Source organism: Campylobacter sp. B0100352/1 (assembly GCF_020135855.1).
Taxonomy (GTDB): Bacteria; Campylobacterota; Campylobacteria; order Campylobacterales; family Campylobacteraceae; genus Campylobacter_D; species Campylobacter_D taeniopygiae.
In genome coordinates, this window is sequence record NZ_JACHTP010000003.1 from 57,672 (window position 1) to 98,291 (window position 40,620).

Below are 40,620 nucleotides of genomic sequence, written 5' to 3' on the forward strand. Positions count from 1 at the left end.
TATTAATACCTAGCATTATGCCACAAGCTGAGGTAAAAAGCTCATAATAATACATCAAATAACCCGCATGCCAAGCATCAAGTTTTTCCATTTCTATAACATCTACGCTTAAATTTTCAGAAATCAAAGCATGCATTGTCGCATCACATTGTGCGTTTAAAAGATCGTGTAAATTGACTTTATTACTCAAAGAATCTAAAAATTTAAAATGAATATCAGGAATTATAGGCGATTTTTCATTGTCTTTTACTTTTAAAAAAGTGATGGTTTTATTTTTTGGGCCATCCATGATTAATTGCAAGAAACTATGCTGATCCCTTGCACCTATTAAAGCAATGGGCGTAAGTCCTATGCGTTTATAACCTTGCTTTTTTCCAAGACTTTCTGCGATTAATTGAATATACCACTCATTAAAACCCTTAAAAACATCATCATAAGAAAAAAGTACATTGATATTTGCATTTTTATGCGTACAATAATGATAAGCCTTTTGTAAAATTTCCTCTTTTTTATGGATAAAAAAATCATCAAAACAAGCCTTAGCACCTTCTAAAAGAGCTTTTACATCATAGCCACAAAAACAAAGTGGTACAATACCAACAGCTGAAAGAACACTAAAGCGTCCTCCAACATTTGAAGGAATAAAAAAACTTTTAATGCCTAAATTTTCACCTTCTTGATGCAATTTAGAATTCTCATCTGTAATAAAAACAAAATATTTTTTTAAATTAGAAATTTCAATCTTAAAATAATCAATGATCAATTTAAAAAGCGAAACAACCTCTATAGTGCTACCTGTTTTACTCGTGATTAAAAATAAACTTTCTTCTAAATTGAGTTTTTCTAATACAGAAAATAAAGAATAAGTACTTGTATTATCAAGGATAAAAAGCTCTTTATCCTTGCTTTTTTGATTTAAAAGCATATCTTTTAAAGCCTTAACCCCACAACTTGATCCGCCCATTCCAATCAAAACAATATTTCTAACATGATCTTGTTTTTTGATAAATTCTAAACTTTCTTCAATGAGTGGCAAACTCGTATTAAAAAGATGATAATACCCTATTTCACCGCTTTGAACCTCATCATTGATGCGATAGGCATAAGAAGTAATGGTAGAAAATTCTACTTTTTTAAAAAAAATCGAATTTTTTAGCATTTGCTCTTCTCATAAAAATAATTTGTCGCCTCGACAAAACCTTCAACACTACCGCAATCAAAACGCCTTCCCTCAAATTTATAAGCCAAAACCATACCATTAGTTGCTTGCGTTAAAAGTGCATCGGTAAGTTGAATTTCTCCATTTTTACCCGCATTTGTATTTTCTAAAATTCCAAAAATATCCGGAGTTAAAATATATCTTCCAATGATAGCTAAATTACTCGGAGCCTCATCAGGATCAGGCTTTTCTATCATAGAATTTACCATGATCAAATTCTCCTCTACTGTATTTCCAGCGATCACTCCATAATTACAAACTTGTTCTTTTGGTACCTCCATAACCGCTATAACAGTACAACGATATTTTTCATAAATCTTAACCATTTGTGCCATTACATTCAAGCCGTTTTCATTCACGCATAAATCATCAGCTAAAATAACCCCAAACGCTTCATCTCCTGCTAAAGGCTTTCCTTTAAGCACAGCATCGCCTAAACCACGCATTTCATTTTGACGTGTAAAAGTAAAGGTACATTGATCGATTAAAGATCGTATGTCTTTAAGTAAGTATTCTTTTTTTGTCCCAGAAATTTGATGTTCTAATTCATAAGAAATATCAAAATAATCCTCTAAAGCTCTCTTACCTCTTCCTGTGACAAAGCCCATATTATCCATTCCAGCTTCTAAAGCCTCATCAACTCCATAATGGATTAAAGGTTTAGTAAGTATAGGCAACATTTCTTTAGGCAGACTTTTTGTAGCAGGTAAAAATCTAGTCCCATAACCAGCCGCAGGAAAAATACAAGTTTGAAGCATAATAATCCTTTATTTTTAAACTAAAATCAATAACGATTTTCTATTAACATTTTTTAAATTAAAATTGAATTTTAATCTTAAAAAGCGATTTTACAAAAATTATGTTAATCTAAAAAATAAATAGCATCTTGATTAAACGTAAGAATAATTTCATCGTATAAATTTAAACCGCTTTGGCTAAATTGATCTTGATTTAAGCCAAATTCTAAAATTTTATCTTGAGTTTTAATACGTACAAAAACAAAATCTTTTCTAGTTCTTAAAGCTATAACTAAACATTTATCAATTATAAAATCAAAAGCATGATCTAAATTATCTTTTTCTTTTGCAAAAGAAATTTTATAAGGATTTATGGCTATTTTACTTGAATTTTTTTTCATATAAGGACTAAAATCCATAAAACGATCAAAATAAATTCCTTTATTTTCAAGATCAAAAACATTAGTATTTTCAAATTCCAAAATTTCACCAGAATGCAAATAATATCTTTTTTGCGCTAAAGAATCTAAAAAAACTTTATCATGACTTGCAATTAAAAAGCCGCTATTGTAAGTTTTTTGCATAAATAAAATTGCTTTTTTAAACAAAATGGCTGTTTTTTGATCTAAAAAAGCGCTAGGCTCATCCAATAAATAATACTTCGCACGAACACTCAAAGCCAAAGCAAAGGCAAGTTTTTGACTTTGTCCTGAAGAAAGTTCATTAGGATGTTTTTTAAGTAAGCTTTTATCAATCTCAAGCAAATTAAAAGTTTCATCGATACGATTTTGACTTTCTTTTAAATCGATTTTATAAGTTTTTAAAAGAAATAAAAAATTTTTTTCAATACTGCGATTGAGAAATATAGGCTCTGGAAAAAGAAGATAAATTTGACGCTTTTCATCTGAATTTAAATGCGTTTTTCCAAAATAAGAAATATTTTCAAAATCCTCTTCAAGAAATTTAAGTATTCTTAAAAGCGTGGATTTTCCACTCCCATTTAAACCCATTAAAATACTGATTTTGCTAGTATCTAAAACTAATTTTTTAATATTTAAAATATTTTTTTGATCATAGCTAAAGCTAAAATTATTAAGCTCTATCACTCAACGCCTTTTAAATTTATAAATGATGCAATTTAAAACAAAAGCAATTGAGATTAAAACCAAAGCAAGGGCAATGCCACTGGCAAATTCGCCTTTATTGGTTTCTAAAGAAATTGCCGTTGTAATCGTTCTTGTATCGTATTTGATATTTCCGCCAACTATCATAGCCACACCCACTTCAGCTACAATACGCCCATAAACTAAAGCTATGACACTGATAAGAGAAAACCTTAACTCATGGATGATAATCATGATAAGCTTTATAGAATTTAAATGAAACGATTTAATAAGCAATAATTGCTTTTTACTGATATTTTCAACTAAATTCGCAAAAAGAGCTATTGCTATAGGCAAGGCGAGTATAAATTGGCCTAAAATTAAAGCTTTTATAGTAAAAAGTAAGCCAAGCTCCCCCAAAGGCCCACGATTTGAGATCAAAGCGTATAAAATCAAACCCACAGCCACGGTTGGAAAAGAAAGGCTTGTATCGATCATAAGCCTTAAAAAACGTTTAAATTTAAAATTAAAAAATCCCAAAACAAAACCCAAAGGAAAGCCCGCTACTAAAGCTAAAACTACAGATATACTAGAACTTAACATGGTTGTTTTTATAGCTGAAATCACACTATCATCAGCGTTTAATAACAATAATAAAGCTTGTTTAAAACCGTCAAAAATATATTCCAAATTCACAAGTCCAAAAAAATAAATTAAGAAATTTTAGCATAATTTATGTTAAAATCTTTCTACATTATATTTTGTAAAATTTTTTAAAGGAAAAAGATGAAAAAAACGATATTTCTAGGATTGTTTTTGGCTTTAAACATTCAAGCAGCAGAATTAAGAATGGCAACCACAACAAGCACCGACAATACAGGCTTACTCGATGGCTTACAACCTCTTTATAAGCAAGAAACAGGCAATACTTTAAAATGGGTTGCTGTTGGTACAGGCGCGGCCTTGAAAATGGGTGAAGATTGTAATGCAGATGTGCTTTTTGTGCATTCTCCAACAGCTGAAAAGGAATTCATCAAAAAAGGTTATGGAATTGATAGAACCCCTGTAATGTATAATGATTTTGTCATTATTGCGGATAAATCTTTAGCGCCAAAATTTAAGGGTAAAAATTTAGAAGAGAGTTTAAAACTTATAAGGGATGAAAAATTAACCTTTATTTCAAGAGGAGACAAATCAGGCACCGATAATAAAGAAAAAAGCTTGTGGAAAAGCATAGGCAAAGTTCCAGAAAAAGAAAGTTGGTATCAACAAAGCGGACAAGGAATGCTCGCAAGTATTAAAATCGCTGAAGAGAAAAAAGGGGTGATTTTAACCGATCGTGGTACTTATATCAAGTATGAATTTAATGAAAAAGGAAAACCGAATTTGATCATCGTTAATGAAGGTGATGATAGATTGAAAAATTTTTATTCTGTAATCGCAGTAAATCCAAAACATTGTAAAAATGTTAATTACACTGAAGCAAAAAAATTCATCAATTGGCTTACAAGTGACGATACTTTAAGTTTTATTGGCGGATTTAAACTGCTTTATAAACCTTTATTTAAAGTAGATGCTAAAACAAGAAAAGAATAAAGCAGGAAATTTCCTGCTTATTTAAAAACCTTTTTCAAATGTACTTCATAATCACTTAGGTATTTTTCAACTTGTGGATTTTTTATGACATCATTGCATATAAAAGTTTCTAAGGCTTTCATGCCTAAAAATTCATGAGCTTTGTGTAAGTGCCAATACACCATATCCACGCCCTTGCCCTCAAAAAATTCATTTTGATCATTAAAAGCTTCAATAGGCGCATTCCAAGTTAAACTAAACATATATTTTTTATCTTTAACCAAACCACCTTTTCCATAATTTTTTGTAGGATTTTCATGACTTCTTCCATCGTTAGCATAAAGTTTGCCATGTCCTGCAGTAAAAACTTCATCGATGTATTTTTTAACAATCCAAGGCTCACCCATCCACCAAGCTGGCATTTGATAAATAATAACATCAGATTTTAAAAATTTTTCCAATTCTTCTTGTGCATTATAACCTTTATCAATGTGTGTTTGTAAAATTTCAAATCCCAAATCACTTAAAATTTTAGCAGCATGATTGTGCAAAGTAAGATTAAGTTTGCCATTTGAATGTCCAAACTCCTTCGCTCCATTGAGTAATAATATTGTCTTCATCTTCACTCCTTTAATCAATTTTTGTGCTAAAATTATATTTTAACTATAAACAATAGTCAATACGAAAAATAAAGTAAGATACTATACTAAAGGAGTGCGTTTGATGATAAAAGATGAAAATTGCAATTTCAATGAATGTGGCTTTAATTATACCCTATCCCTTATTGAAGGTAAATACAAAATGAGTATTTTATACTGCCTTTTTCGCAATCAAGTGATAAGATATAATGAATTAAAAAGAATTTTAAAACCAATCTCTTTTAAAACACTCACCAACACTTTAAGGAGTTTAGAAAATGATAAACTCATCATACGCAAAGAATATCCTCAAATTCCTCCTAAAGTAGAATACAGCTTATCTAAACGCGGACAAAGTCTCATTCCTATCTTAGAAGCCATGTGCGAATGGGGCGAAAATCACAAAAAAGGATAAATTATGATAGAACTTATCGGCGATATTAATTTACAAAATTACATGGGTGAATGGCTTGAAATCGCTAGAAAGCCTAATTTTTTTCAAAAAGCCTGTCAAAGCTCAAAAGCCAAATACACATTAAAATACAAAGGTGAAACTCCTTATATAGAAATAGAAAATTTTTGCCAAAAAGAAAATGAAATTTCAAGCATCAAAGGTAAAGCAAAGCTAAATGCTAATCGAAAATTAGCTGTAAGCTTTAATTTTTTTATGAATCTTTTTAATAAAACCAATTATGAAATTATTTTCATCGATACAGAATATCAAGTGGCTATTGTCGGAAGTCCTGATAAAAAATATCTATGGATTTTAGCAAGAAAAAAATTAGATGAAAAAACCTTGCAAGAACTTTTAAAAATAGCCAAAGAAAGAAATTTTGATATCAGCGATCTGATTTTTGATCGCTGATTATTCTTTTGTCATATCGATTACATAACGGAATTTTGCTTTTCCAGAAGTTAAATTTTCATAAGCTTTATCGATTTCTTGCGGAGTGATTAGCTCGGTTTCTGGATAAATTTTATTTTTAAGTGAAAAATCAAGCATTTCTTGAGTTTCAGCTATTCCACCTATTAAAGATCCATAAACCCTTTTGCCTGCTTTATGGATTAAGGTATTGATTTGAATTCCTATTTTATGCTCAACCGGTGGAAGTCCTACTATAGCTAATTCTCCTCCAAATTTAAGCAAATCAAGATAAACAGAAGGATCATAAGGTGTTGGAATAGTTGAAATGATCAAGTCAAAACGCTCTTTAACCGCATCTTTATCCGTACTCGTATAAAAAGAACTTACACCCATTGCTAAAGCGTCGCTTTTTTTATTTTCATTTCTCGCAAAAACACTCACTTTTGCACCCATTTTAATCGCATATTTTACCGCCATCATTCCAAGTCCGCCAAAACCTGCTATAGCCACCAAAGAACCTTCTTTGATTTTTGAAAATTTCAAAGGAGAATAAGTTGTAATACCCGCACAAAGCAAAGGCGCAACCTTTTCAAGAGGTGCATCTTTAGGAACACAAACTGCAAATTTTTCACTCACGACTATATTGTTAGAATATCCACCATAAGTGATTTCATTATTATGAAAAATATCTTTACTGTTATAGGTATAAATTGTTTTTCCATTTTCGCAAAATTGCTCTTGAGAGCGTTTGCAAGCTTCACATTCTCCACAAGAATTGACCATACAACCTACACCCGCATAATCACCTACTTTAAATTTAGTCACATTTTTACCTACAGCAATAACCTCTCCAGCGATTTCATGGCCAGGAACACAAGGATAAATAGTCGCTCCCCACTCACTTTTTGCAGTATGCACATCACTATGACAAATTCCTGCGTATAAAATTTTTATCAAAATATCATTATCGCCTATAGCGTGACGAGAAAATTCAAAAGGGGTAAATTTCGCATCTTTGCCAAGCATGGCATAGCCCTTGCTATAAATTCTTCCATTGTCTAAAATTTTATAATCGATCATTATTTCATCTCCTTTTTATAAAGATTTGGTTGTTTTTATTTTATCAAAAAAATATCAAACGATAAATAACAAAAAATAAGTAAATTTTTTAATAATTTTTGATAGAATAATTTTTACATTTTAAAAATTAAAAGGAGAAAACTTTTGGCAAAAGATGATGTAATAGAAATCGACGGAACAGTACTCGAAGCATTACCTAATGCAAATTTTAAAGTAGAATTAGACAATAAACATGTCATTCTTTGTCACATTGCAGGAAAAATGCGTATGCATTATATAAGAATTATGCCCGGTGATAAAGTTAAAGTAGAACTCACCCCTTATAGTCTTGATAAAGGACGTATTACTTTTAGATATAAATAAGCTAATTAAAAGTTTTTTTTCGATAAAATTAGCGTTTTTGCGACATTTTGTATCGAACTATGAAAGAAGTATTTTTAAAATTTACCACTTATTTTAAAAATAGTTGGTTATTCATAAAACCTGATGCAGTCGCAAATCAAGTGGAATTTACTTAAAAGGAGACGCTCATGAAAGTGAGACCATCTGTTAAAAAGATGTGCGACAAGTGCAAAGTAGTTCGCCGTAAAGGCGTAGTTCGCATTATTTGCGAAAATCCAAAACATAAACAAAGACAAGGATAAACATGGCTCGTATTGCAGGTGTTGATTTACCAAAGAAAAAAAGAATTGAGTATGGACTAACTTACATTTATGGTATAGGGCTTTTTACATCAAGAAAAATTCTTGATAAGACAGGAATTTCTTACGATAAAAGAGTTCATGAACTTAGCGAAGATGAAGCAGCGGCAATTAGAAAAGAAATCCAAGAAAACTATATGGTTGAAGGGGATCTTAGAAAGCAAGTTGCTATGGATATCAAAGCTCTTATGGATTTGGGGAGTTTTAGAGGTTTAAGACATAGAAAAGGCTTGCCTGTTCGTGGTCAAAAAACAAAAACAAATGCTAGAACTCGCAAAGGTAAAAGAAAAACCGTTGGTGCAAAATCATAAGGATAAGAAATGGCTAAAAGAAAAATTGTAAAGAAAAAAGTAGTTAAAAAAAATATAGCAAAAGGTATTGTATATATCAGTGCAACTTTTAACAATACCATGGTAACAGTAACTGATGAAATGGGAAATGCGATTGCTTGGAGCAGTGCGGGTGGTTTAGGATTTAAAGGTTCTAAAAAATCAACCCCTTATGCGGCACAACAAGCAGTAGAAGACGCTTTAAATAAAGCAAAAGAACACGGAATTAAAGAAGTAGGTATAAAAGTTCAAGGACCAGGAAGTGGTAGAGAAACTGCTGTAAAAAGTGTAGGCGCTATGGAAGGAATCAAAGTTACTTTCTTAAAAGATATCACTCCATTAGCTCACAATGGTTGTAGACCGCCTAAGCGTCGTCGCGTCTAAAATATAAGAAAAATTTAGGAGATTATTATGGCAAGATATAGAGGACCAGTAGAAAAATTAGAAAGACGCTTTGGTGTTAGCTTGGCATTAAAAGGAGAAAGAAGATTAGCCGGAAAAAGTGCATTAGATAAACGCCCTTATGCACCAGGACAACACGGAGCAAGAAAAGGTAAAATTAGCGAATATGGACTTCAATTAAGAGAAAAACAAAAAGCTAAATTTATGTATGGAGTTAGCGAAAAGCAATTTAGAAGACTTTTTGCAGAAGCAGCTAGAAAAGATGGCAATACAGGGGTTTTACTCATCCAACTTTTAGAGCAAAGATTAGACAATGTAGTTTATAGAATGGGATTTGCAACAACTCGTCGTTTTGCAAGACAACTTGTAACTCATGGACACATTTTAGTTAATGGTAAAAGAGTGGATATCCCTAGCTTTAGAGTAGAAGCAGGTGCTAAAATCGAAATCATCGAAAAAAGCAAAAATAATCCTCAAATTACAAGAGCAATAGAGCTTACAGCGCAAACCGGTATAGTAGCTTGGGTTGATGTAGAAAAAGACAAGAGATTTGGAATTTTCACAAGAAAACCTGAAAGAGAAGAAGTTGTCATTCCGGTAGAGGAAAGATTTATCGTTGAGCTTTACTCTAAATAATAGGGGCTAAATATGAGAAAAATTACAACATCCGCTTATACGCCAACAGAATTTACAATAGAAAATATTAGCGATACTGTGGCTAAAATCAGCGCTTGGCCTTTTGAAATCGGCTATGGGATCACCCTAGCCCATCCTTTACGTCGCTTACTTTATACAAGCACCGTAGGCTACGCTCCAACTGCAATTCATATTGATGGAATATCTCATGAATTTGACAGTATGCGTGGTATGTTTGAAGACATCGCGCTTTTTATTCTTAACTTGAAAAAATTACGTTTTAAGATTAAGAATGATTCTGATAAAGAAATCGTAGAATTTAACTTCAAAGGCCCTAAAGAAATTTATGGCAAAGATTTGAACAATGATCAAGTTGAAGTGGTAAATGCTGATGCATATTTAGCGACTATCAATGAAGATGCGGATCTTAAATTTACTTTGATTATAGAAAAAGGTATTGGTTATGTTCCAAGCGAAGAAATCAAAGAATTTTTAGATGATCCTAAATTTATAGCATTGGATGCTTTCTTTACTCCGGTAAGAGAAGCGACTTATGATATCGAAAAAGTTTTATTTGAAGATAATCCTGATTATGAAAAAGTGGTTTTAACTATCACCACAGATGGACAAATCACTCCAAATGAAGCTTTTCAAAATGCTTTAGAAGCTATGTATAAACAATTATCAGTATTTGATAAAATCACTAATGTTAGAAGTATCATTAAAAATCAAGCCACTAGCAATGAATTAGAAAATACTAAATTATTGCAAAATATCACTGACTTAAATTTAAGTGCAAGAAGTTACAATTGCCTTGAAAAAGCAGGAGTTGTTTATATAGGCGAACTTGCCTTAATGAGTGTAAATGAACTTGCGGGACTTAAAAATTTAGGTAAAAAATCACTTGATGAAATCAAAAGCATCATGGAAAGTATAGGTTTCCCTGTAGGAACTTCTAAATTAAGTGATAATAGAGATATATTAAGCAAAAAAATCACTGAATTAAAAGCACAAAATGAAGGATAAAAAATGAGACATAAACACGGATATAGAAAACTTGGCAGAACTTCATCTCATCGTGCTGCTTTGTTAAAAAATTTAACGATAGCTTTAGTTAATAGCGGTAAAATAGAAACAACTTTACCAAAAGCTAAAGAATTAAGAGGATATGTAGAAAGACTTATCACAAGAGCAAGATTAGGCGATTTTAATGCGCATAGAGCTGTTTTTGCTTCATTGCAAGATAAAAACGCTACTAACAAATTAGTTACAGAAATCGCTCCAAAATTTAAAGAAAGAAACGGTGGCTACACTAGAATCATTAAAACTAGAATTCGTCGTGGTGACGCTGCTGAAATGGCTTTTATTGAATTTGTAGCTTAATAAAATCCTAGCTTATGCTAGGATTTACTTCCTATCTAAAAAACAATCCAAAATATTTTTTATTGTTAAAAAATAAATCCCAAGCTAAACTTGAGAATTTATCTTAATGTAAAGCTTCGTTGAGTTTGACTGCTTTTTTATTTAAAGCAACGATCATCACTCCCGTTGTAGAATCTTGACGGAAATGAAGTCCGTTTAAGCCTTGAAGTTCTAAACCTTTGTATATTTCTTTATCAAAAGTGAAATTTGGATTAAGCTTTGCGAGTTCTTGTGCATCTTTTAATAAAAATTTAGTTCCCTCTAGCACTGCAATTCCTGCATCAACGATACAATTATCACCCAAAGGAACGCCGGTAACAGAATTAGCGCCTAAAAGACAAGCTTTGCCTATGCTGATCGCATTTCCGCTTGTTCCGCTTAAAACTCCTAATATAGAAGCTCCTCCGCCTATATCAGATCCTTCTCCTACGACTACACTTGAACTTATGCGACCCTCTACCATACAAGCCCCCGTTGTTCCTGCATTGAAATTCACATAAGAAGCGCCTGGCATAATCGTTGTTCCCGCTGCCAAAGAAGCACCCATTCTTACCTTTGAACTTTCTAAAATTCTTGTATTATCTTCAGGTATGATATGCGCTAAAAATCTTGGGAATTTATCAACAAAATCAATTTTTGGATATTGATTAGTCATCTTTAAACGCATTTCATTTTCTCTTAAATAATCAAGCTCTATAGGCTTATCATCACTCCAAGCAACATTGCTTAAAAGTCCAAAGGCGCCATTTAGATTGATACTTCTTAAAGGCACTTTTTTTGTAGAAAGCAAATAAAGTTTAAGATAAACGCTTTCAACACTCAAAGGCTCTTTATCTTCAAAAAGACATACAAAAGCAAATTCATCGTCTTTAAATTTCTCTTTAATCAATTTTAACAAGTCGATATTTTTATGCCCTTCTTCTTCTAAAAAAGGTTTGAAGCAAGATAAAGCAAATTCAATATCTTCCATTTTTAAAACTTGAGTGAATTCGCTCGCATTAAAATCGATCTCGATTCCCCTTTGCATAAAAGATTCAAGTATGATCGCAGCTGAACTAAAATTCTGCTCATAATTTACCAAAGCAAAACTCGCTTGTAAGATTTTATTTTTATTGATTTGTCCTCTATCAAGTCTTGCTATACCAAAAGCTTTAGGCTGTTTATAGCCACTTTTTTGTTCTATTTGTTTGATTAAAAGTAAAAAATCTTCTTTGGTATTTACCAACATTTTTTTCCTTTATTGTTTTGTTATTTGAATAAATGATTATATCAAATAAAACTTGAAATCTTATTTTAAATTTAAAACTAAAAAATTTATAAACAATAATTAAATAATATCAATTTTTAAGCTTATGCTGAAGAATACTGATATATTATAATAAACTCAAAAAAAATAAATTGGAATGATTATGAAAATTTTAGGTTTTGATATAGGAATTAGCTCTATAGGTTGGGCTTTTCTTGAAAACAATGAATTAAAAGATTGCGGGGTTAGAATTTTTACAGCGGCAGAAAATCCAAAAACAAAAGAGTCGTTAGCATTGCCAAGGAGAAATGCTAGAAGCAACAGAAGACGTCTTGCTAGAAAAAAATCAAGACTCATTGCATTAAAGCATATTATTTCGAAAGAATTCAATCTCAATTATAAAGATTATTTAGCTGAAGATGGAAATTTACCTCAAGCCTATCAAGGAAAACTTGAAAGTCCTTATAGATTAAGATATCAAGCTCTAAATGAAAAACTCGATAAAAAAGACTTAGCAAGAGTGATTTTGCATATAGCAAAACATCGTGGCTATATCAATAAAAATACTAAAAAATCTAACGATAATGAAAAAGGCAAAATTCTAAGTGCCTTAAAAAATAATTCTTTAAAATTGCAAAATTACAGAAGCGTTGGAGAATATTTCTATCAAGAATATTTTCAAAAATTTAAAGAAAATACTAAAAATTTTATCAAAATACGCAACACAAAAGAAAGTTACGAACATTGTGTTTTAGCAAGCGATTTAGAAAAAGAACTAAAACTTATTTTAGAAAAACAAAAAGAATTTGGCTTTAAATACAATGAAAAATTTATAGATGAAATTATAGAAATTGCTTTCTTTCAACGTCCATTGAAGGATTTTTCTCATTTGGTTGGCTTATGCACTTTTTTTGAAAACGAAAAAAGAGCTTGTAAAAATTCTTATAGTGCTTGGGAATTTGTAGCCTTAACTAAAATCATCAATGAGCTAAAAAGTCTAGAAAAAATTACAGGTGAAATCGTTTCTAGTGATCATATTGAAAAAATTCTTAATCACATTTTAGAAAAAGGCAATATCAGTTATAAAAAATTTAGAGAATATATCAAACTTGATGAAAAAATAAAATTTAAAAATCTAAAATACGATAAAGAAAATGCCGAAAATGCCAAATTTATAGAATTTAAAAAATTGACTGAATTTAAAAAAGCGCTTAAAGAGCATTCTTTAAATCAAGAACAACTTGATGAAATAGCCTCTCACATAACCTTAATAAAAGATAATGACAAACTTAAAAATATTTTGGAAAAATACAATCTAAGCGAAGAACAAATTCAAGCTTTATTGGAAATTGAATTTAACGATCATATCAATCTTAGCTTTAAGGCTTTAAAAATGATTTTGCCACTCATGAAAAAAGGGTTAAGATATGATGAGGCTTGTAAAGAGCTTGGCTTAAAAACAAAATCTAATGATCAAAAATTTAACTTACTTCCACCATTTTGCGAAAGCATTTATGCGCAAGAGCTTAGCAATCCTATTGCCAATCGCGCCATAAGCGAGTATAGAAAAGTTTTAAATGCTCTGCTTAAAAAATACGGAAAAATGCACAAAATTCACATAGAATTAGCCAGAAATATAGGAACAAGTAAAAAATTAAGAGAAGCTATAGAAAAAGAGCAAAAAGAAAATCAAGAAATCAATACTTGGGCAATTAAAGAATGTGAAAAATTTGGTCTAAAAGCCAATTCTAAAAATATTTTAAAATTAAAACTTTGGAGAGAGCAAAACGAATTTTGTATTTATAGTGGGAAAAAAATCACCATAGAGCATTTAAAAGATGAAAAAGCTTTAGAGGTTGATCACATATATCCTTATTCTAGAAGTTTTGATGATTCATTTAACAATAAAGTCTTAGTTTTTACCAAAGAAAATCAAGAAAAACGCAACAAAACACCTTTTGAAGCTTTTAAAGACAATCAAGAAAAATGGAATACAATCACGATCTTAGCACAAAAACTTCCTTATAAAAAAAGTCAAAAGATCTTAGATGAAAATTTCAAAGACAAAAAACAACAAGAATTTATCTCAAGAAATTTAAATGATACAAGATATATTACTACTCTTATAGCTAAATATACAAAAGAATATTTAAATTTTTTACCTTTAAGCAATGATGAAAATCTTGATTTATCAAACGGAGAAAAAGGAAGTAAAATTCACGTTCAAACGATCAATGGAATGCTTACATCTGTTTTAAGACATATTTGGGGATTTTCCAAAAAAGATAGAAATAACCATATCCATCATGCCATAGATGCTATTATAATCGCTTATAGCACTCCTTCTATGATAAAAAGTTTTTCTGATTTTAAAAAAAATCAAGAACTTTTAAAGGCGCAACTCTATGCTAAAAAAATTACAGATGAGGATTATAAGCATCAAGCTAAATTTTTTGAACCTTTTGAAAACTTTAGAAAAAAAATTGAAACAAAAATAGATCAAATTTTTGTTTCAAGACCTCCAAGAAAAAGAGCAAGAGGAGCTTTACATGAAGAAACTTTTTTATCCCAAAAGCAAGTTATAAAAGAGTATGCTTCAGAAGAAGGAGTTAAGAGAGCCTTAGAATGTGGGAAAATCAGAAAAATTGGAACAAAATATGTCAGAAATGATACTATGGTAAGAATTGATATTTTCAAAAAAGAAAATAAATTCTATGCTATTCCTATTTATACTATGGATTATGCTTTAGGAGTGTTGCCAGATAAAATAGCGGTTTCAGGAAAAGAAAATAATATTCCAAAAAAATGGAAAACAATAGATGAAAGTTATGAATTTTGTTTTTCTTTATATAAAGATGATTTGATATTGATTCAAAAAAGCAAAATGCAAGAGCCAGAATTTGCATATTTTAAAAGTTTTGGTATCAGTACTGTAAGTATTTGCATAGAAAAACATGACAATAAAATCGAAAATTTAACCCTAAATCAAAAATTATTATTTACCAATGCAAAAGAAGAAAACGTTCAAGCAAAAAGTTTAGGAATTCAAAATTTAAAAACTTTTGAAAAATATATCATAACACCATTAGGAGAAAAAATAAAAGCCAAAATCGAACCAAGACAAAATATTTCTTTAAAAACAAGTAAAAAATATGGCTTATGATGAAGCTTTTAAAAGCATTTTGATCACAACTCAAGCAAAGCTAAGCTTAGAATATAACCATCTTGTAATCAAACAAAAAGAAAAAGAGGCTAAATTTTTTCTAAAAGATATCAATTTTATTATTTTAGAATCCTTACAAGCTAGTCTTAGCTCGAGTTTGCTAAATGCCTTAGCCAAAAATAAAATTATACTCTTGACCTGTGATGAAATGCATAATATAAATGGAATTTTTTCTCCATTTTTAGGGCATTTTATAAGTGCAAAAGTAGCTAGAGAGCAAGTAGCTGTTAGCTCACAAAGAAAAGCTATTCTATGGCAAAAAATTATTAAAAATAAAATTTCAAACCAAGCTTATGTTTTAAAATTATTTAATCATATGCAAGAATACAAAGAACTTATAAATTTGTGTAAAAAAGTGAGTTTAAATGATGCTAAAAATGTAGAATCTACTGCAGCATCTTTATATTTTAAAACCTTATTTGGAAAAAATTTTTATAGAAATGAAATTTGCTTTGTTAATTCTGCTTTAAATTATGGTTATGCTATTATTAGATCAAATATTATTCGAGCTGTATGCATCAGTGGTTTATTGCCATGGCAAGGTATAAAACACAATAATATCTATAATAGCTTTAATCTTTGTGATGATTTAATAGAAGTTTTTCGCCCTTTAGTTGATATTTGTGTATTTAATTTAAAAGATACCAAGGAAAGTGAATTTTTAGATAAGGAAAGTAAGCAAAAACTCATTCAAATTTTACAAGAAGAACTTATCTTAGAAAATAAATCTTACCCCTTAAATAGAGCTATCAACTTTTATGTGCAAAATTTTAAAAATGCTTTATTAGAAAACCAAGAGCTTTTTTGGTAAATTTAAAATGATAGAAGATAAATTTATGAGAGTACTGCTGATGTTTGATATACCTACCAAAAGCAAAAAAGATCAAAAGCATGCCTCTAAATTTAGAACTTCATTAATAAAACTTGGATTTTTTATGATGCAATTTAGTGTTTATGTAAAAATTTGTAAAGGATTAAGTTCAGCAAAAAGTACTATAAAATCTATAAAAAAATTTCTACCACCCTATGGAAACATCAGAGTTTTAATCATAACAGAAAAGCAGTTTGATAATATGCAAATACTTTTAGGCGGAATTTCTTTTAATGAAAAAATGAATAATGATAAGAATTTAGTTCTTTTTGAGTATGATGAAAAAAGTCAAAATTTTAAATACAATACCGAAAAAATACAAAAACAAAAAAGAACAAAAACTATCAAGCAACAAAGCTTATTTGAATTTTAACGGTTTTAATGGGATTGTAACCCTGCGTGGATAACCGAAAACCACTTATTTTAGCCTCTTTTTAAATTTCTTAGGAAAAATCATAGCATATTTTTTTAAAAATTTCTATATAAAAACCTTATTTTTCTTGTATTTGATAAAAATGTATTTTATCATAAAGAAATTTAAAAAGAGGCTAAAACTTTAGTGCTTAAGTCGTTTAGCTTTTTAAAATTTTATCATAAAGAAATTTAAAAAGAGGCTAAAACGTAACGGCTTTAGTTCAAAACTATAAAAACATTTTATCATAAAGAAATTTAAAAAGAGGCTAAAACATAGGCGATGTTGTAATAGACCCTTGTGCAATTTTATCATAAAGAAATTTAAAAAGAGGCTAAAACATTTGAACATAAAGATTTTATTTCTGATAAATTTTATCATAAAGAAATTTAAAAAGAGGCTAAAACCTGATAAACCTAATTTTGTTACTACAAATAATTTTATCATAAAGAAATTTAAAAAGAGGCTAAAACATACAAGCCTTAAAATAGAATTTGATATTAATTTTATCATAAAGAAATTTAAAAAGAGGCTAAATAATACATAAGTATATCTATACAACATAAAAGATTTAGAAATTTTCTAGATGTAAAACTAAAAAATTTCCTAAAAGTATTTATTTTCAAACCAATAAATTTCACTTTTTAATCATTTTTAAATGTAAATGATATATTGTAGCTTTGCTTACTATGACGTGGCAATACAATATCACCAAAATTTTCATGATGAATCGCATCAGGTAAAGTCTGCGCCTCTAATGCAATGCCTTCATTTTTATTTGCCAAAGCGCCTTTATCTCGGCTAAATGAAATGTTTTGTCCTTCGATCTTTTCAGGCGTATAAACAACAAGTCCATTACGATCAGAATGCACGATAATTTGACGCTTGCTTTCTTTATCTTTTAAAATGGCAACTAAATTTGTTTTAAGCACATAAGCTGTATCTAGTCCTTTAATTTCTTTAAGCACGGATTCTACATTTTTAAAATGACGAAAATCATAAGGTGTGTTATCAACAGCGAGAAATTTTCCAGTAGGGATTAAATACTCATCAGTTTCTAAAATATGATCGCTATTGATTTGTAATTCATGCGTTGTCAAATCGCGACGATTGCTCAGATTAAAATAAACATGGCACGTTGGATTAAACAAAGTATCTTCTTCGCCACCTATTGCGCTATATACAATGCTTACTTTATTTTGATTATCCAAGGTATAAACAATACTAGCTTGTATCTCTCCAAAAAAGCCATCCATACTTTCATCGATCTTTTTTTGAAAAGTCACACTCGCTCCATTTTCATCAACCGAAGTTGAATATTCCCAATTCCAAGTTGAAAAGCCATGTGGCCCACCATGAAGAGTATTACCATGATCGTTTTGCGGCAATTTATAATGCTTATAAGATGCGTTTTTGATCCTTCCAGCAACCCTGCCGATTGATTTGCAAATATTTTGAGGATTTGAGTAATAATCGTTAATATTATCAAAACTCAATAATAAATTTTGATGCTCTTTATCCTTAGTCGGAACTAAAAACTGATGCCAAATTGCCCCCATACTAAGGCAGGAAATTTCTACATTATTGTCATTGATCAAACGAATTCGCGTCACTTTTTCATCATTATACTCGCCAAATGTTTCTTGCAATATTTTCATTTTTATCCTCCTAAAAAATCTTATACAATTTTGACATTAATTAATAAATACTTTTTAAGAATGGTGTAAAAAATTTAAAAGTGATTTAAAAAGATAAGAAGTAAAAAAATATTTAGGGAATAACCCTAAATATTAGTGAGAACAAGCGCTTTTTCCATTCATAATAGGCTGAATTGCAGAATTATCCGCACCGCCTTCATTGTTAATCTTTTCTATGAAATTCCAAATTTTCTCAGCCGCCATTAAATAACGCTTTGAACTCACGCTTTCAGGATGATAAAAACTCACTGGTTTTCCATCATCCCCACCTTCTCTAACGATCATTTCAATAGGAATTTGTGCTAGAACTTCGCTTTTGTAAGCTTTCGCCATTTCTTCAGTAGTTCCTTTGCCGAAAATATCATATTCTTTGCCATTATCAGGGCATAAAAATCCACTCATGTTTTCTACGATACCTGCGATTGGAATATGAAGTTTGTTAAACATATCAAGCGCTCTTTTGCTGTCATCTAAAGAAACGGTTTGTGGAGTGCTTACACATACACCTGCAGTGATTGGGATGCTTTGTGCAGAAGTGATTTGTGCATCACCTGTTCCTGGAGGCATATCCAAAAATAAAACATCAAGTTCAGGCCAAATCACATCAGCGAGTAATTGCTCCATCGCTTTCATGATCATCGCACCACGCCACATAAGTCCTTGTCCTTCTTCGATCAAAACTCCCATACTCATCATATAAATTCCATGAGTTAAAATAGGCTTTAATCTTTGTCCAACCACTTCAGGTTGAGTTTTGGTTTCTCCAAGCATTCTTGGGATATTTGGCCCATAAATATCCGCATCCAAAATCCCTACTTTTTTACCCATTTTTGCCATAGAAATAGCTAAATTTACGGTTGTGGTTGATTTACCCACGCCACCTTTACCACTTGAAATCATGATGAAATTTTTCACTTGCGGAACGATATTTTTACCGCTTCTTGAATTGCTTTTTTCTTCAGGAATTTTTGGTGTGATAATATTAATTTCTATATTTTTTAAATTTAAAGATGATAAAACTTCGCTAACATTTTTGCGAATTTCATTAGAAACTTCAGGATTAGACGAAGCGATTTCAATATTGATAAAAGCTTCATTATTTTCTACTTTAACTTCTTTTACAAAATTAAAACTGACTATATCTTTTTCAAAACCAGGATATTTAACGCTTTTGAGTTTTTCTAAAATTTGTTCTTTCATGATTCTAATCTTTCCTTAAAAAATTAAAAATTTATTTTACTAATAAAAATCTAAAATTTAGCTTTTTGTAAGTGTATAATATGGTAACATTATATACATAGATAAAATTATAAATTTTAAGGAACAAAAGTGCAAGAATTAAGTCTAATTATGCTAGCAGCTGGAAATTCTACACGTTTAAATATGGAAGTTAAAAAGCAATTTTTACGTATAGGAGAAGATCCTTTATGGCTTTATGCGACAAAAAATTTAAGCTCTTTTTATCCGTTTAAAAAGATAATTGTTACTTCTGGTAATGTTTCTTACATGAAAAAATTTACAAAAAATTATGAAATTGTAGAAGGTGGAGACACAAGAGCGCAATCTTTAAAAAAAGCCTTAGAATTAGTCGAAACAGAATTTGTTATGGTTAGCGATGTTGCAAGAGTTTTTATCAGTAAAAATTTATTTGATCGTTTGCTTGAAAATATCGATAAAGCAGATTGCATCACCCCTGCTTTAAAAGTTTGCGATACCACGCTTTTTGATGAACAAGCTATACAAAGAGAAAAAATTAAACTCATTCAAACGCCACAAATTTCACGCACAAATTTACTCAAAAAGGCCTTAGAGCAAAATTCTGATTTTACAGATGATAGCACCGCTATCGCAGCTTTAGGAGGTAAAATTTGGTTTATAGAGGGTGAAGAAAATGCTAGAAAACTAACCTTTAAAGAAGACTTAGTTAAATTAAATCTCCCAAAACCTAGTCATGAAATTTTTTGTGGAAATGGTTTTGATGTCCATGAATTTGGCCAAACAAGACCTTTAATCTTAGGCGGTATCGAAATTCATCCTAGCATGGGCTTAAAAGCACACTCAGATGGCGATGTTTTAGCGCACTCTTTAACCGATGCGATTTTAGGTGCGACTGGCTTAGGCGATATAGGCGAACTTTATCCCGATACTGATATGAAATTTAAAGATGCTGATTCTATGGAACTTTTAAAAAAAGCTTATCAAAAAGTCAAAGAAGTTGGCTTTGAGCTTATAAATGCTGATATTTGCGTTATCGCAGAAGCTCCAAAACTACACAAATTTAAAGAAGAAATTAGAGCCAATATAGCCTCAACCCTTAATATCGGCGAACACAGGATCAATGTAAAAGCCACCACCACAGAAAAACTAGGATTTATCGGTCGCAAAGAAGGCATAGCGGTTTTAAGCAATGCAAATTTAAAATATTTTGATTGGACAAAATTATGAAAGTTTTAATCATAGAAAATGAAATTTACTTAGCGCAAAGCATCGGTATAAAACTTAATAATATGGGCTATGATTGCACTATTATTAATTCTTTTAATGAATTTAATGAAGAAAAACGTTATGATATTATCTTACTTTCAGCTAATACTAGTAATTTTTTAAAAGCTGTAGAACATTTTAAAAACAGTATTATTATTTTACTGATTTCTTATATAAGCACTGATGTAGTTTCAACGCCTTTAAAAATGGGTGCTAGTGATTACATACAAAAACCTTTTATGATAGAAGAGCTAATAAGAAAAATAAAACACCATCAAGATTTTAGAAAGCTTTTAGCCGCAAATAAAACTTATGAAAGCTACATAAAATCTCGCATAAAAATGATAAAAATTCCAGAATACAATTATAAAAAAATCAAACTTCCACTCATTTTAAAATCCAATCTCCAAAATTCAGCCGATGCTTTTGTTTTTAAATATCTTTATGAACACAATATGGAATTTGCTTATATTGATTTAGCTGCTACTAATGCCATCGAAAAAGTAATGAAATTTCATTTTGAAAATTCTCTTTTATTTTTAAATAATCTTCAAATTTTAAAAACATCAGAGAGAGAAATTTTATTTAATTTCATAAAAAATAAGCCTGTAATTTTACACACGAATTCTCAAATAGAAAATTCAAAATTCAATCAAATAGATCTAAACGATGATCAAAAGGGTATCATCAGTGATGAAATTTTAACTATTGATGAGTATATAAAATACATAGTTTTAAACTATCAAAATGTGCTTTCTGATACAGAGCTTTCTAAAAAAATAGGAATTTCTCGCAAATCCTTATGGCAAAAAAGGAAAAAATATGACCTCAAGAAAAAATAAAACAATTATAATTGATGAAAATGAATTAGGCATTCTTTCTCTTATAGAAGAAGGTTTGCTAGGGAATTGTAATTATTTAATGGATGAAAATGAAAGTAAAGAAATTTTAAAAACTGGCAAATTAAAAGGAGAAAATTTTCCCTATCCTTTCACCTTTGCTCCTAAAAATGCAGAAAAAGTCTTAAAAGATCTTAAAGAAAAAGATAAAATCGAACTCATTTGTAATGAAAAAATAGTAGGTTATATAGAATTTAAAAATAAATTTAAAAATGATAAAAATTTTTCGAGTATTTTCAGCTCTAGAACCTGTTCTTTAGAAAACAATGGAAAAACTTGTATCAGTGGAAAAATAAAAATCTATGATTCTCCTATAAAAACTATCAAACAACAATTTCAACTCGTAAAAGAAAAACTCAATGCTCAAAAAATAACTGCTTTAGTGACCAATCTTGATCCTTTGCATAGAGCACATGAAAGAATGTTTCGTTGGACTATAGATAAAGCGGATTTAGTAGTGATCTTTTTAGTAGAATCTTTTGATGAGGATGGCTTTGAATTTAATTTAAAAGAAAAATATTTGCAAAAACTCATACAAAATTATTTGCCACCCGATAAAATCTTTGTTTTTCCTTTAAAAAATATTGATCTTTTTCATTCTCATTTAAATCCTGCACTTGAAAGCATAGTAGCAAAAAATTTAGGCTGCACTAAACTTGTGGTAGGACAAAATCACACAGGCCTTGGGATGTTTTATGATGAAAATCAACCCAAATCGATTTTGGATGAATTTTCCAAAGATTACGGCATAGAAGTGATTATTTTACCTGAATTTGTATTTTGCAATGTTTGCCATATGATCGTAAGTACTCGATCTTGCCCGCATGGATTTCACCATCATTTACATTATAATTCTCAATCTTTGAAAAATTTATTAAGATTGGGTATTATTCCACCTGCGCTTTTTATGCGAAAAGAAATTTCAAGTATGATTTTATCTTCAATCTTTCCAAAGCGTTTTAAAAATTTTCAAAAAATATATAACGATCTTTTTGCCACAGATGGCATTTTAGAAGATAAAGAAGATGAAGAATTTTATCAAAAACTTTTAGAAGCGTATCAAATGTCTTATATCGTTTGAAAGGTAATAATGCAAAAAATTTTCTTGACTTTTTTTTATTCAGGTTGCGCCCCAAAAGCATCTGGAACTTTTGGGACTATCGCTGCTTTAATTCCTGCTTTTTTTATTTTAAGATATCTAGGAAGCACCACATTAGTACTACTTAGCTTTTTGATTTTTCTCATCAGTATACGTGTGATTGATGATTATGAAAAAAGCACTGGAATTCACGATGATAAACACATAGTAATTGATGAAGTTGCGGGAGTTTTTTTAGCTTGTGCTATAGCAGCTAATGCATCAAATTCTTTATTAAATTTCATCATGGCTTTTGTATTTTTTCGCTTGTTTGACATCACTAAACCTTCTATTATAGGAAAGATTGATAAAAAAGTTAAGGGTGGCTTAGGAGTGATGCTAGATGATATGGCAGCGGGTTTATTTGCTGGACTTTTAAGCGCTGTAATCTATGGAATTTTAATCAAATTTGATCTTTTATTTTGGGATAAAAAATTAATAGATTTATTTTGAAATTTTTCTTAAATTAATGAAATTTTAAATTTTATTCTTATATAATTAACCCTTAAAATTTCAAAAAAGGAATATTTAATGGCAAACCATAAATCTGCTGAAAAAAGAGCGAGACAGACTATTAAAAAAACAGAAAGAAATAGATTTTATAGAACAAGACTTAAAAATATCACAAAAGCTGTAAGAGAAGCAGCTGCTAAAAATGATAAAAACGCTGCAAATGAGGCTTTCAAAATAGCTAATAAAAGCATTCATGCTATGGTTAGTCGCGGTTTTCTTAAAAAACAAACTGCTTCACGCCGTGTAAGCCGCTTAGCTCTTTTAGTTAATAAAATTGCATAATTTTATTTTTAATGTTAGCTGATAAACTAGACCCTTTTTTAAAACGCTATGAAGAGTTAAATTCTCTTCTTAGTAGCTCTGATATCATTAATGATATCGAAAAGATGACTTCTCTCTCGAAAGAACAAAAGAATTTAGAACCTATTGTTTTAAAGGCTAAAGAATATTTAAAAACTTTAGAAAGTATAGAAGAAAACAAAGCTTTGCTTAATGATAGCGAACTTGGAGAACTAGCTAAAGAAGAACTAAAAATTCTAGAAGAATCTAAACCAAAACTTGAAGAAGAACTTAAAATTTTACTCTTACCTAAAGATCCAAATGATGAAAGAAATATCTTTTTAGAAATTCGTGCGGGCACTGGTGGAGATGAGGCTTCTTTATTTGTTGGCGATCTTGTAAAAGCCTATTCAAGATACGCAGAAAATCGTAATTACAAATTAGAAATAGTCAGTTCAAGCGAAGGAAGCGTTGGAGGTTTTAAAGAAATCATAATGCTAGTTAAAGGCATAGGGGCTTATTCTAGACTAAAATACGAAGGCGGAACTCATAGAGTTCAAAGAGTTCCTCAAACAGAATCTCAAGGAAGGGTACATACTTCTGCAATTACGGTTGCTGTTATGCCAGAAGTAGATGATATCGAAATACAAATCAATCCTAATGATCTAAAAATCGATGTAATGCGTTCTTCAGGTCATGGCGGACAAAGTGTTAATACTACCGATTCGGCCGTTCGTATCACTCATATCCCTACTGGTATAGTTGTGGTCAATCAAGATGGAAAAAGTCAGCATAAAAACAAAGAAAGTGCTATGAAAGTTCTAAAAGCTAGACTTTTCGAAATGCAAGAAAACGAACGTTTAGCCCAAGAAAGCGAAGCAAGAAAATCTCAAGTGGGAAGTGGAGATAGAAGTGAACGCATACGCACTTACAATTTTCCTCAAAATCGTATCAGTGATCATCGTATAAATTTAACCTTATATCGTTTAGACTCTATCATGCAAGATGGACTTTTTGATGAAATTATCGAACCTTTAATCGCCCATTATCAAGCTGAGTCTTTGCAAGAGCAAAATTTATAATTTTGCTCTTTTTTTTAGTGTTTGTGTGGAAATTTATGTGGATTTCCATTAGCTCCTGCAAAGCTGATTTCGCCTTGATTGATATCATAAGCTTGTCCAAAACCTTTAACAAATCTTCCTTTTTTGAATTCAAGTTTAACCAAATGAAAATCAAGCATTTTTCTTATAGTTTTTATTCCGCCTTCTGCACCTGTTTGTCTTTCAAATTCATCATAAATTTTATCAAATTGCTCCCCTCTTTCTATAAAATTTGCATCCACCCTATAACGCAACCTTTTGCGAAGTATCACAGAAGCAGCTTTGCTTTCATCCTCTAAAAACATTATTTCTATATTGCTTGGATTTGCTTTGATATTGTTAAAATGCTCACTCACTTCACTGATATAAATATAATTCCCCAAATCAGTCGCTACAAAAGGTGCATAAGAGCAAACAACTTCATTATTTTCACTTAAAGTCGCTAAACATACAGAATTAAAACTTGATTTAAATTCTTCAATTTCCTTAGCCACCCCACTAAAATCCTGCTCGGTTTTTGCACTCATACAAAGAGAAATAATCGTATCTTTTAAAGTCTCTTCATTCGCTTTTTTAGGGAATTCAATGCGCAAAGTTTCATCATCGTTATAAATGATATCCAAACCCTCAAAATCAACATGACTTAATTTCACATCTTTAACTTCTTTTACACCTCCAAATTTTTTACAAAGATCGACTAAATTTGATCGGTGATGTTCATTCATGTGAGAAATAATGCTTTCTAGATTCATTTTTATTCCTTTTATTAAAAATTTTAATTTTAAAATGATATCAATTATCAAATTAAATAAATCTTAAGGACTAACCTAATATTTTTAAAATCAAAAATTTTATTTATTTTTAAGACAATAAACGATAAATTTATCACTTTATATTATGATATACATTATCATTATTTAATCTCTTAAGGAGTTAATCTTGCATAAAAAAATAACGTTGATAAAATTCTTTATCCTGATCAATTTTTTACTCATTGATATTAATGCACAAGAAAACAACGAAGAAGATAAGGTTAAATTGGATGAAATCGTTGTTTCTGCAAGTAAGCAAGATTTTGATAATAGTTTAAGAAATGTCATCGTTATCAACAGCTCCGATTTGCAAAAAAAAGGTTTTAGCTCCATAGAACAAGCTTTAGAAAGAATGGCTGAAATTAATTTTGTTAATTTTGGACTAGGAAGAAATATTGACATGCGAGGTCAAGGCGATAAATCCAATGTCGCTGTTAAAGTCATGATCGATGGAAAATCAATTAACATGCTTGATAATTCTCATGGAGTAACTCCGCTAAATAGTATCAATCTTGATAATGTTGAACGTATAGAAATTATCCCAGGTGGAGGCTCTGTACTTTATGGAAATGGTACTCGCGGAGGTGCGATCAATATCATCACAAAAAAACAAAAAGAAGATTTATTTTCTATAGCTATAAAAGGAAATGGATACAATCGACACAAATTAGGTGGCAATTTAGAAATCAATGCGGCCAAAAAAATCAACGAAAATCTAGCCTTTAGTTTTAATATGGAAGGCTTTAATCAAGATGGTTATCAAGATGGTTATAATGAAAAAGGCTATTTTATAAACACTAAAACCTATATCAACCCTAATGAGCAAAGCAATTTGATTTTTGGTTATAATTATTTTAAAAGCAAAAATACAGGAAGTGGATATTTAACAAAAGCACAAATTGAAGACAATCCTAAACAAAAAGGCAATGGAGAAAATATCACCTCTATCAATAGACCTGAAATCACTCTAGATTATCAGTACTATCTTGATGATACTTGGGAATTTGATCTAGAAACTTTCTGGCAAAATCAAAAAATCAATTATCTCAAAGATGTTTCCATGATGACTGTTATGGGTATAACCTTGCCTGTATATCAAAATGGAAGTAGTTTTGAAGATACCTTTACAGGGATAAATCTTAAAAGCAGATACAACTATAAAGACAATTCTTATCTTATCTTTGGTTATGAATTTGCTAATCATGATGCTAAAAGAACAAGCATTATCCATTATGATGTAAATATGCCTAAATTTTCAATCAATCACACCATGACAACTCTTATGGACATGAAAAAGCAAAGCCATTCTTTATTTGCACTTGATTCTCATGAATTTAATGATATTTTCAGCATTTCTAGTGGGTTAAGATATGAACGCAGTTTTTATAAAACAAATAGAAACTATACAAGCAAAATGCTTATTACTCAAATACAAAAAAATAATACTGAAACCTTTAATACTGAAAATCAAGGCAATAATTTTGCCTTTGAAATCACTCCAAATTTTAAATACTCAAACACAGGAAGTTTATACCTTAAATATGAAAGAGGCTTTATATCTCCTTCACCGGCACAATTTGTCAATAAAGATCAAAAAACACAAAAATATTATTCTTCAGATTTAAATTCTGAAATTTTTAATACCTTTGAACTAGGAATCAATGATCTTTGGTGGGATTTTTATGGATTTAATTTAACTTTATTTTACACCTTAAGCAAGGATGAAATTTCATATCTTGGAAATCCACATTCTGAGGCAGGTGCTTTTTGGAAATATTACAATATCGACCAAACTCATCGTATTGGCGCGGAATTAAATTTCGATCAAAGCTTTTTAGATGATGCGCTTATATTTAGACAAAGCATAGCCTATATAGATGCTAAAATTTCAAAAGGGATTAACAAAGGAAAAAGAATTCCTTATGTCTCAAAAATCAAAGCTAGTCTCGGTGTAGAATACGCTATCAATTCAAATTTTAGTACCTTTTTGGATCTAACTTATTATTCTCGTGCTAAAGATGGTGGAACGATAGATGAAAAAACCGGAAAAATGAGCAAAAACATTTGGATAAAAGATTATGCTTTAACAGATATTGGTTTAAGCTATTATTATAAAAAATTACAAATTTCTAGCGGAATCAGAAATCTTTTTAACAAGCAATACTACACCTATCAAGACAGCCTCAATGACGAATATTTATCAGGAAGTGGTAGAAATTATTATTTAGAGTTAAAATATGTTTTTTAAAAATTTTATTTGGGCTATAATTATTTTTATTATTTATTTAGGAGTTATCTTTATCTCTCTTTGCTTAGGAGATGAAAATTTAAGTCCTACTCAACTTTTTTCTCATCTTATTTCAGAAAATGAAATTTTGCGTCAAATTATAATTGATGGACGTTTACCAAGAATTATAATGGCTATTTTAATTGGAATGCTTTTAGCAAGTAGTGGAGCTATAACTCAAAATGTCTTTTCAAATCCTATAGCTGATCCCTATATTATAGGTATAGCTTCAGCAGCAACTTTTGGTGCAGTCCTAGCTTATCTATTAAAATTGCCAGATTATTTTTATGGAATTTTGGGATTTTTTTGCTCTGCTTTTTTTACCTTGGCAATCTTTAAAATTTCCTCAAAATCTTCTATGGCTACTTTGCTTATCATAGGAATAGCGACTTCATCTTTTTTAGGAGCCTTTACTTCATTTTTTACCTACCTTATAGGGGAAGATTCTTTTAAAATAGTTGCTTGGTTAATGGGAAACATTGGGTCAGCTTCTTGGTATGAAGTTGTTATTTTAATACCTCCGCTATTTTTATCTTTGTTATATTTTTATATACACAGAAATGAACTTAATATTATTTTAAGTGGTGATGATGAAGCTAGAAATTTAGGAGTGGATGCAAAAAAACTTAAAATTAATTTACTTATAATTTCTTCCCTATCTGTATCTTTTGCTATATCTTTTACAGGATTAATTGGCTTTGTAGGTCTTATTATTCCTCATGGAGTAAGAATTCTATTTAAAAATTATAATAATATTTTAATAATACCTTTTTGTACAGTTTTTGGAGGTATTTTTTTGCTTATTTGTGATACTCTAGCTAGGACAGTTATAGCACCTATACAAATTCCTATAGGAATTTTAACCGCTTTTATTGGATCACCAATATTTTTATATCTAACTTTGAAAGCTAAAAGGTTATTATAATGCTTGAAATAAAAAATTTAAATTTTTCCTATAATAAAAAAATACTGCTAGAAAATATTAATATAAATATTGAAAGTCAAACATTTATAGGAATTTTAGGTCCTAATGGATCGGGTAAAAGTACTCTTTTAAAAATTATGCTCAAAAATTTAACTCCCAAAAGTGGTGAAATAATACTTTTCAATAAAAATATTAAAGATTTTCAACTTAAAGAATTTGCTAAAATTTGTGGCTTTGTTCCTCAAAATTCAGAACTTAAAACGCCATTAAAAGTTTTAGATGTGCTTTTAATGAGTAAATTTATTCATTTAAAAAATTCTTTTAATACATACTCAAAAAAAGATATATTAGAAATTCAAGAATTAGCTCAAATGATAAAAATAGACGAATTATTACACAGAGATATATTATCTTTAAGCGGAGGAGAATTTCAAAAAATATTATTAGCTAGAGCTTTACTCAAGCAACCAAAAATTCTATTTTTGGACGAACCTACATCAGCACTTGATTTAAACCATGCTATTGAAATTCTAAGTTTTTGTGAAAATTTAATTCAAGAACAAAAAATTACTATTATAGCGGTACTTCATGATCTAAACCTTGCATCACTTTTTTGCAACAAATTACTTTTTTTAAAAAAAGGCAAGGTGAGATATTTTGGCAACACTAAGGAACTTTTAAAAAAAGAAATTTTAAAAGAAATTTATAATTTAAACTGCAAAATTATTTATGAAAATTCAAAACCTTATATTTTAGCTTTAAAGGAAGTAAAATGAAAAAAGTACTAATCTTATGTTTCGTATTTATAATAACACTCCAAGCAAAAGAACGTATTATTTCTCTTGATCCAGCAAGTATTGAAACGCTTTTTATGTTAAAAGCGGATGATCAAATCATAGGCATTGTCTCTTTAACGCATTCAGATATTTATCCAAAAGAAAAAACTTCTAAAATTACAAGTGTTGGAACATTTACAAATCCATCAGTTGAAAAAATTATTTCTCTTGATCCAACTTTGGTAATTTTAAGTTCTTATTCTCTTAACTTAAAACAAAAACTTGATAATTTTGGCATTAAAACTATGATTTTTAAAACGCAGCATCTTAATGATATAAAAGATAACATAAAAATTCTTGCAAAAATAACACAAAAAGAAAAAGAAGGGGAGAAAATTTTAAAAAAATTCGAAGATGAACTAAAAAATTTAGAGAAAAATCCTTTAAATAAAAGTGCAATTTATCTTTATTCTAGCAATCCTTTAATGGCTTTTAGTGATAATTCTTTAATTGCTGATATTTTAAAACTTATCGGAATAAAAAATTTAAGTCCGAAAAGCAACATAACACGTCCAATAATATCAGAAGAATATATACTAAAGCAAAATCCTGATTTACTTATATTTGGAATCAATGCAACTGATAAAAATCTACTAAATAACAGCTCTTTATTAAAAAATACCAAAGCAGTTAAAAAAAATCGAATCTATACTTATAAAAATACATATTTATTATTACGTTTAAGTCCTAAAATTATAGATAGAATTAAAGAATTTAAAGCGGAAATTAAAACAGTCTTGTCTTAAAAAATTCACAACTTTGACAAAGCTTTTCGATGCGTTTATTTTCCTCAAAAGCTTTTTTCATCGATGTTAAACGCTTAGAATTTAAAAGATTTTCAAAACCATCTTTAAAAACATTGCCCAAATTTATATCCCCTTTAGCATCCAAACAACAAGGAACTAAAGTTCCATCACTCAAAATTCCAATTTGATCTTTTAAGGCGTAACATTTTCCATGAAAATATAAAGGCGTATCATCCAAATTTGGCCACTTAAAAAGCTTATTTTGATGAAGGATAATGTGCCTTGCTAAATAATTTTTTGCCAAAGCAAAATCAATATCTTTTTGAAATTCTTTAGATAAAAATTCATAAATGATAAAATTTTCTTTAGGTGCTTTAAAATCAGTATCTAAATTCCAAAGCCTAAGATTAATAAAGCTTGTTTTTTGGCACCTTATATGTTCTTTGCAAAATGTTAAAATAGGATCAAAATATTGCTTTAAAGAAAACTTACTTTGGCTTAAAAAAGCCATCAAAGAAATATTAATCTGACGGATATTTTCATAATTTAATAATAAATCACGATTTTTAACATCAAAATAAAAACCGCTTGTAGTAATCTCAAGTTTCATATCATAATCTTTAGCAATGTCTAAATAACTCTTTAAATCCGGCAAAAGTAAAGGATCGCCTAAAAGATGTAGAGTAAAAAGCTTAGATTGATTATGAATTTGCTTTGCTAAAGTGATAAAATTTTCTTTAGACATAATTTTTCGCATTGCTTTTTGTGAAGGGCAAAAATCACATTTTAAACCACAAATATCGCTTAATTCTATATAAATTTTTTTAAATTTCATTCTTTTATCCAAAAACAGTTATTTTACCAATTTTCAAGTAAAATAGTAACATTATTTATAAAAATTCTTATTTTTTTATTCCTTTACTTAGGTATTTTAAAGTATTAAAAAAAATCATGCTACACTTAAAATAAAAACTTGCAATATTAAGGACTTGTATGCAAAAATCTACTCATAAAATTCGCTCTATCATGGCAGCAAGCAGTGGAAATCTAGTAGAATGGTTTGATTTTTATATCTATGCTTTTACAGCAACATATTTTGCTCACACTTTTTCAACATCAGATAATCCTACAATCCAACAAATTAATGCTTTTGGAGTTTTTGCCGCAGGATTTTTTATGCGCCCTATAGGCTCTTGGATCTTTGGCTCTTTAGCTGACAAGATGGGTCGTAAAAAATCTATGATAATATCTGTAGTTTTAATGGCTTTAGGTTCTTTTATGATAGCAGCCCTACCAAGCAAAAATATAGTTGGTAATCTTGCTATTATCTTGCTTTTAATGGCAAGACTTATACAAGGTCTTAGCGTAGGCGGAGAATATGGTATAGCAGCAACTTATCTTTCAGAACTCGCCGTAGAAGGAAAACGCGGTTTTTACTCTTCTTTTCAATATGTAACTCTAATAGGCGGACAACTTCTAGCGGTTATGAGTATTAGTATAATGTTTTTATTTTTTAGTATTGATGATATGAAGGAATATGCTTGGAGAATACTTTTTATCATAGGTGGAATTTTAGCACTTGGTTCATTTTTTTCAAGAAGGATGATAAATGAAAGCGCCACCAAACTTCATCAAAATGAAGATCGTGGAACTTTAAAAGCATTATGTAAATCTTGGAAACCTTTTTTAATAGTGCTTGCAATAACTTCTGGAGGTTCTTTAACTTTTTATACTATCACTACTTATACGAAAACCTTTATAGAAAATGCGGGTATGGATAAAATACTTGTTAATAATCTTTTTTTAGGTGCTTTATTTATACTTATGATTATCCAACCTATTTTTGGTTATCTAGGAGATAAAATAGGGCATAAGAATTCTTTAATTATATTTTGTATTTTAGCCCTTGTAGGAATTTATCCTATTTTTGCATTGATCACTAAAAATGCACAAAATAGTTCTTATTTGGTATTTATCTTGGTAGTATTATTATTTATTATTTTAAGTTTTTATACTTCAGTCGCTGGAATTTTTAAAGCTAAACTTTTTCCTGAGCATATAAGAGCTTTAGGAACAGGTCTAGGTTATGCTATTTCAAATGCTGTTTTTGGAGGATCTGCACCTTGGATAGCTTTACAATTTAAAAATGCAGGTATGGAAAATGGCTTTTTTATCTATATAACTATTTTTATAATCATTATGCTTATAGCCACTTTATGCTTACCTAAAAAATCAGAACTTAAGTAAATTTAGAGCTTTTAAAGAAAGTATTGATAATGGGATAGATTTTAGTTCTTTAATTTCTTTAAATTCATAATCTTTAGTTTTAATTTTTAAAATTTGATGATACACTTTAATATTGATTTTATATTTAGTATAACTATGTTTAAACTCTCCTAAAAACATCATATTTTTTTGCTTTTTAAATTCATTTTGCTTAAATAAAGGAAAATTATACATGCCCTTATAAAGCTTTTCTTGACTTTTTTTAACAGCAATTTGATCTTTATAAATATAAAAAATAAGTGCTAAATTTAATTTTTCATAAAGAATTTTCTTATTTTCAGGATAAGAATGTGGGTTAAATTTGGCCTTGCAAAAATCATACAAAGGGCAAACTCCACATTTTGGATTTTTTGGCAAACAAACCAAGGCACCTATATCAAGCAAAGCTTGATTATGATTAAAAGCATCATTTAAATTTAGGATTTTATATGCTTTTGATTCAAGTTCTTTCATGTTCGCATTTTTTAAAGCAAAAAGGCGAGAAAGCACACGGCGTATATTGCCATCAACAAAAGCCACCTTTTGATCATAAGCAAAACAAGCAATTGCACCTGCTGTATAAGCGCCTATACCGCTTAAGCTTTTTAATTTCTCAAGCTCTTTGGGCAAAATACCACCAAATTTCTCCATACATTCTAAAGCTGCTTTTTTTAAATTTCTAGCACGAGTGTAATAACCAAGTCCTTGCCAAGCCTTTAAAAGCTCATCTTCATTAGCACTAGCTAAACTTTGCAAAGTAGGAAATTTTTGTAAAAATGGAAAATAAAATCTTTCTAAAACAGATTTTACCTGAGTTTGCTGAAGCATAATTTCACTGATATAAACCCCATAAGCTCTATCAATTTGTTTCAAGCTATCATCGCAATGAGTACTTTGTAAATTCCGCCAAGGTAGATCTTTTCGCCCCTTATCTTCATACCAAAGAAGTAATTTTTTTTGAAGTTTGTCAATGGTTTGTTTTTGCATAAATCAAAGTATATCAAAAATTTTAGATTTTTTTTGATAAAATAAACAAAATCGATTCTTAAAAAGGGGAAAATATGTTGGCTTTTTTTAAAGGTTTAGGTGTAGGATTTTTATGTCTTTTACTTTTTGTAGCTGGAGTGGTTTTTAATGTTGAATTTTTAGATAAAAAACATTCAAATCAAGCTTTAAATTTTTCAAGAAATATAGAAATTAGCACTCATTTAAAACCTGATGAATTCTATACAAATATTAACTTTTGGGCTAATGAAAATCTTGATAGCAAAGTCACCCTAAGCGACGATGAAAAAAAACAAATTTCAGATACTTTTAATCAAATCATACAACGTACCCAAAAAGATAATTTTTGCAGCGGGGGAAGTTTTTCTTTAGAACCTAATTTTTCTTACAAAGATGGCATACAAACCATAAAAGGACAAAAATTAAATGCAAATTTAGAATGCGTTATCAAAGAAAATGATCTTGAAAATTTCAACCATTTTTTAAATGATTTAAATACTATAGTTAAAAAAAGTTCTTTTGTGGGAGTTTCTATACCTTCTTTAGAACCTAAATTTTCAAAAAAACTTTTACAAGAAAATAAAGAAGAACTTTATAGCCAACTTTTACAAAAGGCCTATTCTTATGAAACAATTTACTCTAAAGATTTAAATAAAACTTGCACATTAAAAACCCTAGATACAAATTTAAATGCAAATATATCACCAAGATTTTTTGCTGCAAAATCCAATGATATGCAATTATCTTTGCCTGTTGTTAAAAATACAGAACAAAGCTTAAGCGCTACAGCATTATTTATATGTAAATAGCAAAATAAACTCATTTTAAGTTTATTTTGCTAGAATTTCATCTTTAAACTTTGCGGGAATAGCTCAGGGGTAGAGCACAACCTTGCCAAGGTTGGGGTCGCGAGTTCGAATCTCGTTTCCCGCTCCATATCACCCGCCCGGGTGGTGGAATTGGTAGACACAAGGGACTTAAAATCCCTCGGAATTTTTCTTCCGTGCCGGTTCAAGTCCGGCCTCGGGCACCACTTTCTAATTTTATCAGGGCGACATAGCCAAGCGGTAAGGCATGGGCCTGCAAAGCCTTGATCTCCGGTTCGAATCCGGATGTCGCCTCCAAAAAAGGCACAAAATCATAATCGGGAGATGGCTGAGTGGTCGAAAGCGGCGGTCTTGAAAACCGTTGAGGGTAACACCTCCAGGGGTTCGAATCCCTTTCTCCCGGCCACTAACTTCTTAAATACCACCCTATACAAAAACATAATAATATTATATAATCCTCTAAAAAGAATTTTAATGGAAACAATGAAAGAATTTTACATGCAATTAGCCTTAAACGAGGCTTGGAAATATCAATTTTTAACCTATCCTAATCCTGCAGTAGGCTGTGTGATTTTAGATAAAAATGAAAAAATATTAGCCATAAAAGCACATGAAAAAGCAGGTTTAGCACACGCAGAACTCAATGCAATTGCTCATGCTTTTAAAAGATTAAAGCCTGAAATTTCAATGCCTAAAGAAGCTAATACCTTGCATGATTTTATTTGTAAAAATCATCAAAATATATTTAAAGAAGCTATCGCTTTTGTTACCTTAGAACCTTGCTCTCATCAAGGAAAAACCCCTCCTTGCGCAAAGCTTTTTAGCGAACTTGGTTTTAAAAAAATTTTTATCAGTGTTAAAGATGAAAATGATATCGCAAAAGGCGGGGGAGATTTTTTAAGAAAACAAAGTATAGAGGTAGAATTTGGCATACTCGAAAAAGAGGGAAAAGATCTTTTAAAACCTTTTTTAAAATGGCAAAAAGGGCAATTTAAACTTTTCAAATTAGCCCTTTCTATGAATGGATCAGCTTTAGGAAAAATCGTTAGCAATGAATTAAGCAGAACTTATGCTCATAAAATTCGATCAATCATAGATCTTTTGGTAGTAGGTGGTCAAACCATAAGAAAAGATAAACCGACTTTAGATGCAAGACTTTGTCAAGGAAAGGCGCCCGATCTTTGCATTTTAAGCCATGAAAAACTAGAAAATTTTGATCATAATATCCCTTTATTTCAAATTCCAAATCGCCAAATTTATACTCAAATTCCAGAAAAAGCTAGATTTTTAATGTATGAAGGAGGAGAAAATTTTTTAAAAAGTTTTAAAAATGAAATGGATTTATTTTTAATTTTTCAAAGTTCCATTTTAAATGATCAAAAAAATGTTACAATACCTTTAAATTTAAAACCTCTTTATAAAAATTTTTTAGGAAATGATACCTATGGCATTTATGAATCTGAATAAAATTTTTCGCGTAAATTATGATTTTAATTTCTTCAAAATTGAAAAGAAAAGTGATATTAAAAATATTATTTTAAAAGATTATATTTTAAAATCTTACAAAGATGAACTTAATCCAAATGGGGAAACTTTTATCTATCAAGGAATAAAAGAGCAAGTTTTTAAGGAAAATGATGAAATTCTTATTTTAAATATTGGTAGAAAAATCATATTTTTTAAAAATTTAACCCAAAATTCAGACAATCTCGGAGAAATTCAAACAAAACAAAGTGTGCTTTTATCTTTTTTATTTTTTGGAAGTTTGTTTTTTGCTAGTTTATTTTTGATGCAATTTAACTTAACCGATTTGTTTTTTCTAATCTTATGTATTATAGTATTAATCGCAAGTTCTATTAGCACTAATCTACTTTTTAAACATATCAATTTATTAAAAAAATTTTCAAAAGAAGAAATAAGAGAATTTTTAAAAAAAAGAAAAAATGTTAAAGCATAATGCTTTAACATACAGTTTTTAAATTTGTAGCAAGACCACCCAAAGAAGTTTCTTTGTATTTATAATTCATATCTTTACCAGTTTCATACATCGTCTCTATCACTTCATCAAGACCAACTTTAGGGGTTGATTGTCGAGTCATAGCCATTCTTGCCGCACTAATAGCTTTAATCGCTCCAAAAGCATTTCTTTCAATACAAGGAATTTGGACAAGTCCCGCAACAGGATCGCAAGTTAAACCTAAATGATGTTCCATTGCTACTTCAGCAGCATTGCAAGCTTTGAAGGCATTAGCACCCAAAACCGTAGCCATTGCGGCAGCAGCCATAGAACTTGCACTACCAATTTCAGCTTGACATCCAGCTTCAGCTCCGCTAATACTTGCATTTTTCTTATACAATGAACCAATTAACATAGCTGCTAATAAGAAATTTACAGCTTGATCATCATTAAAACCTACAGTGTGATTTTTAAGATAAAGCATAACAGCAGGAACAACTGCACAAGCCCCATTCGTAGGAGCTGTAACTACTCTAGCACCACTTGCATTTTCTTCTGCAACTGCAAGTGCATATAATGAAATGAAATCAATTATTCCCATAGGATCAGCTGTCATAGAAATACGCTCATGTAAGCCTTTAGCTCTGCGTTTTAAATTAAGCTTTCCAGGCAAATACTCTTCGGTAGGATGAATTCCATTATAATAAACTTCTTGCATCACTTCCCAAATTTCAAGGCAATAAGACCTAATCTCTTCTTTTGTATGAAATTGCAATTCATATTGATAAGAAAGCTCTGCTAAATTCCAATTATTTTTCTCGCAAAATTCAAGAACTTCTTTAGCACTATTAAGCTCTATTTCATTTTTACTTGATAAGTTTTGACCTGAATTTTTATTTCTTTTTTCTAATTCTGCAGCAGTTAAAACAAAACCACCTCCTACAGAATAATAAGTTTCTTCATCAACAAGTTCATCTTTTTCATTAAAAGCTTTAATTTGCATTCCATTTTCATGCAAAGGTAAAAAATCTTTAGAAAAAATCAAATCTCTTTCATAATTGAAATTTAATTCTTTTTCTCCACATAGATTGATTTTACCTTTTTCTAAAGCGTTTTTATTGGCTTCTTCTTGTATAGAGGCGCTTAAATTTTTAGCTTCTAAGCCATTTAAGCCCCAAATTACAGCCTTATCACTTAAGTGTCCTTTGCCAGTTAAAGACAAAGAACCATAAAGAGTAACTTGAATTTTAGTTATTTCATCAAGTCTTTTCGCAATCTTTTTACAAAATAAATTTCCAGCAAGCATAGGTCCTAAGGTATGTGAAGATGAAGGACCTACCCCTATTTTAAAAATACTTAAATTACTCATCATATCCTACTTTACAAAATATTCTAAAATAAGATTATGTACAACAGCTGAAATTGCTACTATTCCCATAATAGCAATAAAAATATCTAAAGCTTTACTACGGAATTTTGCCAAAATATCAAAACGATAAATGCAATAAATTGGCATTAAGAAAAGCAATATCGCTAAAACAGGACCACCTATAGTCTCGATAATACCTATAACACTTGGATTTTCATAAGCCACATACCAAGCAATAGCAAAAGTGATAATCGCTGTTAAAGTTTGAGCTAATTTACCTTGAATTTTTCCATTACTTGCCTTGTATAAAATACCATTTAAACCTTCTTGAGAACCAAGATAATGTCCTAAGAAACTTTTACTGATCGCAACAAGAGCAACAATAGGCCCAACATAGGTTAAAACAGCTACTTGAGGGAATTTATTTGCGATAAAAGTTAAAATATTAACATTTTGAGCTTTTGCAGAAGCAAATTCTGCAGGAGTAAAAGTCAAAGCACAAGAAAAAATAAAAAACATAACCACAAAAACCATTAAAACTACCGCTGAAGAAATAATTCTTCTAGCACGAAACTCTGCATCATCGCCATATTCTTTTTTGCAAAAACACGCTAAAGATGAAATAATAGGAGAATGGTTAAAACTAAATACCATAACAGGAATTACAAGCCATAAAGTCACCCAAAAATTACTTGTTTGAAATACTGAAAAATCTATATTTGTAAATAAAGCTGTATTCCATTGAGGAATTAAAAGCAACGAAAGGATAAATAAAAATATAATGAAAGGGAAAACAAGAAAACTCATAGCTCTAGTAACCACACCTTCACCAAAAATTGAAACAAGAACTAAAGCACCTACAACTAAAAAGCTTATCCATATACGAGCCCCATGAAGTGTTGCTGCATCATAATGAAACTGATTGATTAAAAATTCAATCAAAGTCGTTGTAAGATTTGCACTATAAACAAGCAAAATAGGCAAAATAGCAAAAAAATACAATACAGTGATTAAAAATCCACCGCCTTTACCAAAATAACTTTCTGCAACAAAAGTAATATCATCTTTTGGATTAGAACTTGAAAGAACAAAACGACATAGATTTCTATGAGCTAAATAAGTCATAGGAAAAGCTAAAACAAGTATAACTAGCAAGGGAATCAATCCACCAAGTCCTGCACTTATAGGTAGCAAAAGGACACCTGCGCCAATTGCTGTTCCAAAAAGAGATAACACCCACCTTATATCGTGGCTGGTCCATGTATTGTTAGAAGTATTCATCTGTTTTTCCTTTTTTTTAACGATAAAATAAGTGAATCATTATATCAGATTTTTGTAAATATTACAGATATTTTTATTATATAATTAATTTTTACGAAATATTTTATTAATTAAAAATTAATAAATCAGTAGAATTTTAAGATGATCAAAGTATTATATTAAAGTATATAAAAATATTCTTTTGGTTTTAATTAAAATATTTGAAAAAAATCAAATATTTTAATTATTTTTTAACACTTTATAATTAATGATCCATTTTTTGCCCTAAGATATTGCCTTGAGCATCTGTATATATTTTCATATAATTATTTAATTCAAATTTATATCCATTCACTTCTTTACTCACCTCTAAAATTTGTGCGTTTAATGAAGTGCTTATCTTAGACATAATGTTTGGCAAAATACTGTTAGGCAATGCCTGATATTTTCCATCCACTTCTTTCCATTCCCCATTGATCATAAAATCTATCTCTGTCCCATTATTTAAAGTTACATCAAAAGAATCAATATCTTTTTTAACTAAAGCAATTTGAGCATTTTTAAAATTTGTAGCAATAAATTCTTGCGCATTTTTTGGAAGAGTATTAGCAGGAACAATAATATCTTTAGCTAAAAGCACTGTAGCTCCTAATAAAGCCGCTAAACCTAATTTTATTTTCATTTTTTCTCCTTTTTTTGTTTTGGTTGCAAGAATTAAATCTAATTTTTGTGAAGTTAATGTGAAGTCTAAAAATTTATTTTCAGACTATCTCCTTCAACACTCACTCCTTTACTTTTTGAAAAACTGATGTTTTTGCCATCTTCAAATTTCAAAGTATCTAAATCTTTTAATTCGATATCGTAAGTTAAAATATGTAAAATAATATCATACAAAGAAAAAAACAATTCCTTTTCATCCATTTTACTTTCATAAACCTCAAATTCCAAACGATTAAAATTTCTTAGTCCATAAGTATAAGCATTAACTCCATTTTTATAAGGATATACACTTACATAAACCCAATTATAAACTGGCAAACGATTTTCTTTTAACATGTTGGCATTTTCTATATAAAATTTAGGTTCTAAAACAACCCCGCCAGTATAAAATCCTAAAGCATTTTTATCTTGCAAACATGCGGATGAAACTTGAGTAAAAAGTTTAGCTTGTTCGAGCTTGCTTTCACTTTGACTTAGCACAGCAACCAAAAGATGGGCTTTGTGCTTTTTTGTCTCTTTTAAAGCATCTTTCCACATAAAATTAAAATTCGCATAATACTCAGCTTCTTCATTGGGTATAGGATTTTTAATCAAACTTAGGGTCACAAGCATATTTTTATGATAAAAAATAACTCCATCTTGATTAAAATCCTCATCTGGAATCAAGATATCAAATTCATTTTTAAGCAAATTTTGCAATTTTAAAAAGTCAAATTCATCATCGCTTAAAAGCACAAAAGAAGTAAAATTATGGTTTTGCTGCATACTTTTTTCCTTAGAAATTTATTATTTAAAATTTATTATATCTTAAAACATTCATTTTTTAGGGTGCAAATTTTTAAAAATTATGATAATTACTATTAATTATAGTTTTATTTTTCTTGTAGTATAATCGTGCGGTTTTAACAAATATTTAATGGGATTTATATATGGAATTTTTAAGAAATTATATTGATTTAATCATTTTTTTAATTTTAGGAATAATGGCTTTTATAGCACTTTGGTGTGTTATTGAAAGATTATTATTTTTTAGAAAAATCGA

At 29.7% G+C, this 40,620-nt stretch carries 43 protein-coding genes, 4 tRNA genes, 1 pseudogene and 1 CRISPR repeat array (1 of these 49 cut by a window edge); of the genes and pseudogenes, 32 read left to right on the forward strand and 16 right to left on the reverse strand.

Annotated elements, in window-relative coordinates; all coding sequences use genetic code 11:
- The 4 genes from H2279_RS01700 to tupB all read right to left on the reverse strand — a co-directional run.
- Nucleotides 1–1,159, reverse strand: partial view of a glucose-6-phosphate isomerase gene (locus H2279_RS01700; protein ID WP_337195389.1) — the 5' portion only. Its footprint begins 62 nt before the window's first position; only the first 1,159 of its 1,221 coding nucleotides appear in the window; the start codon lies at nucleotides 1,157–1,159; the stop codon falls past the left edge of the window.
- Nucleotides 1,153–1,977 (reverse strand): UTP--glucose-1-phosphate uridylyltransferase GalU, encoded by an 825-nt coding sequence (gene galU, locus H2279_RS01705; protein ID WP_137623083.1) that lies wholly within the window; start codon nucleotides 1,975–1,977, stop codon nucleotides 1,153–1,155. Before galU ends, H2279_RS01700 begins: the two co-directional genes overlap by 7 nt.
- Before the next feature lie 104 nt (nucleotides 1,978–2,081).
- Nucleotides 2,082–3,062 (reverse strand): tungstate ABC transporter ATP-binding protein TupC, encoded by a 981-nt coding sequence (gene tupC, locus H2279_RS01710; protein WP_337195390.1) that lies wholly within the window; start codon nucleotides 3,060–3,062, stop codon nucleotides 2,082–2,084.
- Nucleotides 3,063–3,749 (reverse strand): tungstate ABC transporter permease TupB, encoded by a 687-nt coding sequence (gene tupB / locus H2279_RS01715; RefSeq protein ID WP_337195391.1) that lies wholly within the window; start codon nucleotides 3,747–3,749, stop codon nucleotides 3,063–3,065. It abuts the gene before it with no gap.
- Between the two features lie 96 nt (nucleotides 3,750–3,845).
- Here tupB and tupA point away from each other — a divergent pair, with 96 nt between their 5' ends.
- Nucleotides 3,846–4,655 carry a tungstate ABC transporter substrate-binding protein TupA gene (gene tupA, locus H2279_RS01720; RefSeq protein WP_137623086.1) on the forward strand — a complete coding sequence of 270 codons (810 nt, stop codon included), beginning with the start codon at nucleotides 3,846–3,848 and terminating at the stop codon, nucleotides 4,653–4,655.
- Between the two features lie 17 nt (nucleotides 4,656–4,672).
- Here tupA and H2279_RS01725 read toward each other — a convergent pair whose 3' ends face one another.
- A complete protein-coding gene (locus H2279_RS01725; RefSeq protein WP_337195392.1) occupies nucleotides 4,673–5,254 on the reverse strand; it encodes an NAD(P)H-dependent oxidoreductase in 582 nt (193 codons plus the stop codon).
- Between the two features lie 103 nt (nucleotides 5,255–5,357).
- Here H2279_RS01725 and rrpA point away from each other — a divergent pair, with 103 nt between their 5' ends.
- On the forward strand, nucleotides 5,358–5,687 hold the full coding sequence (gene rrpA, locus H2279_RS01730; RefSeq protein WP_137623088.1) for a MarR family transcription factor RrpA: 330 nt from the start codon (nucleotides 5,358–5,360) through the stop codon (nucleotides 5,685–5,687).
- Nucleotides 5,688–5,690: 3 nt separating this feature from the next.
- Complete coding sequence (locus H2279_RS01735; RefSeq protein ID WP_137623089.1) at nucleotides 5,691–6,137, forward strand: lipocalin family protein; 447 nt, start codon at nucleotides 5,691–5,693, stop codon at nucleotides 6,135–6,137.
- On the opposite strand, the gene H2279_RS01740 is transcribed toward H2279_RS01735, so the two are convergent.
- Entirely contained in the window at nucleotides 6,138–7,214 is a 1,077-nt protein-coding gene (locus H2279_RS01740) for an NAD(P)-dependent alcohol dehydrogenase (protein WP_337195409.1), read from the reverse strand.
- Nucleotides 7,215–7,361: 147 nt separating this feature from the next.
- On the opposite strand from H2279_RS01740, the gene infA reads away from it, so the two are divergent.
- The 7 genes from infA (at nucleotide 7,362) to rplQ (ending at nucleotide 10,668) form a co-directional block, all read left to right on the forward strand.
- On the forward strand, nucleotides 7,362–7,580 hold the full coding sequence (infA, locus tag H2279_RS01745) for a translation initiation factor IF-1 (RefSeq protein ID WP_002781436.1): 219 nt from the start codon (nucleotides 7,362–7,364) through the stop codon (nucleotides 7,578–7,580).
- Nucleotides 7,581–7,747: 167 nt separating this feature from the next.
- Nucleotides 7,748–7,861, forward strand: coding sequence for a 50S ribosomal protein L36 (gene rpmJ, locus H2279_RS01750; protein WP_002781429.1), 114 nt, complete (start codon nucleotides 7,748–7,750; stop codon nucleotides 7,859–7,861).
- A 2-nt stretch (nucleotides 7,862–7,863) separates the two neighbouring features.
- Entirely contained in the window at nucleotides 7,864–8,229 is a 366-nt protein-coding gene (gene rpsM / locus H2279_RS01755) for a 30S ribosomal protein S13 (RefSeq protein ID WP_002779545.1), read from the forward strand.
- Nucleotides 8,230–8,238: 9 nt separating this feature from the next.
- Complete coding sequence (gene rpsK / locus H2279_RS01760; RefSeq protein WP_002779544.1) at nucleotides 8,239–8,631, forward strand: 30S ribosomal protein S11; 393 nt, start codon at nucleotides 8,239–8,241, stop codon at nucleotides 8,629–8,631.
- Nucleotides 8,632–8,658: 27 nt separating this feature from the next.
- Nucleotides 8,659–9,285, forward strand: coding sequence for a 30S ribosomal protein S4 (gene rpsD / locus H2279_RS01765; RefSeq protein ID WP_137620237.1), 627 nt, complete (start codon nucleotides 8,659–8,661; stop codon nucleotides 9,283–9,285).
- Between the two features lie 12 nt (nucleotides 9,286–9,297).
- The gene (locus H2279_RS01770; RefSeq protein WP_137623090.1) at nucleotides 9,298–10,311 is read left to right on the forward strand and encodes a DNA-directed RNA polymerase subunit alpha; all 1,014 of its coding nucleotides are present in this window, start codon (nucleotides 9,298–9,300) and stop codon (nucleotides 10,309–10,311) included.
- Between the two features lie 3 nt (nucleotides 10,312–10,314).
- A complete protein-coding gene (gene rplQ, locus H2279_RS01775) occupies nucleotides 10,315–10,668 on the forward strand; it encodes a 50S ribosomal protein L17 (protein ID WP_134237776.1) in 354 nt (117 codons plus the stop codon).
- Nucleotides 10,669–10,771: 103 nt separating this feature from the next.
- Here rplQ and H2279_RS01780 read toward each other — a convergent pair whose 3' ends face one another.
- Nucleotides 10,772–11,932 carry a tetrahydrodipicolinate N-succinyltransferase N-terminal domain-containing protein gene (locus H2279_RS01780; RefSeq protein ID WP_337195410.1) on the reverse strand — a complete coding sequence of 387 codons (1,161 nt, stop codon included), beginning with the start codon at nucleotides 11,930–11,932 and terminating at the stop codon, nucleotides 10,772–10,774.
- A 181-nt stretch (nucleotides 11,933–12,113) separates the two neighbouring features.
- Between H2279_RS01780 and cas9 the strand changes: the two genes are divergently transcribed.
- From cas9 to cas2, 3 genes are read left to right on the forward strand one after another with little or no spacing between them, the layout of a single operon-like run.
- Nucleotides 12,114–15,116, forward strand: coding sequence for a type II CRISPR RNA-guided endonuclease Cas9 (gene cas9, locus H2279_RS01785; protein ID WP_337195411.1), 3,003 nt, complete (start codon nucleotides 12,114–12,116; stop codon nucleotides 15,114–15,116).
- Nucleotides 15,106–15,987: a type II CRISPR-associated endonuclease Cas1 gene (gene cas1 / locus H2279_RS01790; RefSeq protein ID WP_337195393.1), complete on the forward strand. Its 882-nt coding sequence runs from the start codon at nucleotides 15,106–15,108 to the stop codon at nucleotides 15,985–15,987. The genes cas9 and cas1 overlap by 11 nt, the downstream gene beginning before the upstream one ends.
- A gap of 7 nt (nucleotides 15,988–15,994) precedes the next feature.
- A complete protein-coding gene (gene cas2, locus H2279_RS01795) occupies nucleotides 15,995–16,420 on the forward strand; it encodes a CRISPR-associated endonuclease Cas2 (RefSeq protein ID WP_337195394.1) in 426 nt (141 codons plus the stop codon).
- A gap of 146 nt (nucleotides 16,421–16,566) precedes the next feature.
- Nucleotides 16,567–16,998: direct repeats of the CRISPR family, unit length 36 nt; unit sequence ATTTTATCATAAAGAAATTTAAAAAGAGGCTAAAAC.
- A 105-nt stretch (nucleotides 16,999–17,103) separates the two neighbouring features.
- On the opposite strand, the gene H2279_RS01800 is transcribed toward cas2, so the two are convergent.
- Nucleotides 17,104–18,117, reverse strand: a complete 1,014-nt coding sequence (locus tag H2279_RS01800; protein ID WP_137623092.1) for an aldose epimerase family protein — start codon at nucleotides 18,115–18,117, stop codon at nucleotides 17,104–17,106.
- A gap of 132 nt (nucleotides 18,118–18,249) precedes the next feature.
- Nucleotides 18,250–19,356, reverse strand: coding sequence for an Mrp/NBP35 family ATP-binding protein (locus H2279_RS01805; RefSeq protein ID WP_137623093.1), 1,107 nt, complete (start codon nucleotides 19,354–19,356; stop codon nucleotides 18,250–18,252).
- 129 nt (nucleotides 19,357–19,485) lie between these two features.
- Between H2279_RS01805 and H2279_RS01810 the strand changes: the two genes are divergently transcribed.
- From H2279_RS01810 to prfA, 6 genes are all read left to right on the forward strand, one after another.
- Nucleotides 19,486–20,601: a bifunctional 2-C-methyl-D-erythritol 4-phosphate cytidylyltransferase/2-C-methyl-D-erythritol 2,4-cyclodiphosphate synthase gene (locus H2279_RS01810; protein ID WP_337195395.1), complete on the forward strand. Its 1,116-nt coding sequence runs from the start codon at nucleotides 19,486–19,488 to the stop codon at nucleotides 20,599–20,601.
- Entirely contained in the window at nucleotides 20,598–21,482 is an 885-nt protein-coding gene (locus H2279_RS01815) for a hypothetical protein (RefSeq protein WP_337195396.1), read from the forward strand. The genes H2279_RS01810 and H2279_RS01815 overlap by 4 nt, the downstream gene beginning before the upstream one ends.
- A complete protein-coding gene (locus H2279_RS01820) occupies nucleotides 21,463–22,620 on the forward strand; it encodes a sulfate adenylyltransferase (protein ID WP_337195397.1) in 1,158 nt (385 codons plus the stop codon). Before H2279_RS01815 ends, H2279_RS01820 begins: the two co-directional genes overlap by 20 nt.
- Before the next feature lie 9 nt (nucleotides 22,621–22,629).
- The gene (locus H2279_RS01825; RefSeq protein WP_137623097.1) at nucleotides 22,630–23,130 is read left to right on the forward strand and encodes a phosphatidylglycerophosphatase A family protein; all 501 of its coding nucleotides are present in this window, start codon (nucleotides 22,630–22,632) and stop codon (nucleotides 23,128–23,130) included.
- A gap of 78 nt (nucleotides 23,131–23,208) precedes the next feature.
- Complete coding sequence (rpsT, locus tag H2279_RS01830) at nucleotides 23,209–23,472, forward strand: 30S ribosomal protein S20 (protein WP_137621647.1); 264 nt, start codon at nucleotides 23,209–23,211, stop codon at nucleotides 23,470–23,472.
- Nucleotides 23,473–23,483: 11 nt separating this feature from the next.
- Nucleotides 23,484–24,551 (forward strand): peptide chain release factor 1, encoded by a 1,068-nt coding sequence (gene prfA, locus H2279_RS01835; protein WP_337195398.1) that lies wholly within the window; start codon nucleotides 23,484–23,486, stop codon nucleotides 24,549–24,551.
- Between the two features lie 14 nt (nucleotides 24,552–24,565).
- On the opposite strand, the gene H2279_RS01840 is transcribed toward prfA, so the two are convergent.
- Nucleotides 24,566–25,321 carry a HugZ family heme oxygenase gene (locus H2279_RS01840; RefSeq protein WP_137623099.1) on the reverse strand — a complete coding sequence of 252 codons (756 nt, stop codon included), beginning with the start codon at nucleotides 25,319–25,321 and terminating at the stop codon, nucleotides 24,566–24,568.
- A gap of 187 nt (nucleotides 25,322–25,508) precedes the next feature.
- On the opposite strand from H2279_RS01840, the gene H2279_RS01845 reads away from it, so the two are divergent.
- The 4 genes from H2279_RS01845 to H2279_RS01860 are packed head-to-tail and all read left to right on the forward strand — an operon-like array spanning nucleotide 25,509 to nucleotide 30,175.
- Complete coding sequence (locus tag H2279_RS01845) at nucleotides 25,509–27,629, forward strand: TonB-dependent receptor (protein WP_337195399.1); 2,121 nt, start codon at nucleotides 25,509–25,511, stop codon at nucleotides 27,627–27,629.
- On the forward strand, nucleotides 27,619–28,593 hold the full coding sequence (locus H2279_RS01850) for a FecCD family ABC transporter permease (protein ID WP_337195400.1): 975 nt from the start codon (nucleotides 27,619–27,621) through the stop codon (nucleotides 28,591–28,593). Before H2279_RS01845 ends, H2279_RS01850 begins: the two co-directional genes overlap by 11 nt.
- Nucleotides 28,593–29,369, forward strand: a complete 777-nt coding sequence (locus H2279_RS01855; RefSeq protein WP_337195401.1) for an ABC transporter ATP-binding protein — start codon at nucleotides 28,593–28,595, stop codon at nucleotides 29,367–29,369. Before H2279_RS01850 ends, H2279_RS01855 begins: the two co-directional genes overlap by 1 nt.
- Nucleotides 29,366–30,175, forward strand: a complete 810-nt coding sequence (locus H2279_RS01860) for an ABC transporter substrate-binding protein (RefSeq protein WP_337195402.1) — start codon at nucleotides 29,366–29,368, stop codon at nucleotides 30,173–30,175. The genes H2279_RS01855 and H2279_RS01860 overlap by 4 nt, the downstream gene beginning before the upstream one ends.
- Here H2279_RS01860 and H2279_RS01865 read toward each other — a convergent pair.
- A complete protein-coding gene (locus tag H2279_RS01865) occupies nucleotides 30,156–31,010 on the reverse strand; it encodes an SPASM domain-containing protein (RefSeq protein WP_337195403.1) in 855 nt (284 codons plus the stop codon). The two genes, H2279_RS01860 and H2279_RS01865, sit on opposite strands and share 20 nt — an antisense overlap.
- A gap of 158 nt (nucleotides 31,011–31,168) precedes the next feature.
- On the opposite strand from H2279_RS01865, the gene H2279_RS01870 reads away from it, so the two are divergent.
- Nucleotides 31,169–32,422, forward strand: coding sequence for an MFS transporter (locus H2279_RS01870; RefSeq protein WP_337195404.1), 1,254 nt, complete (start codon nucleotides 31,169–31,171; stop codon nucleotides 32,420–32,422).
- On the opposite strand, the gene mutY is transcribed toward H2279_RS01870, so the two are convergent.
- Nucleotides 32,408–33,427 carry an A/G-specific adenine glycosylase gene (mutY, locus tag H2279_RS01875; RefSeq protein ID WP_337195405.1) on the reverse strand — a complete coding sequence of 340 codons (1,020 nt, stop codon included), beginning with the start codon at nucleotides 33,425–33,427 and terminating at the stop codon, nucleotides 32,408–32,410. The two genes, H2279_RS01870 and mutY, sit on opposite strands and share 15 nt — an antisense overlap.
- A 74-nt stretch (nucleotides 33,428–33,501) precedes the next feature.
- Between mutY and H2279_RS01880 the strand changes: the two genes are divergently transcribed.
- From H2279_RS01880 to H2279_RS01910, 7 genes are all read left to right on the forward strand, one after another.
- Complete coding sequence (locus H2279_RS01880) at nucleotides 33,502–34,254, forward strand: hypothetical protein (RefSeq protein WP_337195406.1); 753 nt, start codon at nucleotides 33,502–33,504, stop codon at nucleotides 34,252–34,254.
- Between the two features lie 52 nt (nucleotides 34,255–34,306).
- Nucleotides 34,307–34,381: transfer RNA gene (locus H2279_RS01885), tRNA-Gly, on the forward strand.
- 8 nt (nucleotides 34,382–34,389) lie between these two features.
- Nucleotides 34,390–34,478, forward strand: a tRNA-Leu gene (locus tag H2279_RS01890).
- A gap of 17 nt (nucleotides 34,479–34,495) precedes the next feature.
- A tRNA-Cys gene (locus H2279_RS01895) sits at nucleotides 34,496–34,569 on the forward strand.
- Nucleotides 34,570–34,590: 21 nt separating this feature from the next.
- Nucleotides 34,591–34,678, forward strand: a tRNA-Ser gene (locus H2279_RS01900).
- 77 nt (nucleotides 34,679–34,755) lie between these two features.
- On the forward strand, nucleotides 34,756–35,739 hold the full coding sequence (ribD, locus tag H2279_RS01905; RefSeq protein ID WP_337195412.1) for a bifunctional diaminohydroxyphosphoribosylaminopyrimidine deaminase/5-amino-6-(5-phosphoribosylamino)uracil reductase RibD: 984 nt from the start codon (nucleotides 34,756–34,758) through the stop codon (nucleotides 35,737–35,739).
- Entirely contained in the window at nucleotides 35,717–36,229 is a 513-nt protein-coding gene (locus tag H2279_RS01910) for a hypothetical protein (protein ID WP_137623105.1), read from the forward strand. The genes ribD and H2279_RS01910 overlap by 23 nt, the downstream gene beginning before the upstream one ends.
- Nucleotides 36,230–36,233: 4 nt before the next feature.
- Here the strand turns inward: H2279_RS01910 and H2279_RS01915 are convergent, their stop codons facing one another.
- The 4 genes from H2279_RS01915 to H2279_RS01930 form a co-directional block, all read right to left on the reverse strand.
- The gene (locus H2279_RS01915; protein WP_337195407.1) at nucleotides 36,234–37,598 is read right to left on the reverse strand and encodes an L-serine ammonia-lyase; all 1,365 of its coding nucleotides are present in this window, start codon (nucleotides 37,596–37,598) and stop codon (nucleotides 36,234–36,236) included.
- Between the two features lie 6 nt (nucleotides 37,599–37,604).
- Nucleotides 37,605–38,879, reverse strand: coding sequence for an aromatic amino acid transport family protein (locus H2279_RS01920; protein ID WP_137623107.1), 1,275 nt, complete (start codon nucleotides 38,877–38,879; stop codon nucleotides 37,605–37,607).
- A gap of 244 nt (nucleotides 38,880–39,123) precedes the next feature.
- Nucleotides 39,124–39,540, reverse strand: coding sequence for a PepSY-like domain-containing protein (locus tag H2279_RS01925; RefSeq protein ID WP_337195408.1), 417 nt, complete (start codon nucleotides 39,538–39,540; stop codon nucleotides 39,124–39,126).
- 65 nt (nucleotides 39,541–39,605) lie between these two features.
- The gene (locus H2279_RS01930; protein WP_137623109.1) at nucleotides 39,606–40,343 is read right to left on the reverse strand and encodes a DUF4261 domain-containing protein; all 738 of its coding nucleotides are present in this window, start codon (nucleotides 40,341–40,343) and stop codon (nucleotides 39,606–39,608) included.
- Nucleotides 40,344–40,507: 164 nt separating this feature from the next.
- Here H2279_RS01930 and H2279_RS01935 point away from each other — a divergent pair.
- A pseudogene (locus H2279_RS01935) lies at nucleotides 40,508–40,620 on the forward strand (TonB-system energizer ExbB); the annotation flags it as partial.

Excerpts from the sequence above, each read along its gene's own strand:
- galU (WP_137623083.1), bottom strand. The coding sequence starts at position 1,977 with ATGCTTCAAACTTGTATTTTTCCTGCGGCTGGTTATGGGACTAGATTT.
- tupA (WP_137623086.1), top strand. The coding sequence starts at position 3,846 with ATGAAAAAAACGATATTTCTAGGATTGTTTTTGGCTTTAAACATTCAA.
- H2279_RS01725 (WP_337195392.1), bottom strand. The coding sequence starts at position 5,254 with ATGAAGACAATATTATTACTCAATGGAGCGAAGGAGTTTGGACATTCA.
- rrpA (WP_137623088.1), top strand. The coding sequence starts at position 5,358 with ATGATAAAAGATGAAAATTGCAATTTCAATGAATGTGGCTTTAATTAT.
- H2279_RS01735 (WP_137623089.1), top strand. The coding sequence starts at position 5,691 with ATGATAGAACTTATCGGCGATATTAATTTACAAAATTACATGGGTGAA.
- rpmJ (WP_002781429.1), top strand. The coding sequence starts at position 7,748 with ATGAAAGTGAGACCATCTGTTAAAAAGATGTGCGACAAGTGCAAAGTA.
- rpsM (WP_002779545.1), top strand. The coding sequence starts at position 7,864 with ATGGCTCGTATTGCAGGTGTTGATTTACCAAAGAAAAAAAGAATTGAG.
- rpsK (WP_002779544.1), top strand. The coding sequence starts at position 8,239 with ATGGCTAAAAGAAAAATTGTAAAGAAAAAAGTAGTTAAAAAAAATATA.
- rpsD (WP_137620237.1), top strand. The coding sequence starts at position 8,659 with ATGGCAAGATATAGAGGACCAGTAGAAAAATTAGAAAGACGCTTTGGT.
- H2279_RS01770 (WP_137623090.1), top strand. The coding sequence starts at position 9,298 with ATGAGAAAAATTACAACATCCGCTTATACGCCAACAGAATTTACAATA.
- rplQ (WP_134237776.1), top strand. The coding sequence starts at position 10,315 with ATGAGACATAAACACGGATATAGAAAACTTGGCAGAACTTCATCTCAT.
- cas1 (WP_337195393.1), top strand. The coding sequence starts at position 15,106 with ATGGCTTATGATGAAGCTTTTAAAAGCATTTTGATCACAACTCAAGCA.
- cas2 (WP_337195394.1), top strand. The coding sequence starts at position 15,995 with ATGATAGAAGATAAATTTATGAGAGTACTGCTGATGTTTGATATACCT.
- H2279_RS01800 (WP_137623092.1), bottom strand. The coding sequence starts at position 18,117 with ATGAAAATATTGCAAGAAACATTTGGCGAGTATAATGATGAAAAAGTG.
- H2279_RS01805 (WP_137623093.1), bottom strand. The coding sequence starts at position 19,356 with ATGAAAGAACAAATTTTAGAAAAACTCAAAAGCGTTAAATATCCTGGT.
- H2279_RS01815 (WP_337195396.1), top strand. The coding sequence starts at position 20,598 with ATGAAAGTTTTAATCATAGAAAATGAAATTTACTTAGCGCAAAGCATC.
- H2279_RS01820 (WP_337195397.1), top strand. The coding sequence starts at position 21,463 with ATGACCTCAAGAAAAAATAAAACAATTATAATTGATGAAAATGAATTA.
- H2279_RS01825 (WP_137623097.1), top strand. The coding sequence starts at position 22,630 with ATGCAAAAAATTTTCTTGACTTTTTTTTATTCAGGTTGCGCCCCAAAA.
- rpsT (WP_137621647.1), top strand. The coding sequence starts at position 23,209 with ATGGCAAACCATAAATCTGCTGAAAAAAGAGCGAGACAGACTATTAAA.
- prfA (WP_337195398.1), top strand. The coding sequence starts at position 23,484 with ATGTTAGCTGATAAACTAGACCCTTTTTTAAAACGCTATGAAGAGTTA.
- H2279_RS01840 (WP_137623099.1), bottom strand. The coding sequence starts at position 25,321 with ATGAATCTAGAAAGCATTATTTCTCACATGAATGAACATCACCGATCA.
- H2279_RS01850 (WP_337195400.1), top strand. The coding sequence starts at position 27,619 with ATGTTTTTTAAAAATTTTATTTGGGCTATAATTATTTTTATTATTTAT.
- H2279_RS01855 (WP_337195401.1), top strand. The coding sequence starts at position 28,593 with ATGCTTGAAATAAAAAATTTAAATTTTTCCTATAATAAAAAAATACTG.
- H2279_RS01860 (WP_337195402.1), top strand. The coding sequence starts at position 29,366 with ATGAAAAAAGTACTAATCTTATGTTTCGTATTTATAATAACACTCCAA.
- H2279_RS01865 (WP_337195403.1), bottom strand. The coding sequence starts at position 31,010 with ATGAAATTTAAAAAAATTTATATAGAATTAAGCGATATTTGTGGTTTA.
- H2279_RS01870 (WP_337195404.1), top strand. The coding sequence starts at position 31,169 with ATGCAAAAATCTACTCATAAAATTCGCTCTATCATGGCAGCAAGCAGT.
- mutY (WP_337195405.1), bottom strand. The coding sequence starts at position 33,427 with ATGCAAAAACAAACCATTGACAAACTTCAAAAAAAATTACTTCTTTGG.
- H2279_RS01880 (WP_337195406.1), top strand. The coding sequence starts at position 33,502 with ATGTTGGCTTTTTTTAAAGGTTTAGGTGTAGGATTTTTATGTCTTTTA.
- ribD (WP_337195412.1), top strand. The coding sequence starts at position 34,756 with ATGAAAGAATTTTACATGCAATTAGCCTTAAACGAGGCTTGGAAATAT.
- H2279_RS01910 (WP_137623105.1), top strand. The coding sequence starts at position 35,717 with ATGGCATTTATGAATCTGAATAAAATTTTTCGCGTAAATTATGATTTT.
- H2279_RS01915 (WP_337195407.1), bottom strand. The coding sequence starts at position 37,598 with ATGAGTAATTTAAGTATTTTTAAAATAGGGGTAGGTCCTTCATCTTCA.
- H2279_RS01920 (WP_137623107.1), bottom strand. The coding sequence starts at position 38,879 with ATGAATACTTCTAACAATACATGGACCAGCCACGATATAAGGTGGGTG.
- H2279_RS01925 (WP_337195408.1), bottom strand. The coding sequence starts at position 39,540 with ATGAAAATAAAATTAGGTTTAGCGGCTTTATTAGGAGCTACAGTGCTT.
- H2279_RS01930 (WP_137623109.1), bottom strand. The coding sequence starts at position 40,343 with ATGCAGCAAAACCATAATTTTACTTCTTTTGTGCTTTTAAGCGATGAT.